Origin of the sequence: Paenibacillus sp. p3-SID867, assembly GCF_025142895.1 — a bacterium.
GTDB lineage: Bacteria > Bacillota > Bacilli > Paenibacillales > Paenibacillaceae > Paenibacillus_AQ.
The window spans coordinates 57,672-115,342 of the sequence record NZ_JAMBDM010000016.1; the positions used below are offsets into that span (position 1 = coordinate 57,672).

The window sequence follows — 57,671 nt, forward strand, 5'->3', positions numbered from 1 at the left end:
GGCGGTAGCCGGAGCGGAAGGCAGCGCAGCATCTTGTTCGCCGCGTGGAATGACCTCAACCTTATCATTCTTCTTCAAATATACGGTCCCGTAAGCAGCCCCCACAAACAGCGCGCCTCCGACGAAATTGCCAAGCCAAACCGGAATGAAATTTATGAAATACTCACCCCAGCTGTAATACCCTTCAAATATCGCGGCCGGAATGAGGAACATGTTGGCCACCACGTGCTGAAAGCCGATGGCTACAAACGCCATCGTCGGAAACCAGATCCCGAGAATTTTGCCACTCATCTGGTCCGATCCGTAGGACAGCCACACGGCGAGCGCTACGAGCCAGTTGCAGCCGATACCCGACAAGAAAGCCTGCAGGAAGCTGTCGTCCAGCTTGTGTCCCGCCATATCCACCAGCTTCTCCAGATAAACGCCGCTGCCTGTCAGACCGGTCACATGACCGAAGAAGTAAGCGACGAACAACGCCCCCGCCATATTGCTTACCGTGACGAGAGCCAAATTCCGTATCATCTCCTTCGTGGAAATCCGCTTCTTGAATCTGGCCAGGGACACGGCCATCATGTTGCCCGTCAGCAGCTCTCCGCCTGCGAGCAATACAAGAATCAGTCCGACAGGGAATATCGCCGCGCCTATAAAACCGGCAATGCCTCCCCAAGCCTCGGACGCCCCGGCAATCACGCGAATATCCAGCAAAAAGCCGAGCGCGATAAAAGCACCCGCCAAAAATCCTAATATCGTTACGTTCATGACGGAGTTATGTGCTTTTTTCACCCCGTTCTCCACGGTGATCTCCGCAATGCGATCAGGCTTGTTATAGGCCATGGCCGTTCCCCCATTTCTCCCGCATTCCGTCCTGAAATCTCTCGAATGCAGCTTCTGATGTTTCTGTCACAGTTACAGTTACAGTTACAGTTACAGTTACAGTTACAGTTACAGTTACAGTTACAGTTACAGTTACCCATATTGTACCGCAGCCGCCAGAGCAAGAACGTGAATTATATCACGACCTTGTGCGTCAGGATCGGACAGCCTTGTGTTCTGGCTGCCCTGATCACGTTTAAGATCAATCATTCGCTCAATTCGAGCCAGCGGTACATATAAAAATAGCGGTGCCAGGAAATAATTCCGACACCGCTTGGTTGGTGCTTTTACCAGCCCTCTTGTTCTAAACCAGCAAGCTTATACCAGCTTACAAGAAACAAGTTCTAAACCCAGCCTATGCCAGTTTACCAGCAACATGTTCTAACCACTATCCTACGCCTCGACGGCAGCCTCTACCCCAACAGGCGTTTCCTTTTCCTGAGCCTGAACGTTCGAGATCGGAAGCTTCATACTAATCAAGGACGACAGCAGGAAGAGCGCACCTGCCGTAAAATACACGACCACAATGGAGGTTGCCGACATATACCATCCCGTAAACCCGGAGCCAATGAGCAGCATGCCGGTAAACAACGGCGTCATCACGCCATTCAGCCGACCGATGAATTTCTCTTCCACCTGCTGCATCATCACGGCCATCAGAACCGTCTGCGCCATCGCCATCAGCACCCCAGTTGCGAAGCGCATCGTGCCGGTCAGGATCGGCCACTGAGACAGCACCTCGACAAAGGTCGAGAGGCCAAGGAAGGCAAGCCCGGCGAACAACAAGTAGTTGCCTTTCACTCTCCCCGCAATGACAGCAGCCAGGACGCCGCCAATTAACATACCTAGGCCCTCTAGCGCGGTGAACCACTGAACGCTGGACATTGCCAACTGTAAACGCTCCGTGATGACAAAGATATCAAGCGGCTGAACAAGTCCGCTGCCGAGCGCCAATAAAACATAGACCACCAGCAGCACCTTCAACAGCCGGCTGGACCCGATATAAGTGAAGCCCGCCTTCATGTCCTTCATAAAAGAACCGGTCGATTCCGAATTGTTAGAGGGTTCATCCACACTGGAAGGAAGACACATTAGCACGATCGCCGAAGCGCCGAATAGAACCAACAAGCTGATTAAAGACGCCTGCAATCCAAAAGCTTGATAAATCGTCGTACCGACCATCGGTCCCAAAATGATAAACAGCGACATCGAGGTCTGGGACAAAGCCGTGGCCGCGGGCACATGCTCAGCCGGCAAGCAGCGCTTGATGAGCTTCATGGACGATGGCTGCGAGAATTGTGATACAACAGCCGAAACCAGGGTCACCGCAAACACGGCCTGCCAATATCCCGCATACACAACGAACAGGATAAGCAATATGGATAAAAAGCTGAGAATGTCCCCCCAGATCATCGTTCGCTTGGGACGCCAACGGTCCGCCAGCACGCCGCCAATCATGGAGATCACAAAGATCGGCGCGTATTCAATTACGGTAAGCAGCGATACGGCAACCGGATCATGGTTGCTCTTCTCCATAATGAAGAACAACAATGCCATGTTGCGGATCCAGATCCCGATATTTTGCATGAAATCCGAAACCATCAGCAGCACAAACGCGCGGTTGCCAAACAAATGCCTCATGTTTTATCCCCCTAGTTAAAACCGACTATTCGGTTTAAATATATTTATGCGGAAAACGCCCCCGCTTGCAAATCGAGAAGAAGCGTTTCCAATAAATCCTCCGGTTCACTACGATCCTCGGCTCGATAACACACCGTTTAAAAAATAAGTGACCCCCTTGCGATACAGCTGCCTTGATTCCTCCTGGGACCGTTCAAAGTGCGACACCGACATCCCATCGAGCAGCGATGCAAATATGATGGATATTTCCTCTACATCCTCTGCAGGTATTCGCCCTTCGCTTACTCCTTCCGCTAAAATCTCGCGGTAGAGCGTGCGCGGACCTTGCAGGATGGCCAGCAACTCGCCCAAAATCGTCTTATTCTCCGGCTGATTGATATAGAATTCCTCCGCAATCTTGGTCAGCGGATTCTGGAAGTCGTCGACCATATGATCGGCAATGCCGTACAGCTTCTCCTCGAAACTGGCGTAACGGGCTTTTTGATCGTCCCAGGCTTCCATCCATTCCTGATTCTGCTTCGCCAGCAGCTTGACGAACAAATCTTCCTTGCTCTCAAAGTGATAGTAGATGCTTCCCTTACTGGCACCCGTATACTTGACCAGTTCATCCATGGATGTTGCCGCATACCCGCGCTGGATGAACAGTTCCTTCGCTTTATCCAGAATCATGTCGCGTTTTCGCTGCGCTTTTTCTGAAGACATCGATGTAAGCACTCCTTGCTTGGAAATAATAGTCCGGAATTCACGTACCAAAACCTGATTCTCTTAATAAAAATGAATCTGTGAAGATGATGAACACCGCTCACAGATAAAAAACCGACTGTACGGTTTAATCATACTGAAAACATTCCCGCATGTAAAGCAGCGTCTTCACAATCACATAGAAAAAAGGACCTTGCCTCAGCAAAATCCTTTCATCATTCGTACATCCCGAAACCAATATTATTTTTTTATTCCACTGCCCAAATGGCTCTTCCTTCTTTCATCGGATCGCCATAACTCAGTTGCAGTCCCTTAACCCCCTGCTTCACTTCGTACGGTATTTCACCTGTCAGCTCGCCGCCTGGGGCAACGGTGCCGTCCAGCATTTTCACGTCATCCGTAATGGGAACCGTATAGTTAAGATCGCTCGAATCCGTCAGGGAAAAAGACAGCGCGGAAGAGATGACCAGCGGCTCCTGGCCATTGTTCTTCACGGTAATGTCAACCACCTTAAATGTATGGCCGGGCTGGGGCTTCAAATATTCATCACCCTCGGATTCACGTACGCCGTTCAGCGTAATGACCGTGCCGTGATAATCCACCGTATCGCCCACTGCGGCAGGTTCGCCGATCGGCTTCACCTCTGCGTTGTCGGCCGGTTGGTCTTCACCTTGGGGTTCTGCAGGCGGCTGTTCTTCAGACGTTCCCGTCTGACCTGTCCCCCCACTGTCCACAACAGCCGGCGGAGTCTCTGCAGGCGGATCAGCCTGATCATTGGAACAAGCGGCCGTCAGCAGCATGGAGAACAATGCAACTGAGGCCAACATTACTTTTTTATTCATACTTTATCCTACCTCCTGAAAGTCGAAATCTACATGTCCGGATATTTTCCAATTCGCTGTCAAAATCCATAATCCTTCAAAAACAAGAAAAAGACCCCCAAATCAGGGAGTCTTCTTGGTGAATCAATTACGAATGTACCGGTGTTTTTGTTTCGACCGCCGGCAATGCCTGCAGTCCAGCCGTGTTAAGGAAATTCCACGGTTTATTGTAATGCGGCTGGAAGAAGAAGTCGATGAAGGCCAATTGATCAATCGTCATCCGATTCTGTATGCATACCGACAGCGTGTTAATGGATTGCGTCATATCCACTTTGGAAATGACCTGTGCACCAAGCATCCGACGGCTGTCTTGCTCATATACCACCTTCAGCGTAACCTCTTCGAAGGTAGGCATGAATTCCGGACGGTAATGATCCGTAATGGTGACCGTCTCCACCTTCAAGCCTTCGTCCTTGGCGGCTCCTTCGGTTAATCCCGTCGAGGCAATGTTGTGTTCGTATATTTTCAATCCCGACGTACCTTGCGTTCCCATATAAGGGGTTGTCGGCGACACAAGATTGCGTGCAACGAGCGTACCCATCCGGACTGCGTTAGTAGCCAGTGGAATGTACATCATTTTACCGGTCGGGTTATAGTGCACGGAGCAGCAATCGCCTGCTGCATATACATCCTGCTTGCTGCTTTGCATATATTGGTCCACGACGATGGCACCATTTTTCAGCATATCCACCTGCCCCTTCACCAGCTCCGTATTCGGACGGAAGCCGATGCAGAGGATCACGAGATCCGTGTCGATCTCACCTTTGTCGGTGATGACCTTGTTCACCTTGCCATCCTTGCCTTGGAAAGAAGTCACAGTCTGGCCCAGAGCCATCTCAATCCCTTTTTCACGGAAGGATTCCTCGATCTTGCCGCTAAATTCCGGATCCAGATATTTGTTCAGAATGCGGTCGGCACTATCAATCAGGGTAACCTGCTTGCCGTTCTGTTGGAAGGCTTCAACCAGTTCTACGCCGATATAACCGGCGCCGACAACCGTAATGTGTTTCGCTTCCTGCGCTTTTTCAATGATCGCATTGGAATGATTGTAGTTTTTGCAGAGCAGAATATTATTCAGATCGATGCCTTCAAGCTTCGGTACGATTGGCCATGATCCGGTTGTGATAATCAGTTTGTCATAGGCATCATCAAAAATTTCTTCTGTAACCAGGTTCCGAACTTTCAAGCTTTTCTTATCCGTATCCACCGAAATGATCTCATGCTTCATCTTGGTTTCAACACCCAGCTCGTCGAGCTTCTGAGGCGAAGAGTAGAACAGACCGTCAGGGTCTTTTACAACGCCTCCAACGTAAAGCGCGATGCCGCAAGACAGGAATGAGATGTTATCATTGCGTTCATAAACGGTGATCTGTGCTTCCGGGTAAAGTTTGGCGGTATTCACGATGGCGGACGTTCCTGCATGGGTACAACCGATAACTGCTACTTTCATGGTTTTTCCTCCTCCAAGTGTGAAGCTGTATATTTGATTAAGATGAGCTCTTTTGCCTGGATTCATGCTTGGTAACGCTTGTTGAGCATGAATGCGGTGACTGGTAATATTATTTGTGAATTTTTTCACTTCATGCCTTTATTATAATGTGATTAATTTCACAGTTCAATAGACAATCGCATTATTCACACATTGTTCATAATTTCACATAGTTGGAATGATAAAAGATGTTGACCTAAAGAGCATGATGCTCTCAGGCCAATACCCAAGGGTAAACCAAGAATACAGGTTCCGTATCAGGGTAAGCTATTAAGAGTCCAGCCTCATGAAATTCAAGCATTCACCCTCTCCTATACGTTCTGCCTTGGAGGATCTTGCTTCGACTGTTCTAACGGAATGTGCCATGAAAAATCCAAAAAACAGGACTGTTCTCCCAGAGGAATATCCCCGAAGAAAACAGCCCTGTTGATGTAATCGTTACTATCTGCACTAGCCAAGCAGAGATTCAATGGCGCCCTTCATCGATTCCGGCGTATCTCGCGGTTCGAATCGCTGAACCACCTTGCCCTCGCGGTCTACCAGAAACTTTGTGAAATTCCAAGCGATCTCTCCGCCTTCATTCGGTCCTGGCTGCTCTGATTTCAAATATTGAAATAACGGATGCGTATCTTCCCCGTTCACGTCAATCTTCGCAAAGATTGGGAAATTCACGCCATAATTCAATTGACAGAATGATTCGGCCTCTTCACTTGTACCCGGCTCCTGTCCGCCAAACTGATTGCACGGGAAACCAAGAACCTGCAGTCCTTGCTGGCTATATTGGTCATACAGCTGCTGAAGCTCTCCATATTGCGGCGTAAGTCCGCACTGGCTTGCCGTATTTGCAATAATCAGAACCTTGCCCGCATACTGATCGAGCGAGACTTCCTGACCTTTGGTATTTGTTGCATGATATTCGTAAACTGACATCTTCGAATCCCCTCCCGGCTTGTTTTGAATGGATGGCATGCTTCAAGCTCTACAGCCTAGCCAATCTCCTTCCATCATATCGAATAAATGGCTTTAAACCAAATTTCAGTTCCAACGCCTCTACCCCGCTGCCCGCAAATCCATTATGATGAATGTATAACCTCTTCAAACAAAATTTACATAGACTAATACCAGCTGTTTAATCAGCAAGTAAGCAGGGTAATGATTTAAGGTTTGGAGACATATTGCAATATTCTGTATTTCAACAACAGTAAGTGAGGAAAAGAAATGAAACTGTATCCCGAAATGTTTGTATCCCCATGGCATCTCATTGTCATTGTGCTGGCACTGATTGCCTTCATCGGCCTAATCAAAGGGGGTTATGACCGAAAGACCGTGCTCCGCAGCACGGGGTTATCGACGCTGGCCTTCTATTTTATACTGACGATCCCCATTGGTCTTATCACCCAGGAATCCCTTTACAAAGAAGAAACGATGCTGACCGATTTGGATCAAAATTTTGAGGACAAGAAGGCGGGTTCCGAGCTCCAAAGCTTTGAAGACTACATCGTGGTCCATGCTGGCGCCTATAAAAACGAGGATGATGCGGACATTGAGATCTATGCCGGCAACTACCATGAGAGCCAAACATATCATGGTCACATCACCCTTTTCGTGTACGATAAGAACGAAGATGAAGTCTTCACCGAGATGTACAAGAACGTAACCCTGGCCCCTGGCGAGAAGAAAAAGCTCGACACCGCCTTTACGAGCCAACCTATGGAAACCTACAGATACCGATACGAAACGCACCCCCAAATGTGAAGGGTGCGTTTTCTCGTTTTCGTATTAAGTTGACAGATGGTCTCCGGGCTGGATCCCCGGCATCGGCGGCAGATTCTTCGCATCCCGACCTTTGCGCACATGCCGGATGCCCAAATAGAAGAGACCGACCACAGGCAGTGACAGCATGGCTATAGCAAGGAGCATGCTGGACATTTGGTACGAGGGATCCGTTTCGATCTCGGAAAAATCCAAAAACATAAACGATATAAAGGTAATCAACGAGAACATGATGATCTGGAGCCAGCGCATCCATTTCACCAGGAAGAAAAACAGGATCGCGGAGAGTGCAACAAGTAAAATGGGGAATAACGGACGTTCCGGGTCCGCGTTACCCAGCTCTGCCTGGCGTGTCAGCCAATAACCGATAGCGAACTGAACCGGAAAAATCAGCCAAGCCAGCAAACCGGTTCCACGGAAAGCCGATCTTCGCTTTTGCAGCGTCTCTTCGTACTCGAGGAGTTTCATCTCGTATTCCAGCTGATTAAGCTCCTCCTCCGTCAATTCCCGGTCTTCCTCCTCATTTTCCTGTACCAGACGGTCCAGGTAAGGCCGGAATTGCCGTTCCATATTGCCATCAAATTCGGCACGCTCTAAATCCTCGTCCTCGCGAAGCAAAGACGCAACCGATTCATCCCCAAGATCATGAATGATGATAGAAGTCAGATATAAAGGAATGTCCCTTCTGCCGATAACCTCCAGCCACCGGTTGGCCTCCATCGGATCCGTGAAAGGAATGGCCACCGCCCGTTCCGTCTGCCCTTCTCCCGCAACCAGATACATAATCGGCATTAACTCCGCCATAGGCACGGATTCGGTCATTTTGCTCTTCTTATAAGCATAACTGAATTGAAAGATGTATCGACCATAGTATATTTCCTTGATGTCACCGATTCTAAGGCTCCCCTTCAGGGAGTCTTTCGTTTCCGGGTCCCATCTCTCATATTCAATAAAATCTTCGTATAACAAATACTCGTCCAGATGCGTATTGTTCCAGATATGCCCTTTCAGGCTTCTGGACAGACGAATCATCATGAAGATACCGGCGGGTATGGCAACCAGACTCATCCAGGTCCAGACATTGGCCCAGAGGTACAGCAGCATCAAGGGACCCAGTGTCAGCGCCAGGCCAAGCAGTATTCCCAGCACGTGCATTTCAAATGTAATCACCCAATAAAAAGGCTGCATTTTGGGCTTTCTCTGCTCATGAATCACCAGAGACATTCAGGCAACTCCCCCTACTATTCTTTCATTTGTTTCTATGGTCACATGTAACGAAGACATTGGAGATCAAGATGGAGAAGTTCGCAGGATGTACCAAATAGTATGATAGGCCAACGGTAGAGTGTGCGTCCGGCAGTGCGACAAAAGAGCTGTAATTGCAAGTCATGCCGGGCGATGGAGCAGCCCCCCGCGTTCACTCGCAGTCTAACCTAACGGACTCAGGAGACGTTATTTCGCAAAAAATGGGGTTTTAAGCGAATCGAACGGACAGGAGATCCGTTATTTATCTGGAAAGACGATATTTCGGCTGTTTTCAGGCCAAATAACGGCTTTGGTGTCCGCTAGAACGATAAATGGACCTCATAACAGGGAAATAACGTATCTGATGTCCGTTAGCCTCGGCGTTCGGCAGGGTTCTGGCCATCGTCATAGCGATTTCGTAGCACCTGAGTACCATTTCGTTGCACCTGAGTACCATTTCATTGCACCGCACCTCGATATGATACCGAAGGCGGAGGCGAACCAGCACGTCTAGCTTGCATGCATATTATGTATAGAAATTAATATCCACCTCTACATCCCTACATCCTTACATCATTACATCCCTACATCCTTATAAGTATGTTAATTACTACTCTTGAACCCAAAAATCCTTCCGCGGCAAGTCAGCCGGGAAGGATTTCCATCTCACGCTTTGCCTTATTGAGCCGTTCGTTTCTGAGCCAGCTTCACAAGCAGATGAGCCAGCTGATGCTGCTCCGCTTGGGTTCCGACCTTCCATAACTCCTGAAGAAGCTTCTCTTCGGAATTACGAGGCTCCTCGTTTGCAGCCAGATAACCAGCCACCTTTTCTGCTGCCTGCGCCAGCTGCTCTTCATTCAATCCAATGCTCTCGGCAAGCTGAATTCGCTTGTTCAAATAGGATTGGAAGGCATCAAAATCGGCCAGGATTCTCTCCTTCTCCCCATCATCAATCCGGTCCATTGCGTCACTGACCTTACTCACATCCAGCTCACCTTGCTTGTTCACTACATGATTATGTTCAGACATGGTAACGCCTCCTTGTCATTGACTGGGTAACGCTCTCTACTTAAACAGGATCTTCCGGATTGAAACAGATGCTTCCTGAAATTTTTCTGGAACTTCTAGCGGCTGCGTCCACCGCGCCGGCCACCACTCTGGCCTCTTGCAGCACGGCCTTCAGAGGATCGGGTACCGCCCTGTCCGCCGCGACCGCCTTGATTTCCACGCCCCTCGGTTCTGGACGGTCCACGGCTGCTGGCGCCGCGTGTTCCGGCCTGTGATCCACGGCCTTCGCCTGCACGTCCCCCGTCACGACTGCCACTGCTGCGACCTCCAGCCGACAATGGTCCGCGGCCTTCGCCTGCACGCCCGCCGTCACGACTGCCACTGCTGCGGCCTCCAGCCGCAGATTGTCCGCGTCCCTCGTCTACACGGCCGTCACGGTTTCCTGCCCGTCCGGATCCACGTTCATCTCTGCGTGACGATCCGGCCCTTCCTCTGCTCTGCTCGCTGCCGCGGCTCCGCCCTGAACCCGTACCGCGATCCGCTCGGCTTCTGCCTTGGCCGCGTTCCTGATCGGCTTCAAGCGAAGAGATGTTTCTAGCTTTTCCCGGTCTGCCTGTATCTCTGCCTGAGCCGCCCGTGCTTTCCCGAAGGCCTCCAGCACTGGAATCATATCGGACTCGCTTCAAGCGCAGGGAAATTCCTTCCTCTATGCGCTGTAGATCATTAAGATCCTTACCGGCAGCAAACGTGATAGCCATCCCGTTCCCACCGGCCCGTCCGGTCCGTCCGATACGATGGATGTAACTTTCAACATCATGAGGCATATCGTAGTTAAAGACATGCGTCACGCCCTCGACGTCAAGCCCTCTCGCAGCAACGTCCGTTGCGACAAGCAGCTGCAGCTTGGCTTCCCGGAATCGCTTCATGACCGCTTCCCGCTTCGCTTGGGACAGGTCGCCGTGCAGCTCGTCCGATTGATACCCATGGGCCAGCAGCGCTTCATTCAATGTTGATGCTCTGCGCTTTGTCCGGCAGAAGATAATCGCGAGAAAAGGGTTATGCTCCTCAATCATCGCGCGCAGGGCATCCTGCTTGGAACGGTCTGTACACTCGACCACAACCTGCTGGATCTGCTCCAGCGGAATCGGGGAAGCCCCCTTAATGACAATATCGACGGGGTCTTTCATATAGTTGCCGGCAAGCTGCTTCACGCCGGCAGGCATCGTGGCCGAGAAGAGCATCGTCTGGCGCCGATACGGAAGCGCGTGCATCAGTGCCTCCACCTCATCCAGAAAGCCCAGGTGCAGCATCTGGTCGGCTTCGTCCAGTACCAGCTGCTTCACACCACCCAGCTCAAGCGTGCCCCGGCGTAAATGGTCCAGCAATCGGCCCGGTGTTCCGATGATCAAATGTCGGCCGCCTTCGAGCTTGCGCAGCTGTTTCTCCACGTCCTGACCGCCATAGACCGCCAGAATTTTGATCCCGTCCGGCTCGCCGGCCGTCAGCTTCTTGGCTTCTTCCGTAATCTGCAATGCCAATTCCCGTGTCGGCGCAATAATGAGCGCCTGCGGGTACGCCCGCTTCGGATCGAGTTGCTGCAGAATCGGCAGCATGAAAGCCAGCGTTTTACCTGTGCCGGTCTTTGCCCGGGCGATAACGTCCTTTCCTTGCAGCAGCAGCGGGATACTCTCTTGCTGTACCGGAGTCGGCACGGCAATTCCCTGCTCCTTCAGTTTCCGTACTCTTTGTTCGTCAATGCCCAGCTGTTGAAAGTTCGGCAAACGTTCCACCTCATTTAAATTATTTAGCATCTGTTGCGTCAAATCAATTGGATTTAGCAAACAAACATACTTACATATAAGTCCGACAAAATGTCGATAGAATTCGTTTCTAAGAAGAACAAACGTTGTCGTTGTATTTCTTTTCAACTGACAAAAGACCCTGACTTTGGTAATGTCTATGATATAGAAATCCAGTTTACACCAACTAAGGAGGTGTCCCCGATATGCATACCATACAGATCATTCTGTCAGCACTCATCCTGATGATTCTGTTCGGCCTTATCAATCTGATGATGAATTATATTTCAAGACGCGACGGGGAGCCTACCGTACCCTTACGAAAGAAGCTGTGGCTTATCCCGCTGTTGTCGGCCTTTATTATTATACCGTTAGAACTCTTTGCGATGTTATATGCCCGGTGGTTCCCCATATCAGATCCATCCGGATCAGGTGAAATCCTGGCTTACGGCGGTCAAGGCGTATGGCTCGGCTTCTCGCTCACCATCCTGATCGGGTTCCTGATCTTCGAAGGCATCCTTCATCCTTTGGTTATCACCCTGCTAAGGCTGCTGCTTCGCAAGGATACCTCCATCTATATCAAACAGGCGGTTACCGTTGTGACCGACACGGTTTTGCTGTACATAGCGTCTCTGATCGTGCCCGGTATTCCTGTCGGCGGCTGGCTGCAAGCGCTTCTCATTGCCTTATTCTTTCACCTCATAGAATGGATCCTCATCGGAGTCCAGACTTGGGTGCAGCAGCGCAAGCGGGCAAGAGCCGAATCTACCTAGAACCTGCCGGATTTGAAAATGGCATATAACAGCCATGCAACCATGAGCAAGGCCACAATGAATCCGACTTCAATCACGGGGAAACTCCACAGCATCATCGGCTCTCGACTGAGCGACGAACCGATAATCAGACCCACCATGATGATGCTGAAAGCCAGAAGCACAATGCTGAAGGAGAGCCGGTTACTGATCTGATCCAGCTTGCGCATTAGGGTTTGCAGTTCGGGAACACTGATCTCCACCCGCAGTTTCCCCTTGCTGATCAGGGCCGACAGCTGCCTGGCCTGTCCGGGCAGATCAAGCAGGCTCTCGGCAAGTCCGCTTACCCCGTCCAGCACCTTCCTGCTGATCCGGCGGGTATTATACCGCTTCTTTAACAACTTTCGGCCAAAAGGCTCCGCCATATCGATAATACTCAGACTCGGGTCCAGCATCTCGATGACCCCTTCGAGCGTCAGCAATGATTTGCCAAGCAGCGTCATATCCGGTGGCAGCATAATCCGGTGCCGCTGGGCAACGGCAAACAGATCCGTCAGTGCCTTACCGATACGCACTTGAGCGAAAGGGACATCATAATACTCTCCCCGCAGCCGGTCCATGTCTGACCGGAGCGAATCCATGTCGCAATCGTCCGGGATCAAACCCATTCTGGAAACCGCCCGGATCATCCCTTCCGAATTCCGCCGCATCAAGGCAATAATGAGTCCGGACAGATGGTCCTTCATATCTTCGCTGAGATGACCCACCAGCCCAAAATCCAGAAAGACCAGCTTGCCGTCCTCTCTGACAAGTAAATTCCCCGGATGAGGGTCGGCATGAAAAAATCCCTCAATAAATATCTGCTGCAGCATGCCATCGATCAAATGTTCAGCGATCGCCTTCAGATCATGTCCCTTGTCCACGATCTCCTGCCTCCGGCTTAAGGTGAGGCCATCGACATACTCCATCATCAGGACTTTAGATGACGTGTACTCCCAATAAATCCGCGGAATGCGGATATATTCATGCTCAGGCATCTGGGAGGCTATCTTCTCTGCGTTTCGGGCTTCATGGCTGTAATCCAGCTCGGCCATCATCGCTCTGGCAAATTCGTCAACGATCCGGTCCACACGGTACTGCTTCACCCATTCCCAGTGGCGCTCGGCAATCGAGATTAAATCCCGCAATATCTCCAAGTCACGGCCGATCATCCGGGCTACACCGGGCCGCTGAACCTTGATCGCTACATGCTCTCCGGATTTCAGCTTCCCGGCATGGACCTGCCCAATCGAGGCGGCTGCCAGCGGTTTGTCTTCAAACTCACTCAACACTTCATCGATCGGCATACCCCACTCTTGCTCAATCAGCTCCCTTGCGCTCGTAGAAGAAAATGGAGGCACCCGTTCCTGCAGCTTCACCAATTCCTGGATAATATGGTCAGGCAGCAGGTCCGATCTTGTACTCGCCAACTGTCCGAGCTTCACAAAGGCGGGGCCAAGATCCTCTAGCACTCGCCGGATGCGTTCCCCGAGCGTAATCGTCTCCGGCTGTTCCCTGGAACTCCAGCGGACAGGCAGCGACAGAACATGAAACAGTCCCATCTCCTCCACCATATAGCCAAAGCCATGACGCATGAGCGCCATGGCGATTTCCCGGTAACGTCCGGCATGTCGAATTCGGACCGCCATCTATTCCTGCCGCGATCCTTCCAGTTCTACAACCTTCTTCTCCAGAGTAGCAATGCGCTGTTCCAGGCTGGCGACATCACTCTCTTTGGGAACATCCAGATCGGACAATACACGCTGCACCTGTTCATAAATATAGTTCTTGATCTGCGACTGCTCCTCTTCGCCGCGTTCGACGAGACGGTTCACAAGCGCTTTGGACTCCGCAGGAGCAAGCTCCCCGCGTTTGACCAGATCATCCACGATTTTCTCTACTTTTTCCTTGCTGACCACGGTAAGGCCCAATCCTAACGAGATGGCTTTCTTAAAAAGATCACTCACGGTACATCCCTCCCGGTCGTTGTCTGGTTCCATTATAACCTTTAACGCTGGTAAAAACATCTATCCTTGGACTTGCTTTCATAAGTATAGAGAAGCTGCCTTATCAATTTCCCCTGATTTCACATGAAATATGAGGGGAATCCGGAATCGGTTAACAAGAAATTGCATTCCAGCCATGCTTATTATGTAAAATACAATTAAAAAAACGAACAGGCGGGAAAGTAAATGATCCCGCCTGTTCGCTTATGGTGTTATCTCATGCAGTTGAAGAATGGCTTAGTCGTCATCCCCGTCATGATCGTCGCGATCATCATGATCCCCATCGTGATGGTCATCATAGTCATCATCATGGTCGTCATCGTCGTCATCATGGTCGTCGTATTTCTCATACTCTGCCTTGATCACTTTACCGCTGATCGCATGGACTTCTACGTCAGATGATCCGTTTGCCGTCTTCACTTCGACGTCATACACCCATCTGCCGTCATCTTGGTCCAGATCCACTTCCACAGCCGTACCGCCCTTAGCGTGTTTAACTGCGATAGCGGATGCCTTGCCGGCACCGATCAGATTGCCTGGAAGGTTATCACGATCATCATCATCGTCATCCTGGTCGGCTCTTACGCCAAGGGATTTGCCGGTATAGGCATCAATCCATACATCCACGTCCCGGTTATTCTGCTGGATCTCCACATCGTACACCAGCTTGCCCTTTTTTCGGTCTATATCAATGCTCTCCACTTTGCCGCTGGCAGCAGCCAGTGCCAATTGCTCCGCTTTTTCCATTCCGATCAGCTGCTGCTGTTGCTTCGTTGCTGCCTGAGTTCCCGCTGCAGTCGTCTGTCCTGATCCTGCCGCCTGTACAGCGTTATAACCGTATACTCCACTCGCCGCGATAGCTACGGACAGTGCGCCTGCCCACCATATTTTTTTCTTCATCATATTACGCCTCCTCATTCTTCTCTCCTGTTGATCTCTACAAAACCAATATACCGTCTCAACATGAGAGCTTTCGGAGAGAAAGATTAGAAAACGATGAGAAAACGCGGACAAGACCTCTCATTTATTCATCGTCGTCCTCATCATCCCAAGTCACCGTCATGATCTTACCGGTAATGGCATGGACTTGAATGGTCGCTTCACGCCCGTCCGCTCTCTCAATCTCCACCAGATAGTAACGGCTGCTCTTACTCTCGCGATATTCCACATCTTCCACCGTTCCGGGTACCTTGTCTAAAGAAAGCTTGATCGCGTATTCTTTGGTAATCATCGTTGCAGGCGGTTCCGAAGTGCCGCTTCTGTTTCCGCTTTCCCCGCCCGCAGCTCCCTCCGCTGCTCCCTTGCCACCGTTATCCGCTGGCTCGGAAGGAGGAGTGTCTGGATCCGGTTCCGTTGGCTGATCCGGTTCCGTTGGCTGATCCGGCTCCCTTGGCCCAGCCGGTTCAGGATCTGGCTTCACAGCGGTCTTATCCCGCTGCTCTATGGACACGATATCACCTTGACGAGCATCCACCGTCATCTCATATGTTCCGGTACCCGACTGAAGCTCTAAACGATACACCCCGCCGTCCAGCGCGGTCTTCGTTATTTCGCCGCCAGGATATTGGGAGAGCACCTCCTCCACCACTTCATCCATTGACATAGCGGAAGTAGAACGGCTAAAAGGACTCCATACCGCATTCACAATAATCATAATCGCTACCAGCATCACGATACCCAGCAGCAGACTGACTTTTTTACGCATCGAATCACCTCGGATACAATCTGTCTTTACCGTCAGTATAGCGCAGCATAGTTAGAATACGATGAGAAAAAGGAACGTTTTAGCCTTTTATTTCGATTCTTGCAGCCGGATCGTGGCGGTTGTACCGACACCCGGCAGACTATCCAGCTCAATCGAAGCCGAGATGGCCTCAGCGATATCCTTCGCCAAGGACAAACCAAGACCGGCCCCCCCGCCCCGGCGGGTACGAGCCTCATCCACCCGGTAGAAACGGTCGAACACGTGCTCCAGCTCCTCTTTGGCAATGCCGATTCCGCGGTCGATGACCCGGATATAAACCTCTGAAGATTTCTTGCCAACCTGGATGACAATATGTTCGTCACTGTACTTGCGCGCATTATCCAGCAGAATGAACAAGAGCTGCTTCAGCCTGCGGCTGTCCGTCCAGCCGAGAACCTCGCCATCAGCTTCAACCTCCACCGTGCGGTTATAGGCATCGCGAAAGGCACGCGCAGATGACTCCGATAATGCCACGAGATCCACCTGCTCCATCTCGACCTGCCATTGATCCTGATTGCGGGCAAGCAGCAGCAGCTGCTCCGTCATCTCCTTCATCCGAATTGCTTCCGAATGGATCGCTTCCACGGATTCCATGAACAACTCCGGCCGGTCCAGACCTCGTCGCTTTAACAGACTTGCGTAACTCTCGATGATAGTGAGCGGCGTCTTTAACTCATGGGAAGCGTTGGACACGAATTGCTCCTGCCTCGCATGATTGCTCTCCAGCAGCGTAATCATGTCGTTGAACGCAGCCCCCATCTCCACCAATTCATCCTTCGATCTCTCCTTCAGCTCGATGCGCCGGAACCGCCCGCTTTGCCGGATCTCCCGCATCGTACGGATCAAAGCCGTAATCGGCTGTACGATCAAACGTCCCAATATTCGCGTCGAAAGGATGACCGGAACCAAGGCAATCGCGGTTACGGCAACCAGTACGATGCGCAGCACTTGGAGCGTCTCCATCGTAGCGGCAAGACTGCGGGCCACCTGTATATTTACCACGACCCCGTCTCTCCAAATGATAGGCAGAGAAACCATCGTATACCGGATATTATCATACTCGACGACCTTCACCTGCTTCTGCGTATCGTACGGCAGCTTAAGATCATCCATATCCTCCCCGGAGGGAGTCACTGAAGTGGACAGATAGCTTTCATCGGGCCCGAGCAATTGAATCTTCCCGTCCAGAGGGACATAGCTTCGTAGAAGATCGCTCGCCGGAATCGTATCCGCGGCTTTGGCCATTTCCCGCGAAATTCTAGAGTCCTCCGCTTCCGCTTGCTCCAGCTGGCTGTCCACCGTCATTTTGCTAAACACATAGTACACGGATAAGTTCATGACTATCAGAATGGCCGCCATCAGCACCGACGAATAGAGGTGGATTTTACTGCTCAGCTTCATGGGGTCTCTTTGAGCACGTAGCCGACGCCGCGGACGGTGTGAATGAGCTCATTTGCGCTATCATGATCGATTTTCTTGCGGACGTATCGTATATACACATCGACGACGTTGGTGTCGCCGTAATAATCGTATCCCCATACGGCAGCGAGAATCTGCTCGCGGTTCAGCACCTGCCGTTTGTTCTTCAGTAAATAGACGAGCAAGTCAAATTCACGCGGCGTCAGATCGATCCTTCTGCCATCGCGAATGACTTCCCGCGTGCCTTCGTTCAATTTCAAATCCGCTGCCGTAAGCCACTCTCCTGCCGCCTGCTCTTCCGGATCCTGCTTACCCTGAAGCCGCAGCGCAGCACGAATCCGCGCCAGCAGCTCTTCGATCTGAAACGGCTTCGTTATATAATCATTGGCTCCTAGATCAAGCCCCGATACTTTATCCTCAACGGAGCTCTTGGCTGTCAGCAGCAGCACGGCGGTGTGCGAGTCATGGGCACGGATGCGCCGCAGCAGCTCAATCCCGCTCATTCCGGGTAGCATGACATCCAGCAGAATTAAATCCACGTCCTGACTGCGGTATGCCTCCAGCGCATCCAGCCCGTTGTCTGCCTTGGTGACCTGGTATCCTTCACTTTCCAGCTCGATTTCAAGCAAACGGGATATTTTCGCTTCATCCTCAACAATTAGTATCTTCCCGCTCACGCGCGTCCCTCCTGCCCATCATTTCGAAATGCCTTAACCCGGAACCCGCGCCGCCCACTTGGCCGCTTGCGTAATCATTAAACGCAGCTGAGGCTGGAGAAAGGACGGCTCGTGGTGGCCCGGCATCAAGAAAACCACGCGTCCGATGCCATACGTATGGCACCAGGCGGCAGGCCACTGCTTCCCTTCATATTCATAATGCAGCAGCACGGTTTTTTCCGTAAACGGACTGAATATGAATCGGTAAGGCTCCTCATCGAGCACAAAAGGCTCCACGCCTTCCGTAATATCGTGATCGGTCTCCCCTGGAACGAAATACAGCTTCTCCATGGGCGGGTGTCCGTCAAAACGGGCGCCGATCAGCTGCGCCAGCTCATAACGATTGGCCAGCGTAACGCCGTTATGAATCACGAGCAAGCCGCCGCCGCCGCTTACGTAAGACAACAGGCCTGCGGTCTGCCGGGGCGAGACGCGCTCATCCCATAGGTCGCTGTAGGCGATGCAGAGCTCGTAAGGGTAAAGATTGCTTTCATGCAGCATTTTATGATTTTCCGTGCACTGCACGGTGAACATGTCGTTCAGCAGATGTGTCACTTGTTTATCGATGCCTTGCAGCGGATGAAACTTCGGGTGGGTGTAGCTGCCAAGCAGCAATGCTTTTCTCTTATCCATCGGTCATCCTCCTATATTACTACTCAATATTTCACATGATCCCTGGGAACATGCATGAAGAAGCTGGCATGGAATGAAATCTCCCCAACTTCATTACGTTATATCATGACATTATTCTTGGCTTTGAGCAAAGTAGCGGCCAAGCGCCACCATCATGCTGCCCATTCGCTCTTCCTCGGGAACCACCATGCGTTCAATGCCTTCCTCGCGAAGCCCCTGGGCCGTAACCTTGCCGACAGCGGCGGCCAGGACCGGTCCGCGGAATGCCTCAAGCACAGCCTCCAGCTTGCCGTGGGCACGTGCATAATCCGCAAGAAAACGGAACTGGGGCGCGCTTGTAAAAGCAACCGCATCAACCTTGCCGCCCACAATTTCCTCCACGAGCTGCGAAACATCCTCCTCCAGCGGCGGAATGTGCTTATACGGCAGGATCTGCTCTACTACCGCCCCGCGACTCTCCAGCCACTCCACCAGCTTAGGGGCAGATTCGCCGTGCAGCTGTAGAATGACGCGCTTGCCCGACAAGTCATGCGGCGCAAGTGACCGGATCAGCCCCGATGTACTGCCATCATCATCTCGGACGACTGGCGCCAGGCCGCGTTTTTTCAGCGCATTTGCCGTTTTGTACCCTCTTGCCGCAATCGAGGTGCGCTGCAGCGTTTCATTCAATGTATCCAAAAGGCCCATCTGTTCGGCCGTATCATAAATGGCTTCCAGGCCGATTCCCGTCGTAAATATCGCCCACGGTGCAGGCGCTTTGAGCCAAGCTTCGATCGAACGGCGCAATACTTCATCATCCAAAAATACGGTTCCCTGGGCCGGACGAAGCAGCGCGGTTCCTCCCATCTTCTCCACCAGCTTAGCCATGTCTGCCGCCTTGCGCGGACCAGCCAAAGCGACGATCCGATCTTTCATATGCTGTGCCATGTTATATGCCCCACTCTCATCATTTCTAGCTTGTGGATCCGTTAATCTTACGCTTCTAGCAGTTGACTCCAGTATAAAGGCCCTGCTCCTATAGATAAAGTCACTTTGGTCTTATTCTTCAAAAAGCCCCCCTTTCCTGCCACAAACCAAAAAGCAGCAAAGGAATATAAGTTCCCTTGCTGCTTCAACATGAAATATTCGAGACATACTGCACGCCCCGGAAACTCTTAAATCTTGAAGCGTTTCACCATCTCCTGCAGTTCTTCGGCTAACCGGCTTAAATCTGCAGCAGACGCGCTCACCTCTTCCATGGAAGCAAGCTGTTCCTGAGAGGCAGCCGATATCGTCTGAGTCTGACTGGACGTTTGCTCTGACACCCCGCGGATATCTTCAACGGACTTTTTCGTGGAGGCCGTATCTTGAGCCAATTCCTTAGCCGCTTTCGAAGTGGTTCTTACCTGGCCGGACACCGTATTCACGGCCTTCTTGATACGGGAGAAGGAGCGCCCGGTCAGATCCGCTGCGTCAACGCCGTCCGACACCTTCTGCTTGGCGGCTTCCGTCACCTCGATGGTTCGTTCCACTTCTGCAAGTATCCCTGCAATCAGCCCTGAAATGTAATCCGCTGAGCTTTCCGACCTTTGCGCAAGCTTACGGATTTCGGCGGCCACAACCGCAAATCCTTTGCCCTGCTCCCCGGCTCTCGCAGCTTCGATTGAGGCATTCAGCGACAGTAGGCTCGTCTCCTTGGCAATGTCGGTAATGGCCGAAGCGATACCTCCGATCTCCTCGGTCCGCTCAGACAGCTGATGGATAACCCCATTCAAATCGTTCATCGCATGATCGATATCCTGCATCGTCGCTGCTGCGGTAATCACCGTCTTGTTCCCTTCCTGGGCCAATTCCTCCGTCTGGTTCATGGCGTCTGTAACCTTCTCCAACACTTCTGCAATCTCATCAGCATGCCTGGATACTTGAAGGATGCGCTTCAGAATTTCCTCCGCGGCGTTCAACTGGCGTTCGCTGCCGGCGGCAACCTCCTGAATGGAAGACGTGACATGCTCGACGGCGCTTGTATTTTGCAGGGCGCTTGCGGACAATTCCTCGGAAGATGCGGAAACATTCTCCGTCATCGCCTTGACCCCGTGAACCATGTCTCTGAGACTATCCACCATCTGCTGGAAGTGATCGGCCAATTCTCCAATCTCGTCTCGCTTGAAGCCTTTCATGCGAAGCGTCAGATCCCCCCCGCTAATAACTTCGGTCGCTTGGCGCATACGGCGGATCGGCTTGATCACTGAGCTTACATTCCAAGTCACCAGAATTAAGGCGGTTAGCAGCGACACGGTCATGACCACAATCATCGTATGGCGGATGCCATTAACGGCGTCGTCGACTTCCTGAACATACATGGTCCCGGCAATTTTCCAGCCGGTTCGTTCATTTGTAATGTAATTCAATTGTTTCTCCATGCCGTCATGAACATAGTGAAAATGACCGGTCGGCTGCTCATACATCTTGGAGATCCAGGTTTCCTCAGCCAACGCGTCCGTCCCTGCTTCATAATCGGGGTGAAACAAATATTTGTGGTTTTGATCCAGCACCATCGTGTAGCCTTCTTTACCTACCTGCACCTCGACCAGACTCTGGATGCTGAGGAGGTTGAGATCAATGCCCACGACGCCTTTGCCGTCAGGCAGCATCTGGGCGATCGTTACAACAATCAGTGAGCCTGCATTCGAAGCATAGGGGGCTGTAATAATCGGTTGGCCAGATGCATTCATCGCCTCCTGGTACCAACCGGTTTGTCTAGGGTCATAGCCCGGCGGCAGCTTTTCACTCGATGCCTTGATAATTCCAGCCTGCGCCGTACCGATAAATACGTCCACCGTCTCCGGATGAAGTCCCAAGTACTGCTTCAGCGCATTGATTGTTGAACCTGCTTGCGCTTTAAGCTCCTTGTCGATTTCCGCAGACTTCATCGTGCTGCTTAAATAATTCAGGTCATCAAACTTGGATTGCAGCGTGTGGTTAATAATCTCATTCGCCGTATCAACGCTCAGCGATGCACTGCGCAGAATTTCATCCTCGATCGTTCCCTTGGCATCACGGTAGGTGATAATACCGATGGCGCAGCTGGGCACAAGGAGCACGAGGAGAAATGTGAGAATCAGATTTCTTCGAATACGATTGGCACTTTTTTTCTTCATGGGTTTCTTTCCTTTCTAAACTGCAGTGAATCTCGCCTGTCTTCTATAAAAATACTCCCTTCAACTTATCGGCATCTCCTGAACCATTCATTATGCAGCATGTATAGGTAATTAATTCCATAAAAAGAGGGATACCCTGTTAAACGGGTACCCCTCTTGCCGGCAATCCTAGATTACCGTCTATATAATGGCCATCCATCCTGCACAGCGGAAACCAAGGTGGCTGGCTCTTATACGTTCAGATTACGTTACTTCGACTGATTGGAAGGGATGAATGCGCTTAGGTCTACACCAAGCCCGGCAGCGAGTCGTGCGCCGTATTCGGCGTCCGCACGGTAGAAATTGCATACGGCACGAAGCTGAATATCGGATTTGACCTGACTCAGGTCATCAACCAGATTGCGGATCAGATGATCCTTCTCCTGCTCGGTAAACGAACGATACAACTCTCCGGCCTGTGTGAAATCATCCGTTTTCTCGATACGCTGGCGAACGACACGCCCGATGAGCGGTGCTTCGCTTTCAGTTACAGACGGATCTTCCACAGGGCCTGTTGTATAACTGTTCGGCTCATAGTTTACCGGTGACGGATCTTGATTCACGTTCATCAAGCCATCGCGTTGATGATTACGCACAGGAGCATATGGGCAGTTAATCGGAATCTGCAAATAATTCGCACCCAGTCGATGACGCTGCGTATCCGGATAAGAGAATAACCGGCCTTGCAGCAATTTATCCTCCGACGGCTCGATGCCAGGCACCAACGCACTTGGGGAGAAAGCGACCTGCTCCACTTCAGCAAAGAAGTTCTGCGGATTGCGATTCAAGGTCATTGTGCCAACCGTTACGAACGGGAAGCGGTCCTCCGGCCAGGTCTTTGTAGGATCCAGCGGATCAAAGGACAATTCATCCATCTCTTCCGGGGACATCAGCTGCACCTGCAGGCGCCATTTCGGGAAATTCCCGTTTGAGATGTGCTCATGAAGATCACGGGTGGCGTGATTGAAGTCCTTGCCCTGGACTTCGACCACTTCGTCTGCATTCAGCGTATTCACGCCTTGTGCAGACTCCCACTTGTATTTAATGTAGGTCACTTTGCCTTCGCTATTCACCCACTTGAAGGCGTGGACGCTGAAGCCATCCAACTCGCGATAGTTCGCCGGTGTGCCGTGATCGGAGAACACCCAGGTCATCATATGCGTGGATTCCGGGGACAGCGTCATGAAGTCCCAGTACCGGCCGGGCTCCTGGATGTTGGTCTCCGGCGAAGGTTTCAAGGAATGCACCATATCAGGGAATTTGATTGCGTCCCGAATAAAGAAGACAGGGATATGGTTCCCTACAATGTCATAGTTGCCTTCTTCCGTATAGAACTTCACGGCAAATCCGCGCGGGTCGCGTGCTGTTTCCGGTGACCCCGTTCCATGAATAACCGTTGAGAAGCGAACGAACACAGGAGTTTCTTGACCGATTTCCTGCAGGAATGCCGCTTTCGTATAAGGCTTCATGTCATTCTCCACAACAAATGTGCCGTGTGCACCTGCCCCACGGGCATGAACGACGCGCTCCGGTATCCGTTCACGGTCGAAGTGGGCGATTTTTTCGATCAGATGATAATCCTCAAGCAGCGTTGGTCCGCGGCGTCCTGCCGTTTTAGAGTTTTGGTTATCTCCAACCGGAGCCCCTTGATTGGTTGTCATTCTATCCATATATGAACCCTCCATCATTTCTATAATTGATTTTAGACTGAATCTAAATTTATGAATTGATTGTATCATTGGAGAATCCATTGGATCATGATTGTCGCATGAGTGTTATATGACCCTTTTATGATCGTAATATGAAGTTCGGATGAACCTTCTAGAGTGCGGTGAATGTACAAAAAAAGGGAGGGGGATTAGTCCGCCAGGCGGTATCCCACTCCTCTAACCGTTGCAATATAACGCGGGGCTCCCGCGTTGTCGCTCAGCTTTTTACGCAAGCTTTTGATATGGACGTCGACCACGTTGCTGCCGCCCATAAAATCCGTATCCCAAATTTTGCACATCAGGTCCTCACGCGTGCATACGGCTCCTTCGCTGTCCAGCAGGAGCATCAGCAAATGATACTCTGTCTTGGTCAAATGGATCGGAGTGCTGCCCCGGTGGATCGTCATTTTATCCCGATCAATGGATAAGTCTTTATAAACAAGGCCTCGCATGACCTCTTCTCCACCTGACAATCCGGCAGCCGGTGAGAACAATCGGATGGTTCGCTGCACCTGATACATCATCGTATCTTTGGAACGGGCAGGCCATACCATGAGCTCTTCGTTCAACAGGCTTGAGCCCGCATTGCTCATTAATTCTTCCCCTACAAGGTACAGAATCGGAATAGAGGAATGCTCGGGCAGCAGGAGCTCCTTCTCCTTGTTGAACGCCGTCATATTCCGGCAGCCCGTCATATCGGCAATAATCAATCCTGTATTGAGTGCCGACTGAAGACGCGGTTCCCATTTACGGAACATCATCACCTCGAAGCAGTTCTCGGTCAAGGTAATGAACATTTCATTCACCCGTCCGGGCGAACGGCTTAGTAACGCAGCCCGCAGGGTTGTAGGACAAGCATCCCCTATCGCCATCGGCGTCGTCGGACGAACATACAGGTTGCCGGACTGGAAATCAGGAAACGAATAGACCGTTCCCAGTGCCGTCATTTCTTCCGTTTGGTTTGACATTCTGGACACACCCCCCCGAATACGACGTGAGCATGATGGATGACGTAATTGGTTTCACCGGCTACCGTAGCAGCCCAATCCTCTGGCACCTCCGTCATGACCTCGTCCACTTTACCGCATACTTCACAAATAATATGTTGATGATCATCAGTACGGGCGTCGTACCGACTCGCGCTCTCGCCCAGCTTCAATTCTCGAATCAACTGCTTATCCGTCAAATAACGAAGGGAATTATAAACCGTCCCGTACGCCAAATTATATCCTTTCTCCACCAACCGGTTCATGATATCCGCAGCAGTCGGATGATCATGCGATTCCCGTAGGACATCGTACACCGCTTGGCGTTGCGTCGTCAGATTTAAAGATTTCAAGGTATTCACCCTTTTAATTTATTTTTAGATCAAGTATAAATCCTATTCTTCTCAAGGTCAACATCCCTTGCCGAAATTGCACCTGGTAATCTTTAAGATTTCTTTAGATTCAATTAAAAATTCCTTTAGCTTGTATGGTTAGCATTAGAACATACATAAACGATGAAACGTATAGCCCGCCAAAGGAGGCGATCGACCGCCATGGAATCCATAGGCAAGTATCCCAATCAAGTACCGTCATCCCCTGAACGATCCCGTCAGCAAACCGGCACGATTCGAAGCAAACGAATAAAACGCCGAAAGGGACGAGCACGTTTAAGTCTGCTCCTTCTGCTGTTTCTCGTCATTCTGTTGGTCGTGTTCATCGCGAAGATATTTATTCCGCCTCCCATCAAAGCGAGCTCGGCCATCCTGATTCATGCAGATACCGGTCGCGTGCTTTATGCGATGCATGCCGATCTACCCCTTCCTCCCGCAAGCATGTCCAAAATGATGACGGAGCTGCTGGTGCTGGATGCCGTTCGTTCCGGGCAGCATGGTTGGGACGAGAACGTGCCGATTAGTCGATATGCCGCAGAGGTGCCCGGTTCGGCCATCGGCATGCATGAAGACGAACATTATACGCTGAGGCAGCTGTTCGAAGCGCTCATTATTCATTCGGCCAATGATGCGGCTGTAGCTATTGCAGAGCATCTCAGCGGGTCGGAGGCCCGGTTCGTGGACACCATGAATGCCCGGGCGAAGGAAATCGGCCTTTCTGATCGGACCGTATTCGCCAATGCATCTGGTTTGCCTGCCGCAGACCTGGTTCCTTTTGCCGAAGCGGCCTCCGAAGGGGATACCGTCATGACTGCCAGGGATACGGCCATGCTGGCCAGATGGCTGGTGAACAAACATCCCGATCTACTCGAGGTAACGAGCCAGCGCGATTTGCCTGTACCGCAGAAGAAGCTTTCCCTGCATACCACCAATCTCATGCTCCCTGGGGAGCCATATTCTTACGAGGGTAATGACGGATTTAAGACCGGGTATACCCGCTCTGCCGGTTATTGCTTTACTGGAACGGCGTCGCGTGGTGGGAACCGACTGATATCCGTCGTGATGGGAACCGGGGATGCAGATCAGCGGTTTAAGGAAACCCGGAAACTGATGGATTACGGATTCGATCGTCAAGGCATTTTATCGAATCTCGTCGCCGGCCTTTTTAAATGATAATTGCACAAAAACTCGCTATTTTTGAAGGCAAATCTGCACTTTATGCGGTTGATTTAGGGTACACTGTTCGTATGGAATCATCGTTTCCAATGGATGTTTTACTGGAGGATATCACAATGAGAAGCGTATTAATCGTAGATGACGATAAAGAAATATCCGGGCTGATCTCCATTTATCTGGAGAATGAGGGTTACCGCGTAATCCAAGCCCATGACGGGGAGGAAGCACTGCTGGCGATGGCCACGCACGGTGGTACGGTGGATCTCGTGATTCTCGATGTCATGATGCCAAAGCTGAACGGGATTGACACCTGCCGCAGAATCCGGGAAACCTCGTCCATACCCATCCTGATGCTGAGCGCCAAGAGTGAAGACATGGATAAAATACTGGGGCTGATGACCGGCGCGGATGACTATATGATCAAACCGTTCAATCCGCTGGAGCTGACGACTCGCGTCAAAACACTGCTGCGGCGCTCCACCCTGTACAATGCCGAACTGTTTCGGGAGGACAGCGACCGGATCCAGATTGACGGGCTCGACATTAACCGAACAACACATGAAGTAACGGCCAATGGCAAAGCGATCTCTTTGACGGCAAGAGAATTCGAAATTCTGTATTTGCTTGCTCGCCAACCGGGGAGAATCTTTAGCGCCGAGGATATTTTCCAGCAGGTCTGGAAGGAGAAATATTACGTCTCCAATAATACGGTTATGGTGCACATCAGCAACCTGCGGGACAAGCTCGAGAAGGAGCTGGGTTATAAGCTCATTCAAACGGTATGGGGCGTCGGGTACAAAATCCATGCGTAAGCTGCAATGGAAAATCATCACGCTGTTTTTTGTCGGTGGAGCCCTGACCCTGTCCATACTGTTCATCGCGCAGCAGATCATCCGATTGATCGGCCGGGAATACTGGAAGGAGCCCTGGGTAAACACCCTATTCAGAGTTGATCGTATTCTGGAGGATTTCTTCGGTTTTCCCATCATCCCGACGATCATCGGCATCGTGCTGTTTATCTGCATGGTTTTGCTCCTGAGCCAGGGCACCATTCGTCAAATCAATCACTTAATGGAGGGAACAAAGCGTTTGGCAAAGGGCGAATTGGACCAAGAGATTATCGTCAGCTCGAATGACGAACTGGGCCAGATGGCAACGCAAATCAATCAAATGGCCAAGCAGCTGAAGCTATCGCTGGCAGAGGAGCGGATGGCAGTCCAGTCCAAGAACGAGCTGATCAGCAACGTATCGCATGATCTGCGTACCCCCCTCACCTCCATCATCGGGTACTTGCGGCTGGTCAATGAAGACCATTACAAGGATGAGGTCGAACTCCGGTATTATACCGATATCGCGTACGATAAGTCGCTGCGCCTGGGCGGACTCGTGAACGATTTGTTTGAATACACCCGGATGGGGTACTCCCCGATAAACCGGGTTGACATTAATTTGGTGGAGCTGCTCGCACAATTGGCCGTAGACTTTTCGCTAACCGGGCAGCAGGGAGGAGTACAAGTCTTCTTCACGCCTGAAACGGAGAAAATCATAATCTCCTCGGATGGGGATAAGCTGATGCGTACCTTCGAGAATCTGCTGTCCAATGCGGTACGGCACGGGCGAGAGGCCGGGGTGGTGGATTTGAAGGTATCAAGTGATGCGAAGTTTGCCATTGTACAGGTAATCAATTACGGTCCCCCGATCCCCCCATATGCAATCCCCTATCTGTTCGAGCGGTTCTACCGGGCGGATGAATCCCGTACCGATCAAACCGGCGGCTCCGGCCTTGGCTTGGCTATCGTCAAAACCATCGTAGATGCCCATCATGGCACGATTCAGGTGACCAGTGATACGGAACGGACGATGTTTGAAGTTCTCCTGCCTTTAGAGGCTCCTCAAAATTAACAAAATAAAGCATTTGATATTCGACATACAATTCCATTTTCCGATAAAATAGGGGGTGAATGTCTTCATCGCCTTGCCGCTCTTGTGCAAGGTACATGAAAGGAATGATCCCCCATGACTAATATACTATTTACCAACTTTTGTATATTTGTGACTTTCTTATACTTATCCGGACTGCTGTCCAAAAAATATGTAACAGGCGTTGTGACACCGTCCATCAACGTTAAGATCAACGCCGGACTGCTCTTTGGCATTTACGGGATCATCTTGATGTATTATTCTTTCCCGATTGACCCCCGATTTTTTGCGGATCTGCGGCATCTGGCCATTGTCGTGATCGCCAGCTACCTGGGCTGGCTTCCGTCCCTAATTGCCGGCGTGCTAATTGCACTCGGGCGGCTGATCCTGTTCGGTTTGTCCGCTTCCTCTGCCATTGCGGGAGCCGGCATGCTCCTGATCGGCATCATCTGCGGGACGCTTTCTCGTACCCGTTGGAATCGTTTAAGTAAAATGCTGCTCATGAGCGTATCGAGCATGCTGGTGCTCCTATGTATCATGTGGATGAATATCCCGGACCACCACAAGGTGTATACCGTCTTCACGCAGCACCTCATCATATCCATGCTCGCCACGGTGGTCATCTACATGCTGACCGAGTATATCAACACGTCCAATCAACTATTTCTGCAGTTGAAGAAAAATGCGGAGACGGATTACCTGACCAGTCTTCACAATTTACGCCAGTTCGAGCAGCTATTGTCGGAACGTTTTCTCGAAGCCCAGCATTTCAGCGAACGGCTGGGTGTTCTTATCGTGGACATTGATCACTTCAAAAAAATAAACGACACCTACGGCCATGCGGCCGGAGATGCCGTTTTGCAGCAGCTCAGCAAAGTGATGAGGGAGCATTCCCGTTCTTTTGACGAAGTGTCACGCAACGGCGGGGAGGAATTCTCGGTGCTGGTTCCGGAAGCGACCATCGACGAGACGGCCGCTATTGCGGAACGAATCCGGGCCGCCGTAGCGGACCATATCTTTGTCCTGGAAGACGGAACCAAGATTCGGATCACCGTGTCGATTGGAGTTGCTGTGCACCCCGATACGATTCGGTCGAAAAATGCAAGGGAGCTGCTTCAGCAAGCGGACCGCGAGCTGTACCGCGCCAAGGACAGCGGGCGCAACCGCGTATGCTCCGCTCCCGAAATCAATGATTTGATTCTTTCTTAATTCGAATCCGCCTTCAGTATTTCATCAATGGCAGTCAGCGTATCCGAAGACAGCTTCATACCGGAGGCCTTCACATTCTCTTCCACCTGCTCCGGACGGCTGGCGCCCACCAGCGCACTGGCTACGTTATTCTGACGCAGAATCCAGGCCAGGGCCAATTGGCCGACGGTCATACCCAGCTCGCTTGCAAGGAGACCCAGAGCCTGCACCTTCTGAATGCGGTCTTCACTCATTTTGAGCCGGTCGGCTCCAATCTTCGATGCGCGGCTGTTCTCCGGCACGGCTTGCTTGGAGGCGTACTTGCCAGTCAGAAGCCCTTGAGCTAGAGGAGAATAGACCACCTGTCCAATACCCTTCTTCTCACCTAAAGGAATGATCTCCTCCTCGATCTTACGCTCGAACATGTTGTACAGCGGCTGATTCACCACGATGCGATCCAGCAAATACCGGTCCGCAACGGCCAGTGCCGCTTCCATCTGGGCAGCGGTCCACATACTGACGCCTATATAGAGCACCTTGCCTTGGCGGACAAGATCATCCAGCGCCCGCAGCGTTTCCTCTAGCGGTGTTTCTTCATGATATCGATGGCAGTAATAGATGTCGACGTAATCGGTACCCAGCCGCTTCAGACTCGCATCGCACTGCTCTCTGATATGTTTGCGGGAAAGGCCCTGATCATTGGGTCCGTCCCCCATCTTGCCGAATACCTTCGTGGCCAGGACATAGGACTCCCGTGGGAAAGCTCTCAAGGTTTCCCCGACAACCACCTCAGCCGCCCCTTGCGCATACACATTCGCCGTATCAAAAAAATTAACGCCGAGTCCATACGCGGTCTGAATCGACTTCACGGCATTCTCCCGTTCCACATATCCCCCGTACGTCAGCCAGCTCCCGAGACTGATATCGCTAACCTTCAGTCCGCTTCCGCCCAATCTTCTAAATTCCATATGTGAAACCTCCTTCATACAAGATAGATGCTTATTCTTTATTGTAACATCTTCCTGTACGATAGACAGTTGTGCCTTGTCTAACGTTTATAACCGGTCGACTTTATCCTTAACCTGACCGCTACATTAAACTTGATATGGGGGTACATGGCACGCCATTCCTCCATCTCCGTCTGATTGTTCCAGTGCGTGCCTCCATATCGGAGGCCGAAACCGAGCGGATCCAGGCCTGTTTTTTGAATCTTCTCCAGCAGTTTTTTGACCGATTGGGATATTTCCTTGCTAAATTGCTCTTCGATCTTACGCAGATCCTTCGGATCCAGTTGTTCGGGATCCTCCTTCTCCTCCAAAATCGCCGTTATCCGAATCTTGTACTCAATGGTTTCTTCCCCTGCTTTATCCGTTGTGATCTTATATCTAGCCCGGGTCCTGTCCGTATTCACTTCAAGCAATTCTCCCTCAACCCTCGTCCCGAAATTGGTGCTTAAATTTCGGAGGTCAAGCAGGTTATACAGCCTGGTTTCCTCCTGATTCAGAATCACCTTCACCTTGCTTTTATCCATCAAGGCTACCTTGTTGATATTCAGAACTTGTTCGTCGGTTGTTTCCACGACGGGCATAACCGGATCTTCACCTTCCTCCATCATTCGGCGGGTCAGATCGAAGGAGTATGTCTTGGTAATGAACGGGGATTCCGTCCCATCCTCACTGAGCGCCAGAAATATCGCGTTTCCGGCAATCCGCTCGGTTGGGGGTTCAGCCTTTAATACGGCTTCCGCTGTAGGAACAGCAACCCCTGGGTACATCAGCAGCTGCATATCTCGCCTCCGAACGGTCCAGTCTTGAATTTTACCGATATTTTCCCGGGCATATGCTTCGCCATACATAACTCCCTTGCAATGTCCGAAGTCAAGCTCCTTATCTACTTTGGATTTAACCTCCCTGATTGCTTCAGCGATGCTTGTCGCTTCCTGCGTAATAAGCAATGACTTCTTATCCCCGGTCTTCGGGTCTCCCGAAGGAATCGCGATTTTGAAGCTGAATCGGTTCATGCCGGGATTTTCCTTCGAGACATCAATGCCAATGGACACTACAAAAAGTCTGAGATCGATATCCCTAAAATCACATCCCGACAGAAACAAAAAAGAGCAGCACATGAGCCAGACCAGCCACCGTTTCAGGTCTTTCATGCCTTCTTCCTCCTTTTCCTCCATACCGCATAGAATAACAGCGCAATGAGCAGGAATTCTCCTGCGAAACGAACATCCAGAAAGACAATCGCCATATCATTTAATATGTATTGATCCACGATAAACGACGTGCCGAAGGTAATCAGGGAAAAGAGGAGAATCACCCACCATTCGATTTTCCTCCTTTTTGTCATCGCTTCGCCCTTATCGACCTTTAATCCGAAGCTTCCCAGAATCAGATCCTTGCCCACATGCCAGTGAATGATGGAATTCACGAGGGAGAGGCACATATACACCACATAGAAGACATAAATCATCCGCTCAATGATGAAATAACGAATCCGAAGCGAGTCTACCGTCGAGAAGGCAGGATATACGTGTCCTCCGGCGCCCGCAGCGCCCAATATGCCAATAGGTGCAAAGATCGATACCAGAAGGGTAAGCATACTGACCACCACAATCGCCCAAATATGGCGTACTCTGAATCGGTGAAATATCCGATTGAATACCACCATGTTCACGTAGCCCGTAAAAATAAAAGTTGCCGCCGCCACCGTTTCATAATTGGGCATATTCCATGCATAGGTTATGATTTGCCTTACGGAATCCCAGCTGAAATAGGGATTGCTGAAGACACGCCATGACATATAGGCGATGATAGGCACACAGATGTACAGAATCATCTCCAGGGCATAAATAATGGACTCGGAATCCAGCCTCGCGCTAAGTCCAACCACCACCAGAAATCCCACCAGAACAATATAGGGAGACACATCCGGACTGATGTAGCGAGAGGTAATATCAACGAAACTGACCAAGGTAATCACGCTGGAGAAAAACCACGCGAGTCCGTATAAAAAAAGCAGGATGCCGGATACCCACTTGGACATAACCGAGTGGAAAATCTCCGGCAGCCCTTGTCCCGGAAATTTTTGAATCAGCTTTACGAAAGTAAACAATAGCAATGTGCCGATTGGAATGGATACGAGAATCGACATCAGCGCACCGTCAAAGCGATCCGTAATCAAGATGCGAGGGACATAATTAATCAGGTTGATGGTTGCATTGAGCAGGAAGAGGTAATAAAAATATTTATTTCTAACCACTTCGCTGATCTCCTTTCTTGTTCCAGTCCACAGCAAACATCTTCAAGTATGGTTTACCGAAGGACCTGAGGCTCGTAAGGTACATGATCATGGCCACCATCCCCAATACAATACCGACTAAGCCGAATAAGGTGGCCAGTACAATGAACAAATACTTCGTGACACGGATGCCTGAGCTCATCATCGTTATCGGGATCACAAAATTTGTTATCGCGACGGCGGAAACCAGGATAATCATGATGTTACTAACCAACCCCGCCTCCGTAGCTGCGGTTCCCAGAATGAGACCCCCTACCGTGGTAGCGGTCTGACCAATCGCTTTAGGCAGCCGAACACTCGCCTCCGTCAGAAATTCCATCGCCAGCAGCATGAAAATCACTTCAAAGAAGGACGGATACGGCACCGTAGCCCGGCTTCCCGCAATAAGCAGCGTAACCTGCATCCTCAATATCTCCGGATTATAGGAGGTGAAGGCCACATAAAGGCTTGGCATCAACACGGTGACAAACAAGGCGATATACCGGATTCCCTTGAGAAACCAGCCGATCGGGGGAAGCTGGATTTTGTCATCCATCGCCGTGAAGAAATCATTGAATATGGCCGGCAGCATAAGCGCATACCCCGTTGAGTCCATCAATACTGCAATCTTTCCTTGGGAAATATTCAATACAGCCCGGTCAGGGCGTTCGGTTAGCATGAGTGTCGGATACAAACGAAATTTAGGATGCATCGTATGTCTCTCGATTTCGGACGCCGATTGCACAATATCCGCTTTGAGCTCGGACAATCGCTTTTTGAGCTCCTGTAATACCGTTTCATCCACTTTGCAGGCATCGTACATAATGATGATTCGGGTCTGCGATAGTTTGCCGACGGTCATGAATTCTGTTTTTAAATTCGCGGTTTGGTAACGGTGGCGAATCAGGTTCAGGTTCACTTCGATATTTTCCGTAAACGAATCATCGGGACCCTGAATGACATTCTCCGTACTGGCAGGCTGGATCGCGCCTGCATTAACCAATACGGCGTCAAACAGGAGCACGCTGTCCCGGAGAAATACGGCAACGCAGCCCCTAAGTATATTCCGGAGCAATTCCTGTTCATCTTTCGGCTCCACGGTTGAGGGAAAGGACCGGAGGAATTGGTCATATAGATCCAAGGATTTCAGCTCATAAAAACGGTTAATCAAATTTTCGTTAATCATGATGGGATCGCACATGCTCTTAAGATAAATCAATAACGCGTGCTCCCCTTCATTCTTCAGCTCGCGCTGCTCGATATCTCCGATATTACGTAGATGTTCTTGCAGACACTTCTTGGCATCCTCCACCTTTAAATATGGTTCGCTGGTCATGTTACCACCCCTCGTTTCACTAAATTCCGAATCTCACGCTGTTTCCTTAGGTTCTGCACATATGTCCCAAATTATTTACAATCATCCAGAAAACGTAAGAAAGCCGCGAATCGAAATCAGCTCGTTTCTAATCATTCCCATGTGGTAATAATGAAGACAGAGTCTGAGTTTAAGGGCAAGACCCCTAGAAACTGAGGAGGAATCGTGAATGAACCCATCCAATTCATCGTACCAAGGACTACCGCAATACCCGGTGTCGCTGTGGAGAGCGACTACCGAACTGCCCGACTTCCCACGCTTGGCCGAGGATATCGAAGCGGATGTGGCCATCGTCGGAGCCGGCATAACCGGAATCACCACAGCCTATCTGCTGGCGAAGGCAGGTAAAGATGTGGTCGTCGTCGATGCAGGCCGCATTCTGAACGGAACAACAGGTTTTACAACCGCGAAGGTAACGGCGCAGCATGGGCTGATCTATCATGAATTTATGAACCATTTTGGAGAGGAGAAGACAAGGCTCTACTACGAAGGAAATCGCGAAGCGATCGAATTCATTAGGGATATTATTGGCGGAGACGAAGGGAAATTCGGGCTGAAGCTGGAGGATGCCTATATCTACGCTCAACAGGAGGACAAGTATCTCACAAAGCTCGAGGATGAGATCAAAGCTTATGAGAAGCTCGGCATTCCGGGAGAGTGGCAGGACAGCCTTCCTCTGCCTATGCCGATTCGGGGAGCCATCAAGATGCCCGGGCAGTATCGGTTCCATCCTCTGCAGTATTTGAAACATCTGACGGAACAATTTCTGAAACTCGGAGGGCGGATCTATGAGAACACGACCATGGATGAAAAGGCCGAAACCGATGGACCGATCACGCTGCTGACCAAACGGGGCGGACATCGGATCACGTGCAATCACGCCGTGTCGGCATCTCATTTTCCGTTCGTTGACGAGAAGGGATTGTATTTCACGCGGCTGCATGTGGAGCGCTCCTACGCCATTGCTGTCAAGCCCGAAACCGCCTATCCGGGCGGGATGTATCTAAGCGTCGAGCAGCCAACCCGTTCCTTGCGCTCAGCTTCTTATGGTGGTGAGGAGCTGGTTATCGTAGGAGGCGAGAATCACCCGACGGGCCGCAGCATCTGTACTCATCAGCATTACGAAAATCTCGAGCTTTTTGCAGGAAAACTGCTGGGCGCTTCTGACATTCCATACCGCTGGTCGACTCAGGACCTGATCACACTGGACAATATGCCTTATATCGGGCCGATCACATCCAGTCAAGACCGGATCTTTGTTGCGACAGGCTTCCGGAAATGGGGAATGACGACCGGCACGCTAGCCGCAAAGATCATTAGCGATCAAATTCTGGAGAAAGAGAACCGTTACTCCGAGGTGTACAGCCCGTCCCGCTTCAAAGCGGACCCGAGCATCAAAACATTCGTCGTTCAAAATGCCTTGGTTGCGAAGGATTTCGTGTCCGGCAAGGTGGAAATGTCCCACGCCGATATAACCGAGCTAAAAGCCGGCGAAGGCGCAGTCGTCCGCCATAACGGTCAGCGCGCCGGGGCTTACAAGGATGATCAGGGGAATCTCCATCTCGTGGATACGACCTGTACCCATCTCGGCTGCGAGGTGGAATGGAACGAGGGCGAACGCTCCTGGGATTGCCCATGTCACGGATCACGCTATCGCTATAACGGCGAGGTGCTGGAAGGGCCGGCCATTGAGCCGTTGAAGCAGCTGGACCCGGAGAGCTAAAAGGGGACGCCGCGATCCCTCAATGACGCCTTATCTAAAAGAAGTGAAGCCCATGCGAGCTTCACTTCTTTTAGATAACATGGGACTACATACCAGAAATAACCTAAACCCAACCAAAAATAACATATTTCTGGTATAATGAGCTTACACATCGTTTACGGGAGGGACAGCCCATGGTTCTAGGCCCTTAGTATTTGGATCGAATTAAAGAGGACGTCTCGGAGAAAAAAGCGCAGGAGAAGCTGCGCGGTATCCGGCAGCAAAGCCTGCTTAGTGATTTTTTAATGACCCTTGCCGCTGCAGGTGCCTTCATTGTGGTGGCTGCCATCTTTGGTTTCATCTTGTATAACATACGATATTAGAGACCCTTCAATTATGCCTCCAAGGCAGTAAATCACTGAAGCTTATAGTTTCTTACCATTCCAAAAAGGCACCCTGACGGGTGCCTGTGTTATGTTATGACCTGGACCTGGATTACCTATGCAGGCCTAAGCGATTTCCGGCGCCAGCTCCTCGCGGTATGCCGCAAGCGACTGATCCACGATGACCTGTATGAAATCGGGATCAATATCCTGGATCCAAGGCATGGCGTTATTCCAAGCATTTTCCTCGATTTGAAGCGCGAGCTGCCTCTGATCCCATTCATCCACCGTTCGATCCATCCGGTCGCACAGCTCTGTCAGGGTCATGTCCATTGAATGGCCCAGCTCATGTGCGAATACCACCGCAAAATAGGCATGATACGGCTCAAGCGTGCCAAACAGCTGCAAACACTGTTGGCGTATGACTTCGGTATACATCGTCACGCTGTGCGAATTCATGACATATTTCCCGCCGATTAAACGGCCCCCTGGAAAATACGCCTCCATCTCCACGGTGACACTGCTGCCCGACCGACGTAGAAGCTCTTGCGTGATTCGGTTCAGTTCGGACTTATTCAATAATGATCATGGCTCCCTTTAAAGATATAAACATAAACATCATTATAAAAGAACCATATGAAAATGCAATAACAAATATGCCTGCCGGCTTACTCCCAACTTACCAAAACCTATCATTAATCTCCCAAAAAAAGACCCACTCCGCACGCGGATGGGTCTCTTATTATAACCTTCCTTGCCTCGCTACCCAGCTTCATGCTGGTCACTAAATTGACTGTTATACAAGTCCGCATAGAAGCCGCCTTGAGACAGCAGCTCTTCATGGGTTCCCTGCTCGATAATGCTGCCCTTGTTCATGACCAGAATCAGGTCCGCATCCCGGATCGTGGACAGTCGATGCGCGATGACAAAGCTGGTGCGGTCCTTCATCAGCTCATTCATCGCTTTCTGGATATAGAGCTCCGTTCGGGTATCCACGCTGCTGGTTGCCTCGTCGAGGATCAGAATCGATGGATTAGCCAGAATGGCACGCGCAATCGTAAGAAGCTGCTTCTGCCCCTGCGATATGTTAGAGGCCTCCTCGTTCAGAACGGTATCGTAGCCGTCCGGCAGCGTCCGGATGAAATGATCCGCATGAGCCGCTTCCGCCGCTCGGATGATCTCTTGTTCCGTGGCGCCTTCGCGTCCATATCCGATATTATCCCGGATAGTCCCGTTAAAGAGCCATGTATCCTGCAGCACCATCCCGAACAGGCTGCGGAGTTCGCCGCGCCGAAGAGCGGTAATATCGGTGCCGTCTATCGTAATCTTGCCCTTATTCAGCTCGTAGAACCGCATCAGCAGATTAATGAGCGTGGTTTTCCCGGCACCGGTCGGTCCGACGATGGCGACCGTTTGCCCGTGCTTCACGTCCACATTCATATCCTCGATCAGAAGCTGGTCCGCTTTATAGCCGAAGCTCACGTTCTCGAAAGACACATCGCCAAGCGGCTTCTTGAGCGCTGCCGGAGCTGTATGCTCTGACACTTCTTCTTCCTCATCCAGCACTTCAAATACGCGCTCTGCCGATGCGATGGTGGATTGAATGACGTTCGCGATATTCGCAAGCTGGGTAATCGGCTGCGTGAATTGGCGTGAATACTGGATGAATGCCTGAATATCCCCGATCTCAATCGCTCTGCGGGTAACGAGCACGCCGCCGACGACACTGACGATCACATAACCGATATTTCCGACAAAACCCATCAGCGGCATGATGGTACCCGATATAAATTGGGCTCTCCACCCGGCATCATAGAGCTTGTCGTTGACCTCATCAAATTGCTCAATGGATTGTCGTTCCCGGCCAAAGGCCTTCACGACCTTATGACCCGTGTACATTTCTTCCACATGTCCGTTCAGCTCACCCAAATGCTTCTGCTGAGCTACAAAATGCTTCTGCGAACGCTTGGCAACCACAATGGTGACCACCACGCTAAGCGGCAAGGTCAGAATAACCACCAACGTCAGTAGTGGACTGATCGTGAGCATCATCACGATAACGCCGACCAGCGTGACAACGGAGGTAATCATCTGCGTCAGGCTCTGCTGCAGCGTACTGCTGATATTGTCCATATCGTTGGTCACCCGGCTCAGCGTTTCCCCATGCGTCCGAGCGTCAAAATATTTCAGCGGCAAACGGCCGAGTTTGTTGTAAACATCCTTACGCAAATCATACACGGTCCGCTGGGCCACACCAGCCATAACATATTGCTGGATGTATGCAAATAGAGAGCTTAAGAGATATAAACCTGCAAGCCAGAGCATGATCGTCCGAATAGCGTCAAAGTCGATCCCGGCCCCCGGCACGCCTTGCATATTGGCCATGAAGCCCTTGAACAGGATCGTGGTCGCATCCCCTAATATTTTCGGGCTCACGATGCTGAATATCGTACTGAGAATAGCTGCAATCAAAACGATCAGCAGCTTGCCGGTATGCGGTTTAAGATATCGCGTTAACCGGCGAAACGTGCCTTTGAAATCCTTGGCTTTCTCCCCCGCCATTCCGGGCCCGTGCGGGCCGCCAAAGGGACCGCCAGGTCCCCGGGGATGTCCTCCCCGTTTCTTCTCACTCATGCGATCTCCTCCTCTGACAGCTGCGAGGTAACGATTTCGCGGTACACATCGCTGGAAGCCATGAGCTCCTCGTGCGTGCCGATGCCGGCAATGCGTCCCTCATCCAGCACGATAATCCGGTCAGCGTCCATGACGGTGCTTACCCGCTGAGCGACAATCAGAACGGTAGCTTCCGTCGTTTCCTCGCGGAGCGCTGCCCGAAGATTGGCATCCGTCTTGAAATCCAGCGCCGAGAAGCTGTCATCAAACACATAAATCTCGGGCCGTCGAATCAGCGCCCTTGCAATCGAGAGCCGCTGCTTCTGACCGCCGGATACGTTGCTGCCGCCTTGCGAAATCTCGGCATCGTATCCGCCCTCCATGGAGGAGATGAAATCGGCGGCCTGAGCAACCTTCGCTGCATGCCGGATCTCCTCGTCTGTTGCATCTTCTTTACCGTAGCGGATATTCTCCGCAATGGTACCGGTGAAGAGCAGCGCCTTCTGCGGCACGAATCCGATCCGGCCCCGCAGGTCCTCCTGCATCATGTCGCGGATATCGGTCCCGTTGACGAGAATCCGTCCCGACGTCACGTCATAGAAACGCGGGATCAGGCTGATCAGCGTGGATTTGCCCGAGCCGGTTCCGCCGATGATCGCCGTGACTTCGCCTGGGCCGGCATGGAAGGAGATATCGGATATGGCGGGCTCCTCCGCGCCCGGATAATAGAAGGTCACATCCTGAAATTCGATCGATCCCTGCTGCCCGCCGGCATGGCGCGGCTGTTTCGGATCGTGGATCTCAGGCATCATGTTCAATACTTCATTGATCCGTACCGCCGATGCCTGCGCACGCGGAATCATGACAAACATGACGGATAGCATGATCAGCGAGAACATGATCATCATCGCGTATTGAAGAAACGCCATGAGGTCACCGACCTTCATATGCTCGGCGTCTATGCGGTGGGCTCCGAACCAGACGATCGCCAGCGTGGCAAAGTTCATGACCAGCATCATGACGGGCATCATCGCCCCCATGATTTTATTGACTTTGATCGAAGTGGCCGTCAGGTCCTCGTTCGCGTCGTTAAAGCGGACGGTTTCATGGTCCATCCGGTTGAAGGAGCGGATGACCCGGATTCCGGTCAGATTCTCCCGCAGCACCCGGCTCAGCGTATCGATCTTCACCTGAATCGCTTTGAAGAGCGGAATGCCTTTTTTGGCGATCAGGAAAATAGCAAGTGCCAGAACCGGCAAGACAACCAGCAGCACCGTTGTCAGTCCGGGATCTCTCGACACGGCCATCACGATGCCCCCGATACACATCATCGGCGCAATCGCCATCATGCGAAGGATCATGATCGTGACCTGCTGCACCTGCGTAATATCGTTTGTCGTACGGGTAATCAGCGAGGCCGTGCCGATCTTGTCGAACTCCTGCAGCGTAAAATTCTCGACATGGGAGAACACGCGCCCGCGAAGGATTTTCCCGAATCCGGTAGCCGATTTGGATGCGAGATAACTCGCGGCAATAGAGCAAATCATGCCCCCCGCCGCAACCAGCAGCATAAAGCCGCCAACGCGCCAAATATAAGGGACGTCTCCCTTCACGATGCCGATATCCACGATGTCCGCCATCAAGGTAGGCAAGTACAGATCAGACAGACACTGGAAAAATGTGAACAGCAGGACCAAAATGACCGCTGTCCGGTACGGTTTCATATAGTGAAACAGCTTTAACAAATCCCCCACCCCTACTCGTTGTCTGATGTCGTTTCGTTCGATTTGCGTTTTTGTTCATGAAAATGGTACACCTTCGTCAGCAGTTCCGTCAGTTTGACGCTGTCCTCTTCCCCGAGGAAATCCACCAGCTCGTTAAAGCTATTCTTGACGTTCTGATAGGTTTGCTGGACAACGCGGTTCCCTTCCTCCGTCAGCTGCACGCGGACCGCACGCCGATCCTGGGCATCCATCACCCGCTCCACCAGCCCCTTGCTCTCCAGTGCATTGATGAATTGCGTGATCGTCGGCGACGTCACATTCATCATGCTGCTGATTTCGGACACTTTCATGCCGGGACCAGCAGGCTCAATATGATGTTTGAGTCCCATCAGAACGCGAATCTCACCTGGTGTATACCCTGAAATCAAGTGCTGATCCCATTCCTGCTTGTGGAACATGCGAATGCTGTACAAGAGCCTCCCGGCAACGCTGTCCTCCCGCCTGCCATCCTTCATGCATGGTCCTTCCCGCGAATGTTTATCCTTGTTCCCGTTCCTTTCATTATGTAAATCTGGATGTTGATCGTCTGCCATGGTCCACCTCTTTTCGGCAACGGCTCGAATAAATAGATAGTTTGCCAATTAATTTGGTTCCCTAACTATATACCCGGAAGCTGGCCGAAGTCAAATCGACTCCGGCCTTCCCTTAACATCCATTATTCATCATCGTACAGCAGCTGCTGATATGCCCCTTTGCGGCCTCGGTCGCTCTTGCGGGACGACTTGCCCGAGCTCTTGTTCTGGCGGCGGGTGCTTACCCTCTCTTTACGGGCGATATGGGCCAGCTCACGCTCCGTTTTCTTGTAATTCGCATATCGCTTTGCATCCAGCGTTCCGTTCTGCAGCGCTTCTTGGACCGCACAGCCGGCCTCCGTTTCATGTCGGCAATCATGGAACCGGCACTGCTGCGCCAGCGCGGAAATATCCGCGAAGGTCGCCTCGAACCCTTCTTCCGAATCCCACAGCTGCAGCTCCCGCATGCCCGGCGTATCCACCATGATCGCGCCTCCCGGCAGCACGAAGAGCTCCCGGTGCGTCGTGGTGTGCCGTCCTCTTGCGTCCTCCTCGCGTATCCCTTGAACCCGCTGCATTTCCTGGCCGGACAGCCAGTTCAGCAGCGTCGATTTGCCGGCACCGGAGGTACCCGTAATGGCAACCGTTTTCCCTTGCACCAGATACTCCCCAAGCTGCTCCTTCCCTTGATCCATCAAAGAGCTTACCGCATGAACCGGCACGCCCGGAGCAACCGCCTCTACCTCCGCGACGTACGCTTCCGGCGATTCGCATAGGTCCGCCTTGGTGAGCAGCACGACCGGTGCGGCTCCGCTCTCCCAGACCGCAATCAGATAGCGTTCAATCCGGCGAACATTAAAATCCTTGTTGAGCGCGTTAATGATAAACACGGTATCCATGTTGGCCGCAATGATTTGCTCATCCGGCACGCTTCCTGCCTCCCTGCGCGTGACGGCGGATTGACGGGGCAGCAGATGATGAATGACGGCACGGGATTCCCCCTGCAGCGGCTCCACCATGACCCAATCGCCGACAGCGGGAAAGTCGCTTTTGCTGCTCGCTTCGTATTCATACTTGCCCGTGACAATGGCCGCCTGCTCACCCTCTTGGGTGATAATGCGGTACTGCTTCGAGAATTGGGCCGTAATGCGGGCCGGCACCAGCGCCTTGTCCTGCTGCGGGATCTGCGCGGCCATCAAGCGCCAATGTTCATTCCATCCATAGGCTTGCAACGTTGTCATGTCTTGTTTCGTCAAATTCGTGATATCCCCTTATCGTTGTTGGATTGGTTGTTAACAAATGTTCAAACACAAAAAAACCGCAGATTTGTATCCGCGGCTGATCTGAAACTATGCAGGACGAAGGCATCGATCCTCGGCGGCCGAACCGCCAAAGATCATACCAGTGCCTTGCATAGATACAAAAAACCCGCAGGATACCAAACACGGTCTCCTACGGGTTCTTAGGTATGGAGATGAAGACATGTTAAACCCAATGCCTTACACCCCGGGTACCATTAGAATTTCCCGTCCAAAGAGACCAACGTCAATGCGACCCATCCACTATGCATCATAACCATTTGACATCAGCCTCCTTCAGCTTAATTAATATATCCGTATTATAGGGGTCGTATTTCCAGGTGTCAACATCTCATGAAAAAATTAGATGCGCCTGTAATGCCTCCATTCCTCCGGCAACAGCATTCCGTACTGTCGATTCAGAAAGCGGTCATCCACGAGCGTCAGCGTCCCGCTGTCCTGCTCCGATCGGATCAAGCGCCCTCCGGCCTGCAGCACTTTGTTCATGCCGGGGTACACGTATGCATAATCGTATCCCCTCTTGCCGGTACGATCAAAATAATCCTTAATGATATCATTCTCGAAGGATAGCTGCGGCAAGCCTACGCCAATGACCACCACGCTCGAAAGCCGTTCTCCCTTCAAATCGATGCCTTCGGAGAAAATACCGCCCATTACGGCAAAGCCGATCAGCGGATCTTCCGCATCCGCCTGGAATGCATTCAGGAACGCCTCCCGCTCCTCCTCGCTCATTCCATGCCCCTGGAGCAAGGTACGGGCTTCCGGATTCATTCTGGCAAACGCCTCATGAATATCCTGCATGTAGGGATAGGACGGCAGGAAGATCAAGGTATTCACCGGCTTTTCCTGAACCAGTGCACTCAGCATCCGGACGATGGCTTCGCTATTGCGCTCCCGATCCTTGAATCTCGTCGATAACGGCATAATTCGAACATCCAATTGCTCGGAGGAGAATGGCGAAGGAATCGAGAGGCTGTAGTCCTCTTCCTCTGCTCCCAGCATGTCGCGGTAATATCCGAGCGGCATGAGTGTTGCCGAGAAGAATACGCTGGAGCGGTAGTTTTTTCCCGCCTGCTGGAGCAGATAAGAGGGGTCCAGGCAAAACAGCTTGAGAAACACCTCGCTCCCGCTCATCTCCGCATACGTGACAAAGCGGTCGTCATACAGCTTGGAGATGCGCAGATACCCCTGCACCGCAAAATAGCACTCCAGTAGCGCATCGGCCTCATCCCCGCTCTTGCCGGTCATCAGTTCTGCCTCCGCCTGGAGCGAGAAATCCTCAAGCAGCTCAACCATCATCTCCGGCTGCTGGGACCCGACAATCCGCTCTTCCTCCTCACTGACCTTACGCAGCACTTTAAAGCGGTTATTCACCCGCTTCGCCGCGTTGTAAAGCGCGGGATTGCTCTCTTTGTAAGCTCGTTGCAGTTCCAGAAAAGCCGATTTATTCAGCTCGGCCGAGAACATTCCCCGCGCACGGTCTACCAGATTGTGAGCCTCGTCAATGAGCAGCACGCTGCGTTTCTTCACGTCCTCCGGCATCCGCTTGAAGGATACGCGCGGATCGAACACATAGTTGTAATCGCAGATGACGGCATCGGCTGCATACGCGGCATCCAGTGAGAACTCAAACGGGCACACCGTATGCTTCCGGGCGTACTCTTCAATAACGGGTCTCGTGATCAATGTTTCATTCGAGAGCAAATCCAGTATTGCTCCGTTAATCCGATCGTAGTAACCCTCCGAGAAGGCGCAGCCCATCTGACTGCAGCCTTCCGCCTCACGGAAACAAATCTTGTCCTTCGCCGTCAGCGTGACCGTGTGCATGCAAAGTCCTTGACGTTCCATACGCGCCATGGCTTCCTCCGCGGTGGTTCGGGTGATCGTCTTGGCCGTCAGATAAAAAATCCGCGACAACAGGCCCTCCCCGATCGCTTTAACCGAAGGAAACAGCGTGGATATGGTTTTCCCTATGCCTGTCGGCGCTTTGGCAAACAATCTTCGTCCTTCCCCGATGCTTTTATAGACGGCCCCGGCCAGCTTCCGCTGCCCCTCGCGGTAAGAGGGAAACGGAAACTTCAATTCGCGGATGCTCCGATCCCTCCGCTCGCCATGCTCCCGCAGCAGGTTGGCATAAGGCGCATAAGCCGCCACGACCTCCAAGACAAAGGATTCCAGCTGAGCGAAGCTCCATTCCTGTACAAACTGCTTCCGCTCTCCGCTCGGGACCTGGAAGTAGGTTAATCTCACCGCCATCTTCGGAATCTCATGCTGCTTGGCGTACATATAGGCGTACATTTTCGCCTGTGCCCAATGAACCGGGTACGTGTGCTCCGTAATCACGCCCAAATCGCCGGAGGTCGACTTGATCTCGTCAATCATGATCCGCTCTTCCTCCTGAATCAGACCGTCGCAGCGACCTTCCACGACAAACAGAAGATCCTCGTAAGGAATCTCCACTTCAAGCTGAACTTCCTTCTGATCGTTATCACCATAGTCGCGCTGCACCTGTTGATGCGCCCGGGTCCCCTCGGTCAAGGATGTCGCCGTGCGAAAACCCGAGGTAATGCTGCCGCTGCGAAAGACGTATTCCACCAGCGGCCTGACGGATATTTGGATAGTATGAGGCATGATGGTCTCCTTCGTTCATGTTCTATGAAGGGTATTATACCAAACATTCGTTCCTGAAAGCGAAGCATCCAAGTTCGTTCGAAACAAAAAACGTGCAGAAGGCATCCTGACAGGATGGCGTTCTGCACGCTGTATGCAACATATGCTTACGGGGCTTTCTTCTGCATCTGATCCAAACTCTTGAACTCGTACCCCCGATTCCTGGCCTCGTCAATGATTCGCCCAAGCGCCTCGGTGTTGTCCTTGGAGATCGAGTGCAGCAGGATCACAGCGCCCGGGTGGAGCTGGGCGGTTACCTTATCATACGCATACTGCGCACCGCGCTGGGACTTCACGTCCCAATCCATATACGCGAGCGACCAGAAGACATTGGTGTAACCCAGCTGCTTGCTGGTCGCCAGCGACCGCTCATCAAAAATGCCCCGCGGCGTACGCAAATATTTCATGTCCGGCTGACCGGTTATGCGCATAACCTCCTTCTTCACCCGTTCCAGCTCCTCGGTCAGCTTCTCTGCCGAGATCGTGGTCACATCCGGATGATTCCAGGAATGGTTGCCGATAATATGGCCTTCCGCCGTCATCCGCTTCAGCAGATCTTCCTGCGTCTTCACGTAGTGTCCGGTCACGAAAAAGGTAGCAGGCACCTTCTTCTCTTTGAGCGTATCCAGGATACGGGAAGTATATCCGTTCTCATATCCGTTATCAAACGTAAGATAGAGCTCCTTCTGCTCGGCATCGCCCATGAAGATCGCATCGTACTTTTGCAGGAGCTCCTTAAAACCCTCCTCGTTGATGGAGGGCAGCTGGCCATTGACGCTTTTTTTGAACCCAAAATGAAACGGACCGCTTCCGCCCGCCAAAGCCGCTCCGGCGATGGACAGCATCACCGCCAAGCTCATAAGAAGCATAAGGGCCGAACGAAGGATACCACGTTGCTTCATATCCGTTCTCTCTCCTTCATTGTTGTGATATGGATCGACTCCCCTGATGAAAGACCTGCCAAGGGTAGCATCACCTAATATCCCACAAATCGGAGCAAACTATGTGTTGGCGAGCAAGGACTCAAATACCGGATTCAGCGGCGTCTCACGTGATCTTGATCAATCGGCCCTTCTGATGACTCTGCAATGCATACTCGATCATGCGAATAACATTGCGGGCTTCTTCAGGCTGGACGGGTAACGGGCCATCCTTCTGAATCGCTTCGGCTAGCCCCTGATAAAAGGCCTGGTAGCGGCCGGGCAGCGTCTCAATCTCGCCCTGAACCGCAAGCCCGCTCAGCTCGGTAGCAAGCTCCCCGTACTGGTCCGGCTGGTCTTCGCCCCAGCCCGCATCCCCCGGGTGCATCCCCTGCTTCAGCTGGCCTTCCTGAGGGTCTGTTCCATACTTCAGGAAGCTTCCTTTATCCCCGTGCAGCTCGAATTTCGGGCCGGCTTGCCGGACCAGCGAACCGGAATGCAGAATAACGCGAAACGTTTTGTAACCCAGCACCAGATGAAAATAATCATGGGTTTTGGACCCTTTGCGCTCCGTCCTCAAATCCGCCCACAGCGTCTCCGGCAGACCGAACAGGAACAGCGCCTGATCAAGCAAATGCGAGCCTAAATCGTACAGAATACCGGACCCGGGATTTCCCTGTTCCCTCCACCGCTCCGATTGCACCTCCGGACGGTAGCGGCTGAACTGCGCCTGATAAATGGAAAGCTTGCCGAGCGCCCCCGTCTCCAGCAGATTGCGGACGGTCAGAAAGTCATTGTCCCAGCGGCGGTTATGATATACCGTCAGCAGGACTCCCTTCTGCTTGGCAAGATCAATCAGCTGATCCGCTTCGGCGGATGTTACGGTAAACGGCTTCTCGACGACCACATGCTTACCTGCCTCGATGGCTAACCGGGTATATTCGTAATGCGTTGCATTCGGACTCGTAATGATGACAACATCAATATCCGGATTAGACAAAAGCTCATCCACACTATCGACAACCGCCGTATCAGGCAAATCCTTATAAACCTTGTCCGGATCTGATGACACAACCGTGTGGACTTCGTAATCCGGCACGCTTCTCAGGATAGGTGCATGAAACACCGACCCGGACAGGCCGTAGCCGATGATTCCCGCTTGTATTGCCATAAAGCAAGCCTCCTCTTCCCATGGTTCTATGTTGATTCGATATGTATCGTTTTGATTCCTTGCAACATCTTAACATTCCGCAAATATTTTACAACCTCAAATGGTAAAGCCGCCTGCACATTAATCACTGTACAGGCGGCTTTCTTTATTGCCATAGCTAAATGATAACCGGAAGACCGCTTTCGGCCTAGCGAATTTTAGTAAGGATCCGCCTCATGGCCCATGCGGTTTGCATCCTCTACCGCCTGCTCCCGTACGTTCTCGTTCGAGCCCTTTCTGGCCTGCTCGAGTCCTTCCCGCACGCGGCGTCCATAATCCTCATCCGCATTCGTGAAATATTCCACCATCTTGTCTTGAATCCGGATATCGCATTGGATCAGCGCACCCACCAGGTTGCTAATCAATTCGTTTCGCTCCCAATCCTCAAAGGCTCTGTACGTATCCCCGGCCTGCTTGAAATCCAGCGTGCGATCCAGCTTCTGCCGGACGAGGTTGGCATTATAATGGGGCTGATGCGGTTTCGCTGTCTGAGCGGCTTCCACCAGACCGTCGGTCATGGACGGCTCGTAATCCACATGTGGACTTTGCCCTGGTGCCTTATCCACGTAATAAGACATCTGCCCGCCGCGCTGATTGGTAGCGACCCGCTTCTTCGGCGCATTGATCGGCAGCTGCAAATAGTTGGTGCCCACCCGATGCCGCTGGGTATCCGAGTAAGAAAATGTGCGACCTTGGAGCATCTTGTCGTCCGAGAAATCGAGCCCATCCACCAGCACGCCCGTGCCGAAGGCCGCTTGCTCCACTTCGTTATAGTAGTTCTCCGGATTGCGGTTCAGCACCATTTTGCCTACCTTCAGGAACGGGAATTGATCTGCCGGCCACAGCTTGGTAGCATCAAGCGGATCGAATTCCAGCTCCGGGTGCTCATCATCGCTCATAATCTGAACGCATAGCTCCCATTCCGGATAATCCCCGCGTTCAATGGCCTCATATAAATCCTGTGTCGCGTGGCTGTCATTCATGGCCTGGATCTTGCTTGCTTCTTCCTGGGTAAGGTTCTTAATGCCTTGCTTGAGCGGCTCCCAATGGTATTTGATCAGCACGCTATTGCCCTCTGCATTGACCCATTTGTATGTATTCACACCAGAGCCCTGCATTTGGCGGTAGTTAGCCGGAATGCCCCATGGGGAGAAAACAAACGTGATCATATGCGTCGCTTCCGGGGAACGGGAGACAAAGTCAAACATGCCGACAGGCCCCGGAACGTTGGATACCGGATCCGGTTTGAACGCATGGACCATATCCGGAAATTTGAGCGGATCACGGATAAAAAATATTTTCAGGTTGTTGCCGACCAGATCCCAGTTGCCTTCTTCGGTGTAAAATTTCACGGCAAACCCGCGCGGATCCCGAAGCGTTTCCGGTGAGCCGGCACCGTGGATAACGGTGGAGAACCGGACAAACACCGGTGTGCGCTTGCCTTCAACCTGAAACAGCTTGGCCCGGGTATATTTCGAAACAGGCTCATCGCCCACTTTCCCGTAAGCTTCAAAGTAACCGTGAGCTCCAGCACCCCTTGCATGCACGACGCGCTCCGGAATGCGTTCCCGGTCAAAATGCGTGATTTTCTCCAGATAATGATAATTCTCCAGGGTCATCGGACCCCGATTCCCTACCGTTCTCACATTCTGATTATCCGAAATAGGATGCCCCTGGCGGTTCGTCAGCGTATCCTCCCGCTCCGTCTCGCCGCGGTTCTGGGCAAATCCTTCCCGTTCTGGGTTCGTTCCATTATTACCATCATGTTCTTGACCACTCACGAATGTCATTCCTCCTTGGATTAAAGGCTTGTAAAATGGGTTCTCTTACTATGGATATTATGTCCAAGGAGTGAAAATGTATGAAATGTCCCTTAATTTAAAACAAACTTAATCATGCTCACCCAACAGTACGCGGGTAAAGCTGATCCATTCCCTGACGGCAAACGACAGGTACCGGTCCTTCCTCCAGATCATCCCGAGCTGCCAGGGGATCGATGGATTATCCAGCGGCAATATCGTAACGCGAGAAGAATCGATTTCCTTACAGATCGTCTCTGGCAGCAGTGCGATGCCCAGATTGGCAGCCACCATACCGCTGATGAGGTCCCACTGCGAGCTTTCATAGACCACCCTTGGCTCGAAGCCCGCGCTGACGCATTCGCGGATAATCCGGTCATGCAGCGTAAAGTCCTCTCGAAACAATACAAACGCCTCGTCAGCAAGCTCATTCAGGTGCACATGATCTCTGCCCGCCAACTGGTGGGACGGATGGACTAGCAGGTTCAGCTTCTCTTTCACAAAGGAATAATAGTGGAATACATCCTCATTGACCGGCAGCACCGCGACGCCGATATCCGTCTGACCGCCTTCCACATCCGCTTCGACCTTCTTGGCCCCATCTTCAATCAGCTGAATGGTAATCTTCGGATATTCCCGGTGGAACTGCCCGATCACTTCCGGGAAAAAGCTTGAGCCCACCATAGGCGGAAGCCCAATACGGAGATGGCCGCGCTTCAGGTTCATGAGATCCTCCAGCTCGGCCGATACCCGCTGAAAGGAATCCACCATTTGCTGAGCCTGCTGATACATGATATGACCCGCGTCCGTCAGCTCAATTCGTTTGCCCTGCCGATAAAACAAGGTTACGCCCCACTCGTCCTCCATGTTGCGAATCGTTTTGCTGATCGTTGGCTGCGTAATATACAGCTTCTCGGCAGCCTTGGTGAAGCTTTGGTTCCTCGCTACCTCAAGAAAATACTCCAGGTGCCGTATATCCATCCGATGCTCCCTCCGGTTTCTTCTATGTATAGATAAATGGAATGCATATCATTCGATATATGCATTTTACCTATGAAAATTATCGTTGTAAAATTTCATTACTAATGAAAATAAAGGAGGCCGGTCATGATCAACATGCTGAAAGGAACGCTCCAAGTGGCCGGTTTCATGCTTCTCTCCTTAGGGATGGATCAACTGGCCGCTTGGTTGAATATAGGGATTCCGGGCAGCATTCTCGGAATCGTTGTTGTATTCATACTTCTCGAAACCAAAGTCCTCCGCCTGGAGTGGATCGAACTTGGCGCTAATTGGCTGCTCGCCGAATTGCTGCTGTTCTTTATCCCTGCTGCGGTCGGCATCATGAAATATTTCCCGATGCTGGAAGCCGAAGGGCTCCAGATTCTAGCCGTGGTTTTGTTCAGCACCGTCATTGTGATGGTCAGCTCAGGACTAACCGCCGGCTTCATCTCATCCAGAAAGGAGCGAAAAACACCATGAACATCCTGTTGACGGTAATTCTCGGCTTATTGTTAACGATCGGGATTTATGGGGGGGCCAAAAAACTGTATCGCCGCCTGCCAAAGGTCTATTTGTCACCGCTCCTGATTACTCCTGTACTAATTGTTGTGATATTGACACAAACAGGCGTATCCTATGAATCATACAATGAAGGGGCGCAGTGGATCAGCAAGCTGCTTGGACCGGCTACGATCGCTTTTGCCGTACCTTTGTATAAAAACTTCCAAACCCTTAAAAAGCATGCGGCCGAAATTATGCTCAGCGTGCTGACCGGATCGGTACTTGCGATGATATCCTCTGCATTTCTCGCAAAATGGATGCACTTGAACAGCTCGCTCGCCACCAGTCTCGTGCCGCGCTCCATAACAACGCCCATTGCCATGAACGTCTCGGAGGTCATTGGAGGGGTGCCGAACATGACCGCCGTCTTTGTCATTATGACCGGGATTCTTGGCTCCATGATCGGACCGGCCGTCATGCGGATCTTCCGGATTCGGGGCGATATCGCAAGAGGTGTGCTGTTTGGGACCAGCGCCCATGGAACCGGCACCTCCAAGGCATTCGAATTCAGCTCCCTTTCGGGGACGATCTCCAGCATTTCGATGATTGTCGCCGCTCTCTTCACCCTCGGAACCGCACCACTGATTATGTCCTTTCTTTATTAATATTGCTAAGACCCTGACAAAACCGGCGATGGCCGGTTTTTTTGGCTGTCTATTTCATGTTGTTATAAGAAGCTTGGGGACTTACTTTAACTCTTTGACAACCTCCTCCGAAGAGGTCATAATAAGTTCTGTTCATTAGTTTTGTAAAATAAATGGTATACGGAATGTATATCAACAGTAAGAATAACGTCTATCGATTCTTAAATAACGAATGGCCGCTGGAGTTTTAGAATTAGGTATACCGCGGCACTGAAAGGAAGGCGATACAGGTGTTTTCCACCTCGCGGTTTCGGTTAACGATTACGAAGCCTTTTATATTTTTCTCTGTCATTATGCTGCTCAAAAGCTACCTGGCCTGGATGGTTATTTTTGATGATGTCATGCCATGGAAGCCGCTCATTACGGAAATTCCTTTTATTTGGCTTGTATTCAGCTTAATCGAATGGTTCGCTTCCAAGCGAAAGCTCGCTGCCTATATGAGTGTTAACTTATTGCTGACCGCCATATTCTTCGCAGCCATTATGTATTATAAATATTACGGTGTCATTGTTACGTATCACGCGCTGGAGCAGGTCAATCAGGTAACCGCGGTAAGCAATAGCGTATTCTCCTTAATGGACCCTTACTATCTGCTGATCTTCACGGATATCATCGGTATGTTTTTTCTATTATGGCGAAGTGACCGCGTTAAAAAATGGAAGATTCGGCATGCCAAGAAAGAAAAACGCAAAATTATCCCTATTGTTTTCGTTGTCTCTTTAATGCTGTGCCTGTTCCAAATTATGCCGAACCGCGCAAGCATGAACGAAATCGTGAAGGCTCAGGAGATGGGCATTCTTAACTATGAGGCCTATACGATTTTCCAGCAGGAGAACAAAGAGCTCGTGGACGCCAAGACCATCACGCAGGATAAAGTCAACGAATTGAAGGGCCTCGGAGCGGCTGATCAGGAAGCCCTGCTCTCGGGTGTCGCCAAAGGGAAGAACCTGATCATTATCCAGATGGAGTCCTTCCAGGAGTTCCTGGTCGACCTCAAGATTGACGGCAAGGAAATTACGCCTAACATCAACAAGTTGGCCCGCGAGAGCCAATACTTCCCGAACTTCTACCAGAATGTCGGCCAAGGTAATACTTCGGATGCCGAGTTTGTGGTGAATACTTCCTTCTACATTCCGCCGCGGGGAGCGGCAACGCAGCATTATGCGGACAGAGTTCTGCCAAGCCTGCCGAGATTGCTGCAAGGGGAAGGTTATGATACTGCGACTTTCCACACCAATGTGGTGGAATTCTGGAACCGTGGAGAGCTGTACAAGGCGCTCGGTTTCAACCGTTATTACGATAAAGCATTCTTCGGCGATGAAGATAAGCTGTTCTTCGGTGCCTCGGATGATGCCCTGTATTCCAAAACCGCAGCCGAGCTGAAGAAGATGAACGAAGCCGATAAACCGTTCTATAGCCATGTCATTTCCATGTCGGCTCACCATCCGTTCACGATTCCTGAAGATAAATATCGGATGACGCTGCCGGAGCGTTATGAAGGCACCTTCGTCGGCGACTACATCCGTTCGCAGAATTACGCCGATGATGCGCTTGGTAAATTCATTGAGCAGCTGAAGAAAGACGGCGTGTGGGATAACAGCCTGATTGTTCTCTACGGAGACCACCTCGGACTGCCGATTTATTCCTTGGACAACAAGGATAAAGAGCTGATGCACGAAATTTATGGCCGTGATTATAACTCCGGGGATATGATCAATATTCCGCTTTTGATTCACGGAGAAGGCATTCAGCCGGAAGTGAGGGAGCAAGTCGGCGGGCAGATCGACCTCATGCCCACGGTGGCTAACCTGCTCGGCGTATCGATGGACAATCAGCTTCATTTCGGCCAGGATCTGTTAAACAACACCGATAATAACTTGCTGCCGGAACGGTATTACCTTCCTTCCGGTACCTTTATTAACAATACGACCCTGTACATCCCGGGAATCGGCTTTGAGGATGGAACCAAGCATCCGCTTCCGAACGCGGACGAGAAGAAGATCCAGGCGACCAAGGAAGAATTCGAACGCGCGCTGCAGCTGCTCCATCTGTCGGACAGCTATATCAGACAGCTGCCATACCATAAATAGCCCGTTGCTTAATAGGACAACTCTTTCGATAATCGAAAGGGTTGTCCTTTTGTTGTGTTCGGCAGAGAATCGCCGGCAACCCTTGATGCATAAGGTTTTTCACACCCGAGGGCGACGGTTATTTGACATAGCGGCTTACTTTTTCTTATGATTAATAAGAAAAACTCTATCGATGTACTTTCACAGTAGACAGACCGCGTTTAGAGGAAGTTTTTCTTGCGATTATCGAATTTGTTCAGCTTCGCTGAAAACTATAAATTTTATAATCTTAGCAATATACCTTGTTTTGAAACTCGCATTCGTGGTGAAATTACGTACAACAACTTAAATGACTCATACTCATACGCTGACAATTAAGCCATATATTTTTTATGAACAAATCGATTATGAATTGTAGGAGTGACGATCCGACTTGGACCCCATACGAAGGATAAACAGAATTATATGTTCAACACTTGGCCTTCTTCTGATTGCTTCCTTTACGCATGTCCCCCTGGTGGACATTACCGATTCCGCTGCTGCTACGCAGGGAATGGAAGCGTCTGAAGGGACTCTTCCATCGCCAACGCCGATACCCAAGAGCCCGGAACCCGTTCGGTTGATGTTGGAGTCGAAATACCATGTGTCTCTGCTTTCCTTGCATAACGTTACATGCCGCACGGATACCGATATGTTTCTGCTCCTAAAGCACATGAAACTAGACCCTTTAAAATTCCGGTCGAATTATGTTGACAGCCATGCATAGTAAGTGATGGTTATTAAAAAACTAATTCGGATCAGATAAAAAAGGATGTGTTTTGTTTGGATGACAGTATAGGCTTAAATTTATTCTTAGTCGCTGTGCTTATCGCAGCTACCGCTTTTTTCGTTATGACGGAATTTGCTATCATAAGACTTCGCCCCAGCCGGGTAGACCAATTGGTAATGGAAGGGCGCAAAGGCGCACTTGCCGTCAAAAAGGTAACTTCGAATCTGGATGGATATCTGTCCGCGTGTCAGCTAGGAATTACCATCACGGCGCTCGGTCTTGGTTGGCTCGGGGAACCGACCATCGAGAAAATTCTTCACCCGGTGTTTGATAGCTTTGCAATTCCAGCGGCCATCGGATCGCTAATCTCGTTTTTGCTTGCATTTATTATCATGACTTATATTCACGTCGTTATCGGTGAACTTGCGCCGAAGACGATTGCTATTAATAAAGCGGAAGCCGTGTCGTTCCTCTGTGCGACACCTATTATCTGGTTTAACCGGATCATGTACCCGTTCATCTGGTTGCTGAACGGATCCGCCAACAAGATCGTTCGTCTGTTCGGCATGCATCCCGCCAGTGAGCACGAGGAAGCTCACTCGGAAGAAGAACTCCGCATGATTCTGAGCGACAGCTATGAGAGCGGAAAGATCAACCAAGCCGAATACGGTTATGTAAGCCGAATTTTTGCTTTTGATGATATGCTTGCCAAAGAAATTATGGTACCCCGTACCGATATGATCTGCCTGTATGTCGATAAGCCGCTTGCTGCGAACCTGCAGATCATCAAGCGCGAGCAGTACACCCGTTTTCCGGTTGTACGCGGTGACAAGGACCAGATCGTCGGCATGGTGAACACCAAGCAGTTCTTTCTGGAGTTTGATGACAATTCCAACATCGACTTGACCAAGCTGATTCATCCGGCCATGACGGTATCCGAAGCGATACCGATCAAGAAATTGCTTCGGAAAATGCAGCAGGAAGGCACGCATATGGCCATCCTGATCGATGAATACGGCGGCACCTCGGGGATGATCACGATCGAGGATATTCTCGAGGAGATCGTCGGCGAAATCCGCGACGAATTCGACGAGGATGAAGAACGCGAGTTGACCCAGCCTGAGCCGAACCGCATTATTGCCGACGGCAAGGTATCCATTAACCGGATCAACGATCTGCTTCACATCGACCTGAGCACCGATGATCTGGATACGATCGGCGGCTGGCTGTACGGACATAACTCCGAGCTTGCCAAAGGCGATACATGGACTTACGGTGAACTGACGTTTACCATCATCGAGAAGAAGACCCACCGCTACACGAAGCTGCAAATTGTTAAAGAAACAGCCGAAACAGCAGCGGAAGAAGCAGCTGCCGTCGCAGCTGCAAGCGAAAACAACGAATAGATAACAGATAGCCAAGCCGCCATGCAGCCCTTACAGGGTTGTGCATGGCGGCTTTTCGTATATCGGAATGACATTTTAACACTTTAACAAGTTATAACTCTGCTGTAATATAGAAATAATCGAATTTTATACATATGGGGGGGCAGCAAGTCATGAATCGTCAAATCGCTATCATTGGAAGCAGCGGCGGCAATCTGTACAATCTCGGCGGCAAAGACCCGCGCAAGCTGCTGGATGAGATATTGATGCAGCTGGAGAGCGCAGGCTTGTCCTGCGGGGCGCTGCAGTTTATCGCTGCCCAGGTCTCCATGGATGCAGCCAAAGATACAACGCCTGCCGCGCTTTACAGCTGGAGCATTTCTCAAGGGGAGCCGGTCGTCATTGCCGAGGGCACTCTTCAGCAGGTCAATCAGGCGGCTGAACGGCTGGACCGGGAGATTGCCGAGCAGATTGAACTCGGCGAGATTGACGGCATCATCGTTATGAGTGCCGACCCCGAGGGCAGCAACCGGCACGCCATTGAGGCTGCTGCCAAGTTCCGGTTGCCAGTGACCGGTACTGGCGGAACTTCCATGGCCATCATACAAACCAAAGGCGCGCATGTCATCGCCGCTTCGGGTACCACCGGAACCACCAACCGAACCCGCGCGGTCACCTTTGTTACTTCCCTCAGCAAGCATTGGCGACTAACGTATCGGCCGGTCATCGGAAATGCAGCCGCGAACCTTCACGGAGCGTCCGGAAGCTCGTCGCCATGGCGGCGCATCAATATTCGGGGCATTATGATGGCATCCCTCCCCGGGTTTATCGGCATGGCCCTGATCCTCGCAGTCAGCAAAATCCCGGGATTATCCTCGCTGACAGAAGTGTTTGATCTATTGATCAAGGCGCTGCCGGTCATCGTTGCTGTCATCGCAGCCAAACAGGTATCCGAACTGGACGAGGTATCCATCGTGGCAGGCATCGTGGCAGGTGTCCTCTCCATCGAGGGGGGCATTATCGGAGGCATCATTGGCGGAATTGGCGCAGGTATCATCGTCCATTACATATTCCGTCAGTGCGTGGAGTGGCGTTTCCCCGCAACCACGGTCAACATTGTTGCAGGCGGTATATCGGGGCTGATTGCCGGTCTGCTGGTTTACTTCCTCATTGCACCGATTGCGCTAAGTGCAGGGCAAGGTATCCGCTTCCTGATCGAAACGCTTGTCTCCTGGAGCCCGGCTATAGCCGGATTGATTGCAGGCCTGCTGATCTGGCCCGCGATCATTGGCGGCGTTTATCATGCGGCCATCCTGCCGATTGTACTCTTGGAGATGGAGACAACAAGCAACAGCTTCCTCGGCGCGGTCGATATGGTCGGTCTGGTGATGGTGTCCGCAGGAATCACGCTGGCTAACATTATCGCCCCGCGTGATAAGGGAGAAGCGGCCGTAGCGGCTCCCGGTTTTGCCATCAATATGGGGTTTGGCACCTTCGTTGAAGCCGCCTATCCCTTCATGTTTTCGAACAAACTCGTGTTTGCTGGAGCGATTGCTTCCGCAGGTCTTGGCGGCATGCTCGTCGGTTTATTCGGCGTTCGGGGAACCGCCTACGTGCCTTCCTTCATCGGTCCCATCACATCGAATAACACCATTGGCTTCCTGATCTCTATGGCAGCCAGCATGCTCTGCTCGTTCCTGATTACGTTCTTCGTAAACAAACTGTCCGGTTATCGGGATGCGAAAAACACCGTGAGCATGTAGGATATGGTCAGCTCCAATAAGCAGGATTTTAACTAACCAAATGTCCTGAAAAAGGGTTTATATTATAGATAGGCTCCCAGATTTGGATGCCTATACCCGAAAAACGGAAGGAGGTTATGATGATCGTGAAATTCAGAAGAATATCGTTGTTCGCGCTGACAAGTGTCCTGCTAGCCGCTTCGCTGGTCTGGAACAGCGAACCAGCAGCCGCTAGCGATGCAGAGAACTATTCCGTGAAGGCAGCAGGCACCCCCCTGACTAGCGTTTTTGTTCACAAAGGCAAAGCGTACGTCCCGCTCAAGTCCTTAGCTGATGCAATGGGGTATGAAATTTCCTATACGCTGAAGGAAGAGTTGGACAACTTTCATCAATATGACGTGAAGGCTGCGAACAGCCCCCCGGTATCGATATGGGGCAACGACAGATGGGGGTATACGATCGTTCGGCGGGCAACGCAAGAGATGAACGTGAACGATATCGACATTTATAAGCCGGCCAAGCTATGCCCCGAGGAATCGGATCATTGCAAGCTTGATGAGAGCAAGTATAACGGCCCTCTTTTCATCAAGAATACCCTCTACGTACCTGTCCGAGATATGGCCACAGCCTTAAATCTGAAGCTGACCATGAAGCAGACCCAGAAAG

General features: G+C 51.4%; 49 protein-coding genes (2 of these 49 cut by a window edge). 14 read left to right on the top strand and 35 right to left on the bottom strand.

Going from position 1 to position 57,671, the window contains the following annotated elements:
- The 6 genes from M4D81_RS26620 to M4D81_RS26645 form a co-directional block, all read right to left on the bottom strand.
- On the bottom strand, nt 1-834 hold the 5' portion of the coding sequence (locus M4D81_RS26620; protein WP_071218833.1) for a formate/nitrite transporter family protein. It extends 27 nt beyond the left edge of the window; the window shows 834 of its 861 coding nt (coding positions 1-834); it begins with the start codon at nt 832-834; its stop codon lies beyond the left edge, outside the window.
- 432 nt (nt 835-1,266) lie between these two features.
- Nucleotides 1,267-2,514: an MFS transporter gene (locus M4D81_RS26625; protein ID WP_260068616.1), complete on the bottom strand. Its 1,248-nt coding sequence runs from the start codon at nt 2,512-2,514 to the stop codon at nt 1,267-1,269.
- Between the two features lie 108 nt (nt 2,515-2,622).
- Nucleotides 2,623-3,216, bottom strand: coding sequence for a TetR/AcrR family transcriptional regulator (locus M4D81_RS26630; protein ID WP_260068617.1), 594 nt, complete (start codon nt 3,214-3,216; stop codon nt 2,623-2,625).
- 248 nt (nt 3,217-3,464) lie between these two features.
- Nucleotides 3,465-4,058: a DUF4352 domain-containing protein gene (locus M4D81_RS26635; RefSeq protein WP_260068618.1), complete on the bottom strand. Its 594-nt coding sequence runs from the start codon at nt 4,056-4,058 to the stop codon at nt 3,465-3,467.
- 127 nt (nt 4,059-4,185) lie between these two features.
- Complete coding sequence (locus M4D81_RS26640) at nt 4,186-5,547, bottom strand: FAD-dependent oxidoreductase (RefSeq protein ID WP_220687274.1); 1,362 nt, start codon at nt 5,545-5,547, stop codon at nt 4,186-4,188.
- A gap of 489 nt (nt 5,548-6,036) precedes the next feature.
- A complete protein-coding gene (locus M4D81_RS26645; protein ID WP_260068619.1) occupies nt 6,037-6,516 on the bottom strand; it encodes a glutathione peroxidase in 480 nt (159 codons plus the stop codon).
- Nucleotides 6,517-6,804: 288 nt separating this feature from the next.
- Between M4D81_RS26645 and M4D81_RS26650 the strand changes: the two genes are divergently transcribed.
- On the top strand, nt 6,805-7,341 hold the full coding sequence (locus tag M4D81_RS26650) for a hypothetical protein (protein WP_260068620.1): 537 nt from the start codon (nt 6,805-6,807) through the stop codon (nt 7,339-7,341).
- 24 nt (nt 7,342-7,365) lie between these two features.
- On the opposite strand, the gene M4D81_RS26655 is transcribed toward M4D81_RS26650, so the two are convergent.
- The 3 genes from M4D81_RS26655 to M4D81_RS26665 form a co-directional block, all read right to left on the bottom strand.
- Nucleotides 7,366-8,583, bottom strand: coding sequence for a hypothetical protein (locus tag M4D81_RS26655; protein WP_260068621.1), 1,218 nt, complete (start codon nt 8,581-8,583; stop codon nt 7,366-7,368).
- A 699-nt stretch (nt 8,584-9,282) separates the two neighbouring features.
- On the bottom strand, nt 9,283-9,633 hold the full coding sequence (locus tag M4D81_RS26660) for a DUF3243 domain-containing protein (protein ID WP_071218826.1): 351 nt from the start codon (nt 9,631-9,633) through the stop codon (nt 9,283-9,285).
- A 95-nt stretch (nt 9,634-9,728) separates the two neighbouring features.
- Nucleotides 9,729-11,423, bottom strand: coding sequence for a DEAD/DEAH box helicase (locus M4D81_RS26665; protein ID WP_260068622.1), 1,695 nt, complete (start codon nt 11,421-11,423; stop codon nt 9,729-9,731).
- Between the two features lie 194 nt (nt 11,424-11,617).
- On the opposite strand from M4D81_RS26665, the gene M4D81_RS26670 reads away from it, so the two are divergent.
- Nucleotides 11,618-12,184, top strand: a complete 567-nt coding sequence (locus tag M4D81_RS26670) for a hypothetical protein (protein ID WP_216534364.1) — start codon at nt 11,618-11,620, stop codon at nt 12,182-12,184.
- Here the strand turns inward: M4D81_RS26670 and M4D81_RS26675 are convergent.
- The 12 genes from M4D81_RS26675 to M4D81_RS26740 all read right to left on the bottom strand — a co-directional run bounded on the left by M4D81_RS26675 (nt 12,181) and on the right by M4D81_RS26740 (nt 24,944).
- Nucleotides 12,181-13,851, bottom strand: coding sequence for an ABC1 kinase family protein (locus tag M4D81_RS26675; protein ID WP_071218824.1), 1,671 nt, complete (start codon nt 13,849-13,851; stop codon nt 12,181-12,183). The two genes, M4D81_RS26670 and M4D81_RS26675, sit on opposite strands and share 4 nt — an antisense overlap.
- Entirely contained in the window at nt 13,852-14,169 is a 318-nt protein-coding gene (locus M4D81_RS26680; RefSeq protein ID WP_071218823.1) for a phasin family protein, read from the bottom strand.
- A 276-nt stretch (nt 14,170-14,445) separates the two neighbouring features.
- The gene (locus M4D81_RS26685) at nt 14,446-15,111 is read right to left on the bottom strand and encodes a PepSY domain-containing protein (RefSeq protein WP_260068623.1); all 666 of its coding nucleotides are present in this window, start codon (nt 15,109-15,111) and stop codon (nt 14,446-14,448) included.
- A gap of 121 nt (nt 15,112-15,232) precedes the next feature.
- Entirely contained in the window at nt 15,233-15,913 is a 681-nt protein-coding gene (locus M4D81_RS34740; RefSeq protein ID WP_311200710.1) for a PepSY domain-containing protein, read from the bottom strand.
- Nucleotides 15,914-16,000: 87 nt separating this feature from the next.
- Nucleotides 16,001-17,353, bottom strand: a complete 1,353-nt coding sequence (locus M4D81_RS26705) for a sensor histidine kinase (protein ID WP_260068624.1) — start codon at nt 17,351-17,353, stop codon at nt 16,001-16,003.
- On the bottom strand, nt 17,350-18,048 hold the full coding sequence (locus tag M4D81_RS26710; RefSeq protein ID WP_260068625.1) for a response regulator transcription factor: 699 nt from the start codon (nt 18,046-18,048) through the stop codon (nt 17,350-17,352). Before M4D81_RS26710 ends, M4D81_RS26705 begins: the two co-directional genes overlap by 4 nt.
- A gap of 33 nt (nt 18,049-18,081) precedes the next feature.
- Entirely contained in the window at nt 18,082-18,720 is a 639-nt protein-coding gene (locus tag M4D81_RS26715; protein ID WP_071218819.1) for a ThuA domain-containing protein, read from the bottom strand.
- 111 nt (nt 18,721-18,831) lie between these two features.
- Nucleotides 18,832-19,647: a uroporphyrinogen-III synthase gene (locus M4D81_RS26720; protein WP_260068626.1), complete on the bottom strand. Its 816-nt coding sequence runs from the start codon at nt 19,645-19,647 to the stop codon at nt 18,832-18,834.
- Nucleotides 19,648-19,874: 227 nt separating this feature from the next.
- Complete coding sequence (locus M4D81_RS26725) at nt 19,875-21,857, bottom strand: methyl-accepting chemotaxis protein (RefSeq protein ID WP_260068627.1); 1,983 nt, start codon at nt 21,855-21,857, stop codon at nt 19,875-19,877.
- Nucleotides 21,858-22,105: 248 nt separating this feature from the next.
- Nucleotides 22,106-23,566: a catalase gene (locus tag M4D81_RS26730; protein WP_260068628.1), complete on the bottom strand. Its 1,461-nt coding sequence runs from the start codon at nt 23,564-23,566 to the stop codon at nt 22,106-22,108.
- A gap of 188 nt (nt 23,567-23,754) precedes the next feature.
- Entirely contained in the window at nt 23,755-24,573 is an 819-nt protein-coding gene (locus M4D81_RS26735) for a winged helix family transcriptional regulator (RefSeq protein WP_194539989.1), read from the bottom strand.
- Nucleotides 24,549-24,944, bottom strand: a complete 396-nt coding sequence (locus tag M4D81_RS26740) for a Fur family transcriptional regulator (protein WP_071218814.1) — start codon at nt 24,942-24,944, stop codon at nt 24,549-24,551. The genes M4D81_RS26735 and M4D81_RS26740 overlap by 25 nt, the downstream gene beginning before the upstream one ends.
- Before the next feature lie 201 nt (nt 24,945-25,145).
- Here M4D81_RS26740 and M4D81_RS26745 point away from each other — a divergent pair, with 201 nt between their 5' ends.
- The 4 genes from M4D81_RS26745 (at nt 25,146) to M4D81_RS26760 (ending at nt 29,288) form a co-directional block, all read left to right on the top strand.
- Complete coding sequence (locus M4D81_RS26745; protein WP_260068629.1) at nt 25,146-26,156, top strand: D-alanyl-D-alanine carboxypeptidase family protein; 1,011 nt, start codon at nt 25,146-25,148, stop codon at nt 26,154-26,156.
- A 119-nt stretch (nt 26,157-26,275) separates the two neighbouring features.
- The gene (locus M4D81_RS26750) at nt 26,276-26,971 is read left to right on the top strand and encodes a response regulator transcription factor (RefSeq protein WP_260068630.1); all 696 of its coding nucleotides are present in this window, start codon (nt 26,276-26,278) and stop codon (nt 26,969-26,971) included.
- Nucleotides 26,964-28,061 (top strand): sensor histidine kinase, encoded by a 1,098-nt coding sequence (locus tag M4D81_RS26755; RefSeq protein WP_260068631.1) that lies wholly within the window; start codon nt 26,964-26,966, stop codon nt 28,059-28,061. The genes M4D81_RS26750 and M4D81_RS26755 overlap by 8 nt, the downstream gene beginning before the upstream one ends.
- 114 nt (nt 28,062-28,175) lie before the next feature.
- A complete protein-coding gene (locus M4D81_RS26760) occupies nt 28,176-29,288 on the top strand; it encodes a GGDEF domain-containing protein (protein WP_260068632.1) in 1,113 nt (370 codons plus the stop codon).
- Here the strand turns inward: M4D81_RS26760 and M4D81_RS26765 are convergent.
- From M4D81_RS26765 to M4D81_RS26780, 4 genes are all read right to left on the bottom strand, one after another.
- Nucleotides 29,285-30,235 (bottom strand): aldo/keto reductase family protein, encoded by a 951-nt coding sequence (locus M4D81_RS26765; RefSeq protein WP_260068633.1) that lies wholly within the window; start codon nt 30,233-30,235, stop codon nt 29,285-29,287. The genes M4D81_RS26760 and M4D81_RS26765 overlap by 4 nt on opposite strands.
- A gap of 80 nt (nt 30,236-30,315) precedes the next feature.
- A complete protein-coding gene (locus tag M4D81_RS26770) occupies nt 30,316-31,425 on the bottom strand; it encodes a Ger(x)C family spore germination protein (RefSeq protein WP_260068634.1) in 1,110 nt (369 codons plus the stop codon).
- Nucleotides 31,422-32,531 (bottom strand): GerAB/ArcD/ProY family transporter, encoded by a 1,110-nt coding sequence (locus tag M4D81_RS26775; protein ID WP_260068635.1) that lies wholly within the window; start codon nt 32,529-32,531, stop codon nt 31,422-31,424. The genes M4D81_RS26770 and M4D81_RS26775 overlap by 4 nt, the downstream gene beginning before the upstream one ends.
- Nucleotides 32,524-33,885, bottom strand: a complete 1,362-nt coding sequence (locus M4D81_RS26780) for a spore germination protein (RefSeq protein WP_260068636.1) — start codon at nt 33,883-33,885, stop codon at nt 32,524-32,526. Before M4D81_RS26780 ends, M4D81_RS26775 begins: the two co-directional genes overlap by 8 nt.
- A gap of 208 nt (nt 33,886-34,093) precedes the next feature.
- On the opposite strand from M4D81_RS26780, the gene M4D81_RS26785 reads away from it, so the two are divergent.
- Together M4D81_RS26785 and M4D81_RS26790 are read left to right on the top strand one after the other, a co-directional pair.
- Nucleotides 34,094-35,647: an FAD-dependent oxidoreductase gene (locus tag M4D81_RS26785; RefSeq protein WP_260068637.1), complete on the top strand. Its 1,554-nt coding sequence runs from the start codon at nt 34,094-34,096 to the stop codon at nt 35,645-35,647.
- A 194-nt stretch (nt 35,648-35,841) separates the two neighbouring features.
- The gene (locus M4D81_RS26790) at nt 35,842-36,009 is read left to right on the top strand and encodes a hypothetical protein (protein WP_260068638.1); all 168 of its coding nucleotides are present in this window, start codon (nt 35,842-35,844) and stop codon (nt 36,007-36,009) included.
- A 126-nt stretch (nt 36,010-36,135) separates the two neighbouring features.
- On the opposite strand, the gene M4D81_RS26795 is transcribed toward M4D81_RS26790, so the two are convergent.
- From M4D81_RS26795 to cidR, 10 genes are all read right to left on the bottom strand, one after another.
- Entirely contained in the window at nt 36,136-36,588 is a 453-nt protein-coding gene (locus tag M4D81_RS26795) for a hypothetical protein (protein WP_260068639.1), read from the bottom strand.
- A 183-nt stretch (nt 36,589-36,771) separates the two neighbouring features.
- Entirely contained in the window at nt 36,772-38,643 is a 1,872-nt protein-coding gene (locus M4D81_RS26800) for an ABC transporter ATP-binding protein (RefSeq protein ID WP_260068640.1), read from the bottom strand.
- The gene (locus M4D81_RS26805; protein ID WP_260068641.1) at nt 38,640-40,367 is read right to left on the bottom strand and encodes an ABC transporter ATP-binding protein; all 1,728 of its coding nucleotides are present in this window, start codon (nt 40,365-40,367) and stop codon (nt 38,640-38,642) included. The genes M4D81_RS26800 and M4D81_RS26805 overlap by 4 nt, the downstream gene beginning before the upstream one ends.
- 11 nt (nt 40,368-40,378) lie before the next feature.
- Nucleotides 40,379-40,939, bottom strand: a complete 561-nt coding sequence (locus tag M4D81_RS26810; protein WP_260068642.1) for a MarR family winged helix-turn-helix transcriptional regulator — start codon at nt 40,937-40,939, stop codon at nt 40,379-40,381.
- A gap of 122 nt (nt 40,940-41,061) precedes the next feature.
- Nucleotides 41,062-42,174 (bottom strand): ribosome small subunit-dependent GTPase A, encoded by a 1,113-nt coding sequence (gene rsgA, locus M4D81_RS26815; RefSeq protein WP_260068643.1) that lies wholly within the window; start codon nt 42,172-42,174, stop codon nt 41,062-41,064.
- A gap of 405 nt (nt 42,175-42,579) precedes the next feature.
- A complete protein-coding gene (locus M4D81_RS26820; protein ID WP_260068644.1) occupies nt 42,580-44,868 on the bottom strand; it encodes an ATP-dependent DNA helicase in 2,289 nt (762 codons plus the stop codon).
- 146 nt (nt 44,869-45,014) lie between these two features.
- Nucleotides 45,015-45,809, bottom strand: coding sequence for a delta-lactam-biosynthetic de-N-acetylase (pdaA, locus tag M4D81_RS26825; protein WP_260068645.1), 795 nt, complete (start codon nt 45,807-45,809; stop codon nt 45,015-45,017).
- Between the two features lie 145 nt (nt 45,810-45,954).
- Complete coding sequence (locus tag M4D81_RS26830; RefSeq protein ID WP_260068646.1) at nt 45,955-46,998, bottom strand: oxidoreductase; 1,044 nt, start codon at nt 46,996-46,998, stop codon at nt 45,955-45,957.
- A 197-nt stretch (nt 46,999-47,195) separates the two neighbouring features.
- Complete coding sequence (locus tag M4D81_RS26835; protein ID WP_071218795.1) at nt 47,196-48,818, bottom strand: catalase; 1,623 nt, start codon at nt 48,816-48,818, stop codon at nt 47,196-47,198.
- A 108-nt stretch (nt 48,819-48,926) separates the two neighbouring features.
- Entirely contained in the window at nt 48,927-49,817 is an 891-nt protein-coding gene (cidR, locus tag M4D81_RS26840; protein ID WP_260068647.1) for a cidABC operon transcriptional activator CidR, read from the bottom strand.
- A 126-nt stretch (nt 49,818-49,943) separates the two neighbouring features.
- Here cidR and M4D81_RS26845 point away from each other — a divergent pair, with 126 nt between their 5' ends.
- From M4D81_RS26845 to M4D81_RS26870, 6 genes are all read left to right on the top strand, one after another.
- A complete protein-coding gene (locus M4D81_RS26845) occupies nt 49,944-50,315 on the top strand; it encodes a CidA/LrgA family protein (protein ID WP_100541038.1) in 372 nt (123 codons plus the stop codon).
- Complete coding sequence (locus M4D81_RS26850) at nt 50,312-51,001, top strand: CidB/LrgB family autolysis modulator (RefSeq protein ID WP_071218792.1); 690 nt, start codon at nt 50,312-50,314, stop codon at nt 50,999-51,001. The genes M4D81_RS26845 and M4D81_RS26850 overlap by 4 nt, the downstream gene beginning before the upstream one ends.
- A gap of 269 nt (nt 51,002-51,270) precedes the next feature.
- Complete coding sequence (locus M4D81_RS26855) at nt 51,271-53,130, top strand: LTA synthase family protein (protein WP_260068648.1); 1,860 nt, start codon at nt 51,271-51,273, stop codon at nt 53,128-53,130.
- 801 nt (nt 53,131-53,931) lie between these two features.
- On the top strand, nt 53,932-55,284 hold the full coding sequence (locus M4D81_RS26860) for a hemolysin family protein (RefSeq protein ID WP_260068649.1): 1,353 nt from the start codon (nt 53,932-53,934) through the stop codon (nt 55,282-55,284).
- 152 nt (nt 55,285-55,436) lie between these two features.
- Entirely contained in the window at nt 55,437-57,026 is a 1,590-nt protein-coding gene (locus M4D81_RS26865) for a PTS sugar transporter (protein WP_071218788.1), read from the top strand.
- Nucleotides 57,027-57,145: 119 nt separating this feature from the next.
- A protein-coding gene (locus M4D81_RS26870) for a hypothetical protein (RefSeq protein ID WP_260068665.1) crosses the window boundary here: on the top strand, nt 57,146-57,671 show its 5' portion. The gene runs 29 nt beyond the window's last position; 526 of the gene's 555 nt are visible here — the first part of the coding sequence; it begins with the start codon at nt 57,146-57,148; its stop codon lies off the right edge, out of view.

Bases quoted from the DNA above. Each gene is read 5' to 3' on its own strand.
- M4D81_RS26625 (WP_260068616.1), bottom strand. From the start codon at position 2,514: ATGAGGCATTTGTTTGGCAACCGCGCGTTTGTGCTGCTGATGGTTTCG.
- M4D81_RS26630 (WP_260068617.1), bottom strand. From the start codon at position 3,216: ATGTCTTCAGAAAAAGCGCAGCGAAAACGCGACATGATTCTGGATAAA.
- M4D81_RS26635 (WP_260068618.1), bottom strand. From the start codon at position 4,058: ATGAATAAAAAAGTAATGTTGGCCTCAGTTGCATTGTTCTCCATGCTG.
- M4D81_RS26640 (WP_220687274.1), bottom strand. From the start codon at position 5,547: ATGAAAGTAGCAGTTATCGGTTGTACCCATGCAGGAACGTCCGCCATC.
- M4D81_RS26645 (WP_260068619.1), bottom strand. From the start codon at position 6,516: ATGTCAGTTTACGAATATCATGCAACAAATACCAAAGGTCAGGAAGTC.
- M4D81_RS26650 (WP_260068620.1), top strand. From the start codon at position 6,805: ATGAAACTGTATCCCGAAATGTTTGTATCCCCATGGCATCTCATTGTC.
- M4D81_RS26655 (WP_260068621.1), bottom strand. From the start codon at position 8,583: ATGTCTCTGGTGATTCATGAGCAGAGAAAGCCCAAAATGCAGCCTTTT.
- M4D81_RS26660 (WP_071218826.1), bottom strand. From the start codon at position 9,633: ATGTCTGAACATAATCATGTAGTGAACAAGCAAGGTGAGCTGGATGTG.
- M4D81_RS26665 (WP_260068622.1), bottom strand. From the start codon at position 11,423: ATGCTAAATAATTTAAATGAGGTGGAACGTTTGCCGAACTTTCAACAG.
- M4D81_RS26670 (WP_216534364.1), top strand. From the start codon at position 11,618: ATGCATACCATACAGATCATTCTGTCAGCACTCATCCTGATGATTCTG.
- M4D81_RS26675 (WP_071218824.1), bottom strand. From the start codon at position 13,851: ATGGCGGTCCGAATTCGACATGCCGGACGTTACCGGGAAATCGCCATG.
- M4D81_RS26685 (WP_260068623.1), bottom strand. From the start codon at position 15,111: ATGATGAAGAAAAAAATATGGTGGGCAGGCGCACTGTCCGTAGCTATC.
- M4D81_RS34740 (WP_311200710.1), bottom strand. From the start codon at position 15,913: ATGCGTAAAAAAGTCAGTCTGCTGCTGGGTATCGTGATGCTGGTAGCG.
- M4D81_RS26705 (WP_260068624.1), bottom strand. From the start codon at position 17,353: ATGAAGCTGAGCAGTAAAATCCACCTCTATTCGTCGGTGCTGATGGCG.
- M4D81_RS26715 (WP_071218819.1), bottom strand. From the start codon at position 18,720: ATGGATAAGAGAAAAGCATTGCTGCTTGGCAGCTACACCCACCCGAAG.
- M4D81_RS26720 (WP_260068626.1), bottom strand. From the start codon at position 19,647: ATGGCACAGCATATGAAAGATCGGATCGTCGCTTTGGCTGGTCCGCGC.
- M4D81_RS26725 (WP_260068627.1), bottom strand. From the start codon at position 21,857: ATGAAGAAAAAAAGTGCCAATCGTATTCGAAGAAATCTGATTCTCACA.
- M4D81_RS26730 (WP_260068628.1), bottom strand. From the start codon at position 23,566: ATGGATAGAATGACAACCAATCAAGGGGCTCCGGTTGGAGATAACCAA.
- M4D81_RS26735 (WP_194539989.1), bottom strand. From the start codon at position 24,573: ATGTCAAACCAAACGGAAGAAATGACGGCACTGGGAACGGTCTATTCG.
- M4D81_RS26745 (WP_260068629.1), top strand. From the start codon at position 25,146: ATGGAATCCATAGGCAAGTATCCCAATCAAGTACCGTCATCCCCTGAA.
- M4D81_RS26750 (WP_260068630.1), top strand. From the start codon at position 26,276: ATGAGAAGCGTATTAATCGTAGATGACGATAAAGAAATATCCGGGCTG.
- M4D81_RS26755 (WP_260068631.1), top strand. From the start codon at position 26,964: ATGCGTAAGCTGCAATGGAAAATCATCACGCTGTTTTTTGTCGGTGGA.
- M4D81_RS26760 (WP_260068632.1), top strand. From the start codon at position 28,176: ATGACTAATATACTATTTACCAACTTTTGTATATTTGTGACTTTCTTA.
- M4D81_RS26765 (WP_260068633.1), bottom strand. From the start codon at position 30,235: ATGGAATTTAGAAGATTGGGCGGAAGCGGACTGAAGGTTAGCGATATC.
- M4D81_RS26770 (WP_260068634.1), bottom strand. From the start codon at position 31,425: ATGAAAGACCTGAAACGGTGGCTGGTCTGGCTCATGTGCTGCTCTTTT.
- M4D81_RS26780 (WP_260068636.1), bottom strand. From the start codon at position 33,885: ATGACCAGCGAACCATATTTAAAGGTGGAGGATGCCAAGAAGTGTCTG.
- M4D81_RS26785 (WP_260068637.1), top strand. From the start codon at position 34,094: ATGAACCCATCCAATTCATCGTACCAAGGACTACCGCAATACCCGGTG.
- M4D81_RS26800 (WP_260068640.1), bottom strand. From the start codon at position 38,643: ATGAGTGAGAAGAAACGGGGAGGACATCCCCGGGGACCTGGCGGTCCC.
- M4D81_RS26810 (WP_260068642.1), bottom strand. From the start codon at position 40,939: ATGGCAGACGATCAACATCCAGATTTACATAATGAAAGGAACGGGAAC.
- M4D81_RS26820 (WP_260068644.1), bottom strand. From the start codon at position 44,868: ATGCCTCATACTATCCAAATATCCGTCAGGCCGCTGGTGGAATACGTC.
- pdaA (WP_260068645.1), bottom strand. From the start codon at position 45,809: ATGAAGCAACGTGGTATCCTTCGTTCGGCCCTTATGCTTCTTATGAGC.
- M4D81_RS26830 (WP_260068646.1), bottom strand. From the start codon at position 46,998: ATGGCAATACAAGCGGGAATCATCGGCTACGGCCTGTCCGGGTCGGTG.
- cidR (WP_260068647.1), bottom strand. From the start codon at position 49,817: ATGGATATACGGCACCTGGAGTATTTTCTTGAGGTAGCGAGGAACCAA.
- M4D81_RS26845 (WP_100541038.1), top strand. From the start codon at position 49,944: ATGATCAACATGCTGAAAGGAACGCTCCAAGTGGCCGGTTTCATGCTT.
- M4D81_RS26850 (WP_071218792.1), top strand. From the start codon at position 50,312: ATGAACATCCTGTTGACGGTAATTCTCGGCTTATTGTTAACGATCGGG.
- M4D81_RS26865 (WP_071218788.1), top strand. From the start codon at position 55,437: ATGAATCGTCAAATCGCTATCATTGGAAGCAGCGGCGGCAATCTGTAC.